The organism is Streptomyces sp. NPDC048197, assembly GCF_043202395.1.
Classification (GTDB): domain Bacteria; phylum Actinomycetota; class Actinomycetes; order Streptomycetales; family Streptomycetaceae; genus Streptomyces; species Streptomyces siderophoricus.
Genome location: NZ_JBIDAJ010000014.1, coordinates 115,344 through 173,014, shown reverse-complemented (window position 1 = coordinate 173,014; position 57,671 = coordinate 115,344). Strand labels below are relative to the sequence as shown.

37 protein-coding genes and 5 pseudogenes (1 of these 42 only partly in view) are annotated in these 57,671 nt (G+C 66.8%); 18 read left to right on the top strand and 24 right to left on the bottom strand.

Going from position 1 to position 57,671, the window contains the following annotated elements:
• Positions 1-629: the end of a CRISPR-associated helicase Cas3' gene (gene cas3, locus ACGF4C_RS20345; RefSeq protein ID WP_393567983.1), read on the top strand. The gene continues 1,750 nt to the left of window position 1, outside the view; the window shows 629 of its 2,379 coding nt (coding positions 1,751-2,379); the start codon falls outside the window, past its left edge; its stop codon occupies positions 627-629.
• 6,604 nt (positions 630-7,233) lie between these two features.
• Here cas3 and ACGF4C_RS20340 read toward each other — a convergent pair.
• Together ACGF4C_RS20340 and ACGF4C_RS20335 are read right to left on the bottom strand one after the other, a co-directional pair.
• The gene (locus tag ACGF4C_RS20340; protein WP_393567981.1) at positions 7,234-8,580 is read right to left on the bottom strand and encodes a hypothetical protein; all 1,347 of its coding nucleotides are present in this window, start codon (positions 8,578-8,580) and stop codon (positions 7,234-7,236) included.
• A gap of 508 nt (positions 8,581-9,088) precedes the next feature.
• A complete protein-coding gene (locus tag ACGF4C_RS20335) occupies positions 9,089-11,698 on the bottom strand; it encodes an NACHT domain-containing protein (RefSeq protein ID WP_393567979.1) in 2,610 nt (869 codons plus the stop codon).
• Between the two features lie 150 nt (positions 11,699-11,848).
• Between ACGF4C_RS20335 and ACGF4C_RS20330 the strand changes: the two genes are divergently transcribed.
• Positions 11,849-12,190 (top strand): hypothetical protein, encoded by a 342-nt coding sequence (locus ACGF4C_RS20330; RefSeq protein WP_393567977.1) that lies wholly within the window; start codon positions 11,849-11,851, stop codon positions 12,188-12,190.
• Between the two features lie 638 nt (positions 12,191-12,828).
• On the opposite strand, the pseudogene ACGF4C_RS20325 reads toward ACGF4C_RS20330, so the two are convergent.
• Positions 12,829-12,969, bottom strand: a pseudogene (locus ACGF4C_RS20325) (flavin reductase family protein); the annotation flags it as partial.
• A 194-nt stretch (positions 12,970-13,163) separates the two neighbouring features.
• Here ACGF4C_RS20325 and ACGF4C_RS20320 point away from each other — a divergent pair.
• Positions 13,164-13,283 (top strand): annotated as a pseudogene (locus ACGF4C_RS20320) (transcriptional regulator); the annotation flags it as partial.
• A gap of 239 nt (positions 13,284-13,522) precedes the next feature.
• On the opposite strand, the gene ACGF4C_RS20315 reads toward ACGF4C_RS20320, so the two are convergent.
• A complete protein-coding gene (locus ACGF4C_RS20315; protein ID WP_393567975.1) occupies positions 13,523-14,011 on the bottom strand; it encodes a hypothetical protein in 489 nt (162 codons plus the stop codon).
• A 156-nt stretch (positions 14,012-14,167) separates the two neighbouring features.
• The gene (locus ACGF4C_RS20310; protein ID WP_393567973.1) at positions 14,168-14,581 is read right to left on the bottom strand and encodes a winged helix-turn-helix transcriptional regulator; all 414 of its coding nucleotides are present in this window, start codon (positions 14,579-14,581) and stop codon (positions 14,168-14,170) included.
• 65 nt (positions 14,582-14,646) lie between these two features.
• Between ACGF4C_RS20310 and ACGF4C_RS20305 the strand changes: the two genes are divergently transcribed.
• Both ACGF4C_RS20305 and ACGF4C_RS20300 read left to right on the top strand, forming a co-directional pair.
• Entirely contained in the window at positions 14,647-15,342 is a 696-nt protein-coding gene (locus tag ACGF4C_RS20305; RefSeq protein WP_393567971.1) for an NADPH-dependent F420 reductase, read from the top strand.
• A gap of 533 nt (positions 15,343-15,875) precedes the next feature.
• Positions 15,876-16,265, top strand: a complete 390-nt coding sequence (locus ACGF4C_RS20300; RefSeq protein ID WP_393567970.1) for an AQJ64_40280 family protein — start codon at positions 15,876-15,878, stop codon at positions 16,263-16,265.
• A gap of 376 nt (positions 16,266-16,641) precedes the next feature.
• Here the strand turns inward: ACGF4C_RS20300 and ACGF4C_RS20295 are convergent, their stop codons facing one another.
• On the bottom strand, positions 16,642-17,607 hold the full coding sequence (locus ACGF4C_RS20295) for an alpha/beta hydrolase family protein (RefSeq protein WP_393567969.1): 966 nt from the start codon (positions 17,605-17,607) through the stop codon (positions 16,642-16,644).
• A gap of 170 nt (positions 17,608-17,777) precedes the next feature.
• On the opposite strand from ACGF4C_RS20295, the gene ACGF4C_RS20290 reads away from it, so the two are divergent.
• A complete protein-coding gene (locus ACGF4C_RS20290; RefSeq protein ID WP_393567968.1) occupies positions 17,778-18,374 on the top strand; it encodes a TetR/AcrR family transcriptional regulator in 597 nt (198 codons plus the stop codon).
• An 818-nt stretch (positions 18,375-19,192) separates the two neighbouring features.
• Here ACGF4C_RS20290 and ACGF4C_RS20285 read toward each other — a convergent pair.
• Positions 19,193-19,645, bottom strand: coding sequence for a luciferase family protein (locus ACGF4C_RS20285; RefSeq protein ID WP_393567966.1), 453 nt, complete (start codon positions 19,643-19,645; stop codon positions 19,193-19,195).
• A gap of 373 nt (positions 19,646-20,018) precedes the next feature.
• On the opposite strand from ACGF4C_RS20285, the pseudogene ACGF4C_RS20280 reads away from it, so the two are divergent.
• Positions 20,019-21,045 (top strand): annotated as a pseudogene (locus ACGF4C_RS20280) (PP2C family protein-serine/threonine phosphatase); the annotation flags it as partial.
• A 322-nt stretch (positions 21,046-21,367) separates the two neighbouring features.
• Here the strand turns inward: ACGF4C_RS20280 and ACGF4C_RS20275 are convergent.
• Entirely contained in the window at positions 21,368-22,018 is a 651-nt protein-coding gene (locus ACGF4C_RS20275) for a DUF6426 family protein (protein ID WP_393567965.1), read from the bottom strand.
• A gap of 414 nt (positions 22,019-22,432) precedes the next feature.
• On the opposite strand from ACGF4C_RS20275, the gene ACGF4C_RS20270 reads away from it, so the two are divergent.
• Both ACGF4C_RS20270 and ACGF4C_RS20265 read left to right on the top strand, forming a co-directional pair.
• Positions 22,433-23,383: an NlpC/P60 family protein gene (locus tag ACGF4C_RS20270; RefSeq protein WP_393567963.1), complete on the top strand. Its 951-nt coding sequence runs from the start codon at positions 22,433-22,435 to the stop codon at positions 23,381-23,383.
• 194 nt (positions 23,384-23,577) lie between these two features.
• Complete coding sequence (locus ACGF4C_RS20265) at positions 23,578-24,741, top strand: hypothetical protein (RefSeq protein ID WP_393567961.1); 1,164 nt, start codon at positions 23,578-23,580, stop codon at positions 24,739-24,741.
• Between the two features lie 142 nt (positions 24,742-24,883).
• Here ACGF4C_RS20265 and ACGF4C_RS20260 read toward each other — a convergent pair whose 3' ends face one another.
• On the bottom strand, positions 24,884-25,261 hold the full coding sequence (locus tag ACGF4C_RS20260; protein WP_393567959.1) for a hypothetical protein: 378 nt from the start codon (positions 25,259-25,261) through the stop codon (positions 24,884-24,886).
• Between the two features lie 182 nt (positions 25,262-25,443).
• Between ACGF4C_RS20260 and ACGF4C_RS20255 the strand changes: the two genes are divergently transcribed.
• The 3 genes from ACGF4C_RS20255 (at position 25,444) to ACGF4C_RS20245 (ending at position 30,857) form a co-directional block, all read left to right on the top strand.
• A complete protein-coding gene (locus tag ACGF4C_RS20255; RefSeq protein ID WP_393567957.1) occupies positions 25,444-26,415 on the top strand; it encodes a serine/threonine protein kinase in 972 nt (323 codons plus the stop codon).
• Between the two features lie 7 nt (positions 26,416-26,422).
• Complete coding sequence (locus tag ACGF4C_RS20250; RefSeq protein ID WP_393567955.1) at positions 26,423-28,669, top strand: PQQ-binding-like beta-propeller repeat protein; 2,247 nt, start codon at positions 26,423-26,425, stop codon at positions 28,667-28,669.
• A 61-nt stretch (positions 28,670-28,730) separates the two neighbouring features.
• A complete protein-coding gene (locus ACGF4C_RS20245) occupies positions 28,731-30,857 on the top strand; it encodes a serine/threonine-protein kinase (RefSeq protein ID WP_393567953.1) in 2,127 nt (708 codons plus the stop codon).
• 479 nt (positions 30,858-31,336) lie between these two features.
• On the opposite strand, the gene ACGF4C_RS20240 is transcribed toward ACGF4C_RS20245, so the two are convergent.
• A complete protein-coding gene (locus ACGF4C_RS20240) occupies positions 31,337-32,173 on the bottom strand; it encodes a hypothetical protein (protein WP_393568038.1) in 837 nt (278 codons plus the stop codon).
• Between ACGF4C_RS20240 and ACGF4C_RS20235 the strand changes: the two genes are divergently transcribed.
• Both ACGF4C_RS20235 and ACGF4C_RS20230 read left to right on the top strand, forming a co-directional pair.
• A complete protein-coding gene (locus tag ACGF4C_RS20235) occupies positions 32,063-32,335 on the top strand; it encodes a helix-turn-helix domain-containing protein (protein ID WP_393567951.1) in 273 nt (90 codons plus the stop codon). The two genes, ACGF4C_RS20240 and ACGF4C_RS20235, sit on opposite strands and share 111 nt — an antisense overlap.
• A 298-nt stretch (positions 32,336-32,633) precedes the next feature.
• Complete coding sequence (locus ACGF4C_RS20230; protein WP_393567949.1) at positions 32,634-33,173, top strand: hypothetical protein; 540 nt, start codon at positions 32,634-32,636, stop codon at positions 33,171-33,173.
• Positions 33,174-33,192: 19 nt separating this feature from the next.
• Here ACGF4C_RS20230 and ACGF4C_RS20225 read toward each other — a convergent pair whose 3' ends face one another.
• The 3 genes and pseudogenes from ACGF4C_RS20225 to ACGF4C_RS20215 form a co-directional block, all read right to left on the bottom strand.
• Entirely contained in the window at positions 33,193-33,585 is a 393-nt protein-coding gene (locus tag ACGF4C_RS20225) for a DUF6193 family natural product biosynthesis protein (protein ID WP_393567948.1), read from the bottom strand.
• Between the two features lie 360 nt (positions 33,586-33,945).
• Positions 33,946-34,143, bottom strand: a pseudogene (locus ACGF4C_RS20220) (hypothetical protein); the annotation flags it as partial.
• Between the two features lie 90 nt (positions 34,144-34,233).
• A pseudogene (locus ACGF4C_RS20215) lies at positions 34,234-34,665 on the bottom strand (helix-turn-helix domain-containing protein); the annotation flags it as partial.
• Positions 34,666-34,710: 45 nt separating this feature from the next.
• On the opposite strand from ACGF4C_RS20215, the gene ACGF4C_RS20210 reads away from it, so the two are divergent.
• The 3 genes from ACGF4C_RS20210 to ACGF4C_RS20200 all read left to right on the top strand — a co-directional run bounded on the left by ACGF4C_RS20210 (position 34,711) and on the right by ACGF4C_RS20200 (position 39,406).
• A complete protein-coding gene (locus ACGF4C_RS20210; protein ID WP_393567947.1) occupies positions 34,711-36,162 on the top strand; it encodes a membrane-associated oxidoreductase in 1,452 nt (483 codons plus the stop codon).
• A 663-nt stretch (positions 36,163-36,825) separates the two neighbouring features.
• Positions 36,826-38,040, top strand: coding sequence for an amidohydrolase family protein (locus ACGF4C_RS20205; RefSeq protein WP_393567945.1), 1,215 nt, complete (start codon positions 36,826-36,828; stop codon positions 38,038-38,040).
• A gap of 568 nt (positions 38,041-38,608) precedes the next feature.
• Positions 38,609-39,406 carry a lantibiotic dehydratase gene (locus tag ACGF4C_RS20200; RefSeq protein WP_393568031.1) on the top strand — a complete coding sequence of 266 codons (798 nt, stop codon included), beginning with the start codon at positions 38,609-38,611 and terminating at the stop codon, positions 39,404-39,406.
• A 310-nt stretch (positions 39,407-39,716) separates the two neighbouring features.
• Here the strand turns inward: ACGF4C_RS20200 and ACGF4C_RS20195 are convergent, their stop codons facing one another.
• From ACGF4C_RS20195 to ACGF4C_RS20145, 11 genes are all read right to left on the bottom strand, one after another.
• The gene (locus ACGF4C_RS20195) at positions 39,717-41,048 is read right to left on the bottom strand and encodes an LLM class flavin-dependent oxidoreductase (RefSeq protein ID WP_393567943.1); all 1,332 of its coding nucleotides are present in this window, start codon (positions 41,046-41,048) and stop codon (positions 39,717-39,719) included.
• A gap of 83 nt (positions 41,049-41,131) precedes the next feature.
• Complete coding sequence (locus tag ACGF4C_RS20190; RefSeq protein ID WP_393567941.1) at positions 41,132-43,114, bottom strand: GDSL-type esterase/lipase family protein; 1,983 nt, start codon at positions 43,112-43,114, stop codon at positions 41,132-41,134.
• A 66-nt stretch (positions 43,115-43,180) separates the two neighbouring features.
• Complete coding sequence (gene pcp, locus ACGF4C_RS20185; RefSeq protein WP_393568030.1) at positions 43,181-43,867, bottom strand: pyroglutamyl-peptidase I; 687 nt, start codon at positions 43,865-43,867, stop codon at positions 43,181-43,183.
• Between the two features lie 196 nt (positions 43,868-44,063).
• Positions 44,064-45,305, bottom strand: a complete 1,242-nt coding sequence (locus ACGF4C_RS20180) for an MFS transporter (protein ID WP_393567939.1) — start codon at positions 45,303-45,305, stop codon at positions 44,064-44,066.
• Positions 45,306-45,716: 411 nt separating this feature from the next.
• Entirely contained in the window at positions 45,717-46,769 is a 1,053-nt protein-coding gene (locus ACGF4C_RS20175) for a cytochrome P450 (RefSeq protein WP_393567937.1), read from the bottom strand.
• A 128-nt stretch (positions 46,770-46,897) separates the two neighbouring features.
• A complete protein-coding gene (locus ACGF4C_RS20170; protein WP_393567936.1) occupies positions 46,898-48,133 on the bottom strand; it encodes an acetyl-CoA carboxylase biotin carboxylase subunit family protein in 1,236 nt (411 codons plus the stop codon).
• A gap of 29 nt (positions 48,134-48,162) precedes the next feature.
• The gene (locus ACGF4C_RS20165; RefSeq protein WP_393567934.1) at positions 48,163-49,776 is read right to left on the bottom strand and encodes a hypothetical protein; all 1,614 of its coding nucleotides are present in this window, start codon (positions 49,774-49,776) and stop codon (positions 48,163-48,165) included.
• A 122-nt stretch (positions 49,777-49,898) separates the two neighbouring features.
• On the bottom strand, positions 49,899-51,137 hold the full coding sequence (locus ACGF4C_RS20160; RefSeq protein WP_393567933.1) for a cation:proton antiporter: 1,239 nt from the start codon (positions 51,135-51,137) through the stop codon (positions 49,899-49,901).
• Positions 51,138-51,228: 91 nt separating this feature from the next.
• Positions 51,229-52,764: an NAD(P)-binding domain-containing protein gene (locus tag ACGF4C_RS20155; protein WP_393567932.1), complete on the bottom strand. Its 1,536-nt coding sequence runs from the start codon at positions 52,762-52,764 to the stop codon at positions 51,229-51,231.
• A 260-nt stretch (positions 52,765-53,024) separates the two neighbouring features.
• Positions 53,025-54,863: a carbamoyltransferase gene (locus ACGF4C_RS20150; protein WP_393567930.1), complete on the bottom strand. Its 1,839-nt coding sequence runs from the start codon at positions 54,861-54,863 to the stop codon at positions 53,025-53,027.
• 493 nt (positions 54,864-55,356) lie between these two features.
• On the bottom strand, positions 55,357-56,277 hold the full coding sequence (locus tag ACGF4C_RS20145; protein WP_393567928.1) for a ParB N-terminal domain-containing protein: 921 nt from the start codon (positions 56,275-56,277) through the stop codon (positions 55,357-55,359).
• 801 nt (positions 56,278-57,078) lie between these two features.
• Here ACGF4C_RS20145 and ACGF4C_RS20140 point away from each other — a divergent pair.
• Positions 57,079-57,573 (top strand): Lrp/AsnC family transcriptional regulator, encoded by a 495-nt coding sequence (locus ACGF4C_RS20140; RefSeq protein ID WP_393567926.1) that lies wholly within the window; start codon positions 57,079-57,081, stop codon positions 57,571-57,573.
• The last annotated feature ends 98 nt before the right edge of the window (positions 57,574-57,671 follow it).

The window sequence follows — 57,671 nt, the reverse complement described above, 5'->3', positions numbered from 1 at the left end:
TCTCCCTGGACGTCGACTTCGACACCCTCCACACCGCCTGCGCCCCCATGGACGCTCTCTGCCAACGCTTCGGCCGCGTCAACCGCTCCGGAACCCGGCCACCAGCCGACGTCATCGTCCACGCCCCGCAATACGTCCCCCGCAAGCGCGAACACGGACTCTTTGCCGACGGCGTCTACCCCAAGGCCCCCGTATCACTGGCCTGGGACATCCTCCAACGCCACGACGGCAACGTCATCGACGAAGCAATGATCACGTCATGGCTCAACGAGATCTACAACCCCACGGGCGCATGGGGAAAGGCCTGGCGAGCCGAACTCGACCAGGCCAAGGAGAAGTTCACCGAAGCCTTCCTGACCTGGTCAGAACCCTTCAAAGACCGATCCAGGCTCCGCGAAGACTTCGATGCGATGTTCGACGGACAAGAAGTCATCCTCGCCGCCGACCGCGGCGAATACGCCGAACGGCTCGCCACCGACTACGGCCGCCGCCCAGGCCGGCTCCTCGCCGAAGACCTCCTGATCCCCGTAGCGGGAAACCTCACCGCCGAATGGGACGACCGGCTGAAAGTCGGCGTCATCACCGCCGACTACGACGAGGAAAACGGTCTCGGCGAGATCCGACACTGACATCCCGATACACTGAACGTCCCACCAGGGCCCGCCGCTTGAGAACCGAATACACCTCATCGACCCCGCACAGGGGTCACAACGTACGCGCCTTGCCTTGCACCGATCGCCCCAAGGGACAACACCTGCCTCGGCGTGCTGTCATGAACGAGCGCGCCTTCACCAGCACCCTGCGGACGACCTACGAAGTCCTCAGGTTTCGAGGATGGAGCCTTCATCAGCCCTGGAGGGATCGCAATGCCAGCACCTGGATCTCCGATCGGTCCCACCCTGAAATCTGCTCGGCGAGGACCGGCCCATGGTCGCAGAGGGTCGTCATCAGCCCTAGAGGGCTCGCAACACATACAGCGCGAGTGCGCGCAGCATCAGCAGCAGGTCATCGTGAGCCCTGAAGGGCTCGCAACTTGACCTCCGTGAGATCTACAGGCCATGAGGGCTTGTCGTGATCAGCTCTGGAGGGTTCGCAACAGGTAGAGGTCGCCCTCGAAGCGGGCCGGGCCGCCCGTCGCCATCAACCCTGGACAGTACGCAAGCCCTGACCGCCCGACGAGCCAAGCAACTCCCCCACGTCGTAATCAGCGCAGGGGGTTGCAACCACACCGGATGCGGCCGGATGGCGCGGGGTCAGGCAGTCGTCATCAGCGCTGGAGGGCTCACAACATGAGCGCCTACCCGCCCCACGCGCTGTCGTCCGTGAGTCGTCATCAGCCCGGATGGGTCGCAACTTGTATCCGCCCCAGATGATGAGCCGGTCGGGCGCGTCGACACCAGCCCTAGAGGGTTCGCAACGCGCCGGGGACGGAGATGGTCTGCTCACGCCCGAGGTCGCCATAGCCCTGGAGGGTTCGCAACTACCACTGGGAGGCCCAGTCTGTGTTGATGATCGTGGTCGGCATCAGCCCAGGAGGGATCGCGACGCGTGCGGGCTTCCCGCCCGCAACACTGGGCAGGGCGCCGTCGTCAAGCCTTCGGAGCGCCCACAACCCGTCGTCAGCCTTGGAGAGATCGCAACCGGTACTCCGGATGAACGTCGGGTGCGTCCCATCCCGTCGGGAGGTATCACAACCCGCCGCGGAACGTGCGGGCGACCAGCGAGAGGCACAGGGGCGTCATCAACCCTTGACGGCTCACAACGCGATATTGTTGGACTGCCGCTTGAGGAACTCAACTCGCCGTCAGCCCCGCAGGGGTTGCAACTCCTGTTGCGTGCTCGACAGCATTGATCGGCTGGTAGGCCGCTATCAGCCAGGAGGGTTCGCAACTGCAGACCCGTTGTCTCCGTGTCCAGGACGACCGCGTCGTCATCAGCCCAAGCGGATTCGCAACGCGTGCATACGGATCAGTCCGGACCGGTCGGCACGCGTCGTCGTCGGCGCAGGAGGGTTCACAACGTGATGGCGCTGTTCTTCAGCCCGATCCGTACGACCTGTCGTCATCAGACCTGGAGGGCTGGCAACCCGGCGAGGGCGATGACGGAGGCGATGGATGCGGGCCGATATCAGCCGTGGAGGGCTCGCAACGCACCGGTGAGCCGCAGTTCCTCACGGATGACCAGTCGTTGCCAGCCCTGGAGGGATCGCAACGTGGTGTCGAGGTCTGCGGCGGCGCAGGTGCCGGGGCGTCATCAGCCCTGGAGGGTTCGCAACACGCTCCTTCATTGCTTCATCCGTGAGGCGAAGCTGTCGACAACCTCGCTGGAAGGGTCGCAACGACCTGCCGCGCTGGAGCCGGAACGCCTCCACGGCGGGTCGTCATCAGCCCTGGAGGGCCTGAGACCTGCGCTCACCTGCGCTACAGCTCCGCGATCTGGTGGGTTCCTCGTCGGCTGCGGCTGCTCGCAACGCCCCGTTGCTGGCCGGGCGAGCAGCACATGTCCATCGCGTCATCATCAGTCCCTGGAGGCTTGCAACGTCAGGTGGAAGTGGATGGTGTCGTAGTCATTGCCAGTTCCTCATCAACCCTTGAGGCATCGCAAATGAGGGGGCGGGTACCTCCACTCCGGCAGAACACCGTCGTCATTACCCCTGGAGGGCTCGCAGTCCCTGCGTCTTTACCTTGCTCAGAGTGATCACCTTGGTCGTCATCAGCCCTGGAGGATTCACAACGTCATCGTCCTGCCGGTCTACCTGGGACCTGGAGTCCTCATCAGCCCGGGAGCGTTCGCAACATCACCTCGGTGGCGAGGCGCGTCAACTTTTCCGCGTCGTCATCAGCCCAGGCGGGATCGCAACACGGTGTCCGTGTACAACCACCGGTTGGGCGCGGAGGTTCTCATCAGCTCTGGAAGGCTCGTAACAGGTCCAGCTCGTGGGTGGACAGCCACTGGGTGCTGGTCGTCACCCGCCCTGGAGGGCTCGCAACCGCACCGCGAACGGCGCGACCATGCGCAGGACCACCGCCGTCGTCAGTCCTGGAGGGCTCGCAACACCGTCGCGCCCCACTTGGCAACTCGCTGCCGAATGTCACGTCGTCATCAGCACCGGAGGGCTCGCAACTAGACCGGCCCGTAGTCGAGGTTCAGGCCCTGGGTGGGTTGTCATCAGCCCTGTAGGGTTCGCAACCGGCCGACCTTGCCGGCTTGCGGATCGGCGTGCACCGTCGTCATCAGCCCTGGAGGGTTCGCAACTTCAACGTATCCAGCAGATCGTCGGCCTTGTTTGCGGGCGGCATCGCCCGGGAGGGCTGATAACACTGTCGTGTATTCGCTGGTGCCATCGAGGTGATGGCCGCATCGTCATCAGCCCGGGAAGGCGCGCAACATCGTCGGCATGGTGCTTTGAGAACTCTACGCCTCCGTCACCATCGCGCTGGAGGGCTCGCAACAGCATCACCTGTCCGCGCTCAAGGGCCTGGATAGCGTCGTCATCAGCACTGAGGGTTCTCAACATGACCGCGACCGTGCTGGTGCCGCCGCCCCGGGTGGCGGCACCAGCACGAGACGGTTCGCAACTTGATGAAGTGCTGGACGGACTGGCCACCCCCGGCGTCGTCAACGGCCCAGGAAGGCTCGCAACAAGGTGTCGCCGCTGTTGGGGAGGGCCTTGATCGCGGTCATCATCAGCCCGGAGGGCTCGCAACTAGTCGCGGGCGGGCCGGGTGAGACGATCTTGGGTTGTCGTCATGAGCCCTGGAGAGGTCCCAACTCGTTGGCGAAGTTGAAGGAAGTCTCTGGCGCGAACTGCCATCACGGGTGACATTGAGACGTCCAGACGGCGGTGACCATCAGCCCTGGAGGGATCGCAACAGCAGGACCACGGACTTGCCGATCGTCGGGCGGGCGTCGTCATCAGCCCTGGAGGGTTCGCAACGCGGTGTTGTAGCAGGGGAGGCCCTGGGAGTAGCCGGGCGTTATCAGCCCGGAAGGGTTCGCAACATGTGATGGAGCACGGCTTCAACCCGGCCCGCTACGTCGTCATCAGCCCTGGAGGGCTCACCCGTCCACAACCTCCCTGTACAGAACAGCGGGGCGCCCAGGACGCCGATCTGCTGCCGCCTGGAGAACCCAGGCCGGGGGGCGCCGGCCTGCGTAGAACTTGTTCGCCGCGTTGACCCGTCCCTCGAAGGAGATTTTCCGGCTTTTGCCTCAACCATCCAGGTTGTGTGCACAGGAACAAGCGGCTCCAGCTCTTCAGGGGAACCGAGGCCATAGGCGATGCCGTCCCCGACGAGGTGGTGCTGGCGGCGGGATCGAGCGATGCTTCGGACCCGCCGACCATCACCCACTCGTGGCCTGGTGTCAGCGGGCGTGCGGACTGTTCCGGCCAGGACCGGCCCGCCCACGAGCACGCTCGGAGGGAGCGGCCCGTGCCCGGCTCCCCCTGACTTCCCTCATCGCCCTGCGACGGTTCGCAACGTGCTGAGCCCGGCGTAGTGGGTGATCGCAGCGTCGAGTCTTCATCCCCCTGGATGGGTATCAACGCGCCTCCACGGGCGTGCTCTGGCCCAACGCGCTTGGCCCCAAAGCCCCTTGGAGGGGTACCAACGCGATGTGCGGCACATCCTTGCCGGACAGGCCGAACGTCTCATCGCCCCTCGGAGGGGTACCAACCCGCGGAACGGGGGAATTTGGCCGCGGGTCAAAGCGGTCCTCATCGCTTCTCGGGGGGGTACCAAGATGATGAGCCGCAGGTACTTCAGGGCGGTGACCTCGGTGTCCTCATCGCTTCTCGGAGCGGGAGCAAGGCGCAGATGCGCATCCGCACACGCGATTCGCCGGGGAGTCCTTAACGCCCCGCGAAGGGGTAACAACTACGCGGCCCGGGTAATGCCGAGCATGACCGTGGTGGCCTCATCGCCCTGGGAGGAGTACCAACTCCACATCCAGCAGATCGCACAGCGCATCATGATCGTGTCCCTATAACCCCTGTGAGGGGTACCAATGTCAGGTATCAGGTGACGTAGGACGGGTCTTCGTTTCCAGTCCTCATCGCCGCTGGGAAGGCCACCAACACGCAGCCGTTGGATTCCTGCCCGCCACTGTCTTCGTGTCCTCATCGCCCCTCAGCGGGGTACCAACCGGTCGCCGCACGTGGCCTGGCCGACGACGATGTAGTCCTCATTGCTGCCGGGAGGGGTACCAACACGCGGCAGGCCAGGCAGGTGCGGCGGCCGCGGCTCCAGGTCCTCATTTCCCCGGGGGTACCAACATGAAGACGGCGACATGCGCACCGCCTGCCGACTCCGGTCCTCATCGCCCCCGCATGGATAACAACGTCACGCCGTAGGTGCTCGTCAGGGCGGAGATGCACCTTCCTCATTACCCCTCGGCGGTACCAACGTGTCGGCGGAGTGGGCTTGGATAGGGATGGGCCAGTCCTCATCGCTCCAAGAAGGGTTAGCCACGCGATCGCGTCGCCAATCTGTGCGCCGATCTCCTGCGTCTTCATCATCCCTGGGACGGTTACCAACACATGGCCCAGGTGCGGGCGTACGGGCTGCCAGCGGCGTCCTCATCGCCCCTGGAGGGGCATCAACACCACGGCCGCGACAGCTGCGAGGTCGCAGTGACGGGTCCTAATCCCCCTGGGAGGGGTATCAACGGCATCCACTTGTCGACAGGCAGCGGGATGATGTTGGCGAGTCCTCATCGCGCCGGGAGGGGCGTCAACCGCTGGAGCGCGGCGCAATCACTGTCGTCAGCTCCAGTCCTAATCGCGTCTACGGGGGGTATCAACGGATAGTCGGTAATCCCTGAGGTCTCCGACCAGCCGGGTCTCATCGCCCCTGGCGGGGGTATCAACATGAACTCCTTGACGTTGTTGGCCCGGATCGTGCAGTCCTCATCGCCCCTAGGAGGGGTACCAACAGCATCGGGACCACCTCGGTGGAGCGCGCCTCACCGAGTCCTGATCGCCCCTGGAGGAGTGTCAACGCGACCACGATCGGCAGGCAGGCGCCGCCCTGGTCGAGTCCTCATCGCCCTGGAGAGGGAAACCAACTAGGTCGCTGATCCGGCGGCGTATGCAGCGGCCCTCATCGCTCCTGGGAGGGGCATCAACGGCCGGTTTCCTGGGGCCGGTCTCCCATAGGTGCTGGTCCTCATCGCCCTGGGAGGAGTATCAACGTGCCCATCATGGCGACGACGTCCAGGCCGGCCTGGTGCCCTAATCGCCCCTGGGAGGGGTATCAACAGCGCGCCCTCGGCCGCGACGGACGCACGACCGACCTGTTCACATCACCCCTGGATGGGACACCAACCCCAGGACCAGGAGTGGCACGGTGTAGAGCGTGCTCGTCCTAATCGCCCGTGGGGAGGCGTACCAACATGGGCGGGCAGATCCAGCACGCCATCAACGGCTGGGTCCTCATCGCCCCTGAGAGGGATACCAACGTGTAGCGGGACAGGGCCATCGCTACGGTCTCGCGTCCTCATCGCCCGAGAAGGGGTACCAACGGGGCATGAACGCGGTGGTGAGGGTGAGCATGTGTGTCCTCATCGCCCCGAGGAAGGGCATCAACGTCTCGGAGCGGCCGATCGGGATGCCGTTTGAAGCGGGTCCTTAGCGCCCCGCGGAGGGACAACAACGGAGTCCATCCCCTCTCACTCGACCTGACCCACCATGTCGTTATCGCCTCCTCAGAGGGGCAACAAGGAATCGAATGGTGGAGCTTCTGCCCGAGCAAACCGGTCCCGTATCGTCCATGGGGGGCCAACCCGATCTGGCTCGCCAGCCACATCTCCCGCCGTTCGTGTCCTCATCGCCCAAGGAGGTACCAACGCGCTGCGGGCCTCGCTCAGACGCCGCAATACAGCTGGTCCGCATCGCACATGCGAGGGGAATCAGCCGGTACAACAAGTCCCCAGTCGCGGCACGGATCGCCGATCTAGTCGCCCCGCAGGGGGATCAGCATGTTTGCATGAGACAGTGCCGATACCGATTCGGGGATGTCGGAATCCCTAAGGCGAGTGGAGGTCACCGTGTTCGCACGTGCTCGAGGGGGCCTCCTAAGGTAAAAGGGGCGGCCAGCTCTTGCCTGCACCGAAAAAACGCCCCGCCTGTTTGCGGTCAGCCAAGCTGGGCCCTGTCTCCGAACGGATCTTTGCGGCCAGCTGAAGCCATGGGGGTACATACCGTTCGCACGTTGGGCTCCCTGCCCGTCCCTGCTATCCGATGGCGTGTTCCTCGGCGCAAACCTTGTGGGACGGTTTCGCGTCGTCGTCGAGAAGGCTGGCGGGTTTCCCGCAGTGCCAGCAAGGCTGCGGTTCGGGCAGGAAGCGGGCGGGGTCACTCCAATCGGCGATCCGTGGTTGCGGCACCAGGTTCGACGGCGACTGCTGGGGGCGCGCTCGGTCCTGCGGGGTGCGCTGCGTCGCGATGGTCGGGAGGGCGTTGGTCTCGATGGTGATACCGAGCTCGACGCTGTCGATGCCGCGGCGCTGCAGGGGCGCACTGGGAGTCCAGGTCTGATCGCCGAATTGGCAGGTGCTGTTGGCGTCGTTGCCGGAGAAGTGCAGGCCGTGATCAGCAGGAGTTGGTTCGGGCTCGTCGGGTGTGACCCCGTCTTGGTAGTCGGACCACGTGGCGTGGTCGTCGACGGGGACCCACATGAAGCTTCCGGTCCGGTGGTCTTTGCGGCTGGGCAGGAAGATGGGCATGACGCTGCCGGTGGCGGCGCCGATGATGGTGCGGCCGACGGTGACACCGAGCCGATCGCCTCGGTCGCCGGTGTAGCCGCTCACGATTCCGTCGGAGGCGCGGGGGGTCTCCCAGAACAGGTGGCGTTTGCCGCACCCCGTCTTCGACTTGCCGGTCGGGCACGGTCGCACGGCTGCCGCGGTGCAGAGCCAGTCGGCAAGGACGCGGAACCCGCCGATGAGGGGGAGGTCGGCGGCGTTGTTGATCTCGCGCCAAGTAACGTCGCGGATCAGCATCCACTGGGCCCGGTCGACTAGGTGGAAGGTGTCGTCGTGGGTGATCCAGTTGGATACGAGCCCTGCCTCGGACTGGGCTTTGGCGCGACGCAGGACCGTGCTGGGGCTTGCGTTGTATAACTGGGCCTCGCAGCCGAGGTTGACTCCGCCGTGACCGTAGATGGTGACGTCGGGGCGGGCGGCCCGGCTCTTCGTGGCCTTCTCCACCGTCGTCTTCAGACCCGCGCTCTGGCAGGTGCGGTCGAGGAACTCCTTCATCGCCTTGTGCCGGTCGCTTTCCTCCTGCGTCATCTCGTGCGCGGTGGGCAGGTGCGCGGCTCGTAATCGAAGGACACCGTCGGGGCCGCGGTGCCGGCGGACGTACATGTGTGGGCTCTTGACGCCGGACATCTCGGCCTTGCATTTACGGTCGAGGGCCTTCTCCGCGCAGATGAGGAGGTCTCGTCTTCTGGTGGCGACCGGCTGGAGCAGTTCCTCGACCAGGTCGGTCACACTGATGGCACTGTTCGAAAGTCCAAGGTCCGGCTTATCGAGTTCGAGGACACACTTCAGTTCGGAGTGCCACACGCCGTTCGCCACAAATCCCCCTGCCTGGCTGTCAGTTGGGCTTTCACGGTAGAACGCACCACTGACAATTCCCCCTGACCTGCACATTCATGCCGGGCCAGACGACGTCGGCTTGGAGAACCGGAGAGGCAGGAAGGCACTGTTTCCAGGATGAGTTACAGACCGGGGTGATAGAGCCGGGGCTCAACTGGCCGACGATGTTTCGCGCCGTACGACGCGATGGCCCGCGCCAGCGGGGCCAGCCGGGAGGCGTACGGGTGCCACGGGGGAACAATCTGGGTTTGCTCGTTCATCCCGGCTTGACTCCAGTTCTGCAGAGTCTGCGACGTGCTCCGCAGGCGCGCAGGACCCCGGCATCGGCAGTCCCGCGCGTTGCTCGGTCGTGGGTGGATGGGTGACGTGCCGGTGGCGTTCACCGGTCAGGCGTGGCAGGAGTTCCAGCGCCGGGCGGCTGCGGACCCGTCCTTGTCCTCGGCAGCGACAGCTGCCGGGGCTGACACCTGAAGCGTGTGGGGAGGTCTCAGAGGCCGAAGCGCTGAAACCTGGCGACTTCTTCCATGGTTTCGCCGAGAAGAATCTGCCAGACGGTTTGCTCGACACTAGGTACAGGTTCGCTGCTGTCGGAGTCCACGTACAGTTCGGTGCTCCGTGGATCTCCGAGAGCCGCCAGGCGTTCGACGGCCCATCGGCGCTCCACAGCCGAGCCACGTGAGTCCAGAGCGATGTCGACGAGGACATCGGCCATGCCGTGGTCGCCAAAGCGGTAGAGCTCTGCCGCTGCGTTCCCGCGCGTCAGGGAGTCGGCTTCTTCATCCTCCACGACATCGACGAGAAATCCTCGGTAGTCATGGCCGGCCTCGATGAGTGCGGAGGCCGCGGTGGTTCGCTCGAACAGACTGTGGTCCGAGTCGGCAACGAACGCCATCATCATCTCGATGGCCTCCCTGTCGTCCTGGCTGCTCCGCGCCCGGATCGCATGGAGGCGATCGAAGAAGTCCGCGTCGTCCTCCTCGGCGAGCTCATCGAGGAGGACCACCCCGGCGGGATGCCCCAACGCGGCGAGCACGCGGCCGGTCAACGCGCGCACCACATAGTGGTCGTGCCGCTCCGATGCCAGCTGGACGAGGGCAAGGAGGCCGTCATCCGCGTGCCAGCGCCGCAACTCGGCGGCGGTCAGGAACCGAATGAGCGGGGCGATCTCGCGGTCGAAGGCCAGCGCCCGTAGGTGTTCGGTTCCACTTGCATGGTCGAAGTCGGTCACCAGGCCGGCAGCCACCGACCGACTGTAGTCCGTCAGCCGCCGGTTGCCGACGGCCAGCTGGAGTTGGTGCACCACGACTCGTTCCACGGGCGCCGGAAGCCGCTCGCCGTACCGCGCCACGCCAGAGAGGAAGGCGGCTCCCAACAGGCCGCCGTTCTCGGCCAGCCGGAGGAGTGTGGAGTCCAAGCCCGGCTCATGGCAAGCGGAGAGGCCGACCACGAAGCTCACGTACGAGGCTTCGGCATCCGGCGGGGACCATGTCCTGCGGCTCCAGGGCCGCACACGCCGGAAGCAGCAGAAGAGGTCTGCATACAGCGCCTCACGGCGCTCGGCATCCGCGGTGTCGTGCTCGGCGGCCAGGAATTCCAGCAATGTCCGGTGCCAGAAGTCGAAGTCCCCTCCGTGTTCCACTAGCAGGCCGCTGCGACGCAGCACGTCGGCCAGGAAGCCGGCCCACATATCGCGGGGAATGCCCTGCGGAGCGGCAGCGGCGGGATGGCCGGTCAGTACGCTCACGGCGGCGCGTGCGTCGCCGCGGAGCCGAGCGGAGGCAAGATGCCCGATGAGGTCGGACACATGAGTGACGGTGCGCTCGACGGCGGCCATCGCAGCCGGTCCGCGGTTCTCCCATGCCCTGCGGGTTTGCGCGTCGAGGGTGCCGTCGCCCCGCCCTACGTGCCGCTGGCGCAAGAGGTCGACGAAGCGCGCGAACACCATGGCGCGACCCGCCGGGAGCTCGTCGCCGGTGTCGGCCGCATAGAGCTGACAGAGCATGGTGGCCATCAGCGGGGTGCGCACGACGTCCTCAAGGCCGGCGCGCCGCACCGCTGCCATGAACGATGCGGTCTGCTCGGTTGCTTGCGGCACCCCGAGGACCCGCAGCCAGCGGTCTGCGAAGAGCGACACCTGTCCGGGGTCGAAGGGCTGCAGCTCGAAGCGGCTCACCGCGTGGCCCGGGATGTCGACCTCGGTGCCGGGCAGGGGCCGTGAGGTCGCCACGAAGCGGTACCGCGGTGTGGACGTCTGCTCGGTCAGCGCGAGCAGTTCGCGTACCAGGGTTCGGCGCGCCTCGACGTCGGCGACCTCATCGAGCCCATCGACGAGCAGTAACCATCGTGCGCCGGGTACCGGCTCGGTGCGGAAGAAATCCGCCGGCACCTCCTGGCGGAGCCCTCCACCCTTGAGCAACGCTTTGACCCGCCGGGTCAGCAGGGTGGGCAGCGGCTCGTCTCCGAGGAGGTCGACCGCCGGCACGAGCACGGGGAGTTCGACGGTGCCCTTCGCCAGTGGGACCGTCTCTGCCTCAGCCCGCGATCCGCCAGCTTCACCCTCACCATGGCTGGTGGCCACAGCTGCCACAAGAGTCCGCAGCAGACTGGACTTGCCACAGCCTGGTGCGCCGATGATCAGGCAGTTGCCGCCCTGGCCCAGCACTTCCTCGGCGGGGACCGCGGCACTTTCGATGCTCTGACGGCTGCCGACCGTGGGCAGATGCTGCGGCTTCATGCGCTGATGGACGTAGACCTCGGCCATCGCAGGCGGGGTGACGTCCGGCAACACGCCTGCATACGGGCGGTCGCGGGCTGCCCGTCGGGCCGCGGCCAGGTAGTCGGCGAGCACCGCGGCCCCGTCACCAGCCGCTGTGACAGGTACTCCGATGTTCTGCTCGACGGTCGTCCCCTGCGCACCCGCACCCCCGAAGACGTTCTGGACGTGGAGTGTGAAGCACGGCGTCTCGCGCCCCGGTTGCGTCGGGCTGGGCGGCACAGCCGCCTCGGCCCGGCAGCTCCGGGCGCGGCCTTCGGTCGTGGTGGACACCGTGGGAACGCCGCCGGTGCGCTGTTCCTCCGGCGCGGCATCCTCGGCCATGCCAGGCCCCTCTCTCCCGCGCGTCTGGCCTCCGCGGCAACCGCTTCCGGGATCCCGCACTCGCCCGCTCCGCACGCCCTCCGTCTGTCACCATCACCTTGGCACCAGCCGACCGGCCTTGTGCCTCATCCGCCGAAATGGAGATCGTCCGTGACGGAAGCACAGTCCTCAGGACCCGTTTTCCACCAGAACGTCTACGCGGGAGGCACCGGCGCCCAGGGTATGGAAGTCACCCAGAACGTGGGCATCCGGGCAGCGGACCTCCCCCTGCTCGTGGCCCGACTGCGCGAATTGGCACCGTCGGCCGGAGCAGAGGGGCGAGACGAGTACATCGCGGACGTTGAGATCCTGGAGGACGAAACGCAAGCGCCTGTCGGTCGGGTGAGTGCCTGGCAGCGCCTGCGGTCCGCGCTGACGACGGCCGGAACCAACGCCGCCGCGGCCGGAGTCGTGGCGCTGGGCGACCAGATGATCAGCGCCGTAACTGGCTGACCGGAGTTGGGTCTGCCGCCTCCTCGGTTCGGGCCGCCCTCTTCCCACGGGCGCCCCGTCATGGGCAGCGGCATCGCGCGGCATCCTTGGGACCGTGCCGTGCCCGCACCAACGCCTCCGCCCTGCTCTCGCCATCAAGTATGGCGAGCTGGTGCACAACAAGACTGCGTCGAACACCACGCAACAGACCCATCCCCGCACACAGAAACCCCCGCCGAGCCAGCCGACGGGGGTTCCTCATCTTTCACTGGCGTCTCACGAACAGCGTCGACAGACCTGAACCACAGAGACCTAACCGGTGAAAACACTCCTGATCTAGACCACCTGGACGGCACAAGACGCTTTCGACTACCTGTGCCAGGTGGGACCGAGGCTGGGAGCGGGCGCTACGGCCCATCCAGCAGAGCCGGAGTCCCATGGTCCGCATCAGCCAAGACCGGACCATTCCCGAGCCAGCGGTCCCGGCAAGGTCTCCTCGGCTGCCATATTCGCAGGTCAGCGAGTTGCCACCGCTGTACCACCAGCAAACGAAGAACCTTCTGTGGGTGGCTCGCCCTGGAGCGCGACTCCCTGACAGTTCATTGCCGGGCCGTTCTGACCTCGGCTAACGTCTCTCGGAACCGATACCACTTTCCTCAGAACTTCGCAGGGGCGAGGTTCGCGGTGCCGTCCTCGGAGACCGTGGAGACCCAGGCAATGGGCCGCGGCACGACCGTCGCGGTCAGGAGCTTGTAGAACTCTCTACGGGGCATCTCAGCAGGATCGAAGTCAATGCGCATGGTGATCAGTATCCACACCGGCGGGTGCGGATCATACAGCGGATGCCCTGCTCCACCCAGCCGCTGATTTCGGCGGAAAGTGCCCGGTGGGCCTGCGGCTCCCGCTGGCGATCGCCCCCGACGGCACAGCCCTCGTCGAACCCGAGGACCGGGAGCTCGCCACTCGGGTCGGCCTCGCGAGGGCGCCGACAGCCAAGCAGCACCTAATGTGGTTCACCGCCCCGCCCGGCACCGAGGCCGCGGCGCAGCTGGAGCTGCTCTCCGTCATCGGTACGCAGGGCATGACAGCGGCGTCCGCGGTCGTGCCGCGCTGATCGAGCCGGCGGGATTCGGGCACGGCCATGCCTCCTGCGGGCAGGCGGGGCGTCGCGTACTCCGGTGGTTCCGCGGGCGGAGGCTGGTAGGTGATCACCGTTCTGCGGTCCGGTCAGAGACAAGTCCCGCGCTCGAAAGAACGGGTCTCGGCGTAGTACTCGGGACGTCGGGACAACACCCACCGCCGCCTCTCTTCTCATGTCATGGCAGCCCGCTGCGACCGTGGGGAAGCAGGTGGTCAGCCTTCACGTCGGCGTTTGCGGTGCGGCCGGTCTGGGTGGACGAGGCTGTCGAGACCGCCCACGGCCGCCCGTATATGCGCCGGTTCACCTGGGATGTTCCGGCCCGCACACCACCAGGAGAGTTTCCCTTTCGCCGCACGCGGATGCATGCCGAGGTCGTGCTCGTCACACAGAGGCCATGCCTGCCAGAGGCACTCGGTGACGGTTTCCTGTGCGGCGTCGGCGATAGCTGCCAGGGCGAGGACAGGGTTGTCCGACGAGTCCGGATCGACGACGTTGCCGTGCCACTCGCCGTTGGCCAGGGCCAGGTAGACGTACTCGGCTACACCCTCGTCGTATGAGGGAAGTCCCAGCAATTGCAGGGGTTCTTGGCCCGGCAAGGTCACCGCAAGGTCCCGGTTGACGAGGGCAAGGGCCTCGTCCCACAGCGGGTACTCGCCAAGCGCAATCCGACGGGGCTCAGGGGGATCGAAGAGAGCACTCATGGAGACCATCCTGCACGGCGGTCGGACCGCGCTGTCCGTGCACGACGTCGCGAGAAGCATTGGTCACTTACTGGGGCTACTCGCTCTTCGAGGATCGACATGACATGGACTCAGAGACACCAACGGTGGCGGTGCTAAGGCATGTCCGACGGCTCGTCATCCGGCGGACCCTCCGAGATTCGTTGGCGCCGGTGGAAGCAGTCCTTGCGCCGCAAGCACGTCGTCTCCGTAGGCCGCTGCCCAGGCGCCCAGGGCGCGGATCGGGGTGAGCAGGGCGGTGCCGGCCTCCGTCAGCGCGTAGTCGACGCGGGGCGGGGCCTCGGCATAACGGCGACGGTGCACCAGGCCGTTGCACCCGAGCCGCCGCAGCGCCTCGTTGAGCACCTTGGGGCTGATCCCGCCGATGCGGCCCTGCAGCGCACGCGGGCGCATCGGGCCCGCCTCGCCGAGGACGTAGATGACCACGCTGTCCCAGCGGTTGGCCAGTACCTCCACGGCGATGCGCGCCCGGCAGTCCGCCGCGAACGGTTCCCCGCCCAGGTCGTCCCCGTCCCCATTCACCTGTCCCATGCGGACATCCTGCCCCGGCCGATGCCTACCAGCCGGTGTGCATCGGCTCCCCTAGCGTCCATGGCATGACATTCCACGACGCGAACGGGAGCAGGACGATGCGCATCGGCATTCTCGGCACCGGCGCCATGGCAGCAGCACTGGGCGGGGCCTGGGTTCGGGCCGGACACGAGGTCATGGTGGGGGGCCGCAACGCCGCTTCCGCCGCCGCCACGGCCGTCCGCATCGGGGCCGCCGCGCACGGCTGCCTCGCCGAGACGGCACGGTACGGCGAGGCGATACTGCTCGCCGTCCCCGCCGACTCCGCACCGCAGTTGGCCAGGGAACTGGCAGCGGACCTCGCCGGACGGACCGTCCTCGACTGCACGGTGCCGATGCAGCCCACCAGCGACGGCGGCCCGGTCCTGTCCACCGCCGGAGGTACGGACTCAGCCGCCCTGCGTATCGCCTCAGCCGCGCCCCACGCCCATGTTGCCAAGGTGTTCGGCGTCTGCCACGAGAGCATCTGGACCGTGCCACAACCGACTTTCGAGGGTGCTCCGCTGGCGGTGCCCTTCTGCACGGACGCCCCGCCCGCCGACGCTGTGACGAGGAAGTTGATCACGTCGATGGGCTGCACCCCTCTACCGTGCGGCGGTCTGGAGCGGGCGGCGCTCCTGGAGGCTGCAGCGGTCTTCGCCATCGGCGTGTGGTGGTCCGGCAGCGAAGTCCGCCACGTCTTCCCCGCCCCAGCCCTGGCCCCCGGCGCCGTCGACGACTAATGCCTGTCCGACGGGTCGCCTGACTGCGCGGTTTCGGTGTCGTTCCGGCCAGCGTGGAGCGAGGCGACCCGTCGGATCGGGAGTGGGTCCGGCTTGATCCGCATTTGCCGAAGAACAGGGGCCGGGCGGCCGGTGGACGTGCCACCGGAAGGTGATCAACGGAATCTGGATCCGGCAGCGGACCGGCATCCCGTGGCGACCTGCTGCCGCGGTTCGGCGCCCCCCTGCACGCGCGGTTCGCGCGCGACGCGCACCCTCATCCCTATGGAGCGGACACACCGGCCGACGGGATGTAGGGCCCGCCGAGCTGAAGCCCACGTGCACAGCACGCAGCCTTTGGCGTCATCGGTGAGATGCGGTAGATCGTGGCCGCAGAGGGGGGCGCTCGCCGTCCAGCGCTCGTTCCGGTTCAAGCAACCCCCGCGGGCGCGAGGCAGTCTTGCCAGGCAGGTGTCGAGGTGGGGCAGTGCCCGCGCCGGCCGCCGGAATACAGGGTGGAAGACGATGTGTTGAGTGCCTGAGTGAGGGTGGAGATGACGAATCTGAACACCGTGGTGACGTGGGTTGACGCGCGCGAGAGGCTGCCTTGGAGCGGTGCACCGGTGGCAGCGGCGATCACGGGCAGGTATCCAGCTGACAGGGCCACTGAGTCCGAGGCCGACACAGCACTGGGCGAGGAGTTCTGGCTGGTGAGGCCCATGGTCTTCATGACTCTGCACTGGAGTGAGGACGGGGCTGAGCACAGGGACTGCTTCGTCGACTCCGACGGGGTTGTCCGCTTGGCCCACGGTCTCGCCAGTGCCGAAACCGTGACGCACTGGGCCGAGCTGCCCACCCTGCCGCGCGGGACGACGCACCTCGTCCTCGGGAAAGGCGTGCAGTCAGCCCTCCAGAACGCGTGGGACGCTCCCCCCCTCACCTGAACCACACCCTGATCGGACACGTGGCGGGTACATACGTAGCCGGTCGGTCTACAGGAGCCGGTTACCAGGCACCGCGCAGGGTCTCCCTCTGAGCCCTGGGGGCCGAGGCGCTCACACCGTGGTGGCCAGCTGCCCAGGCACCGCCGTCAAGGCCATCTCGTAGGTGGACGCGGGCGGTTGAGCCAGCGTGAGTGACCAGACGCCCCCTCAGCAGCCCTGGTCCCCGAGCGGTTCTCCCCACAACCCCAACGTGCCGGGCGCAATCAGCTTCACCGTGTTCGTACCGCGCGAGGGGCTGCAGACCCGGCGAGACCCGAGGCGGCGAGCTGGGCGATGACGGTGGGGACCGCCCGTTGGCGTACGCGTCTGCGGCTGGTTACTTGACGTCGACCCGTCCTACCCGGTCGGGACCGGTCGTCAGTGCCTCGCACGTGATCTGCCACGTGGGGGCACCGGAGTGGAGCTGGGTGTGGAGGTAGGCCGCGGTGAGCCGGGCCAGGGCGGCAACTCGCTCGGGGTTCTCGTCGGTGGTCTCGGCGGCGTCGTATCCGGCGATCCCACCGAGTCCGTGTTCCGCGTCGAACAGGGTGAGCAAGGTCTTGGGTCCGGGGGCGAGGGTGTAGGGGTCGGCGTGCCAGTGCGGCCCCATGTCCGTGAAGTGCCGAGAGTCGTCCTTGTCGCCGGCGACGACCAGCGCGGGTGCGGTCATGGTGGAGAAGTCGACGGCCCCGATGATGGGCCATTGCTCGGCCATGGGCCCGTTGAGGACGTCGCCGCCCCTGCCGGGCGCGGCGAGCAGTACACCCGCCTTGATCCGGGGCTCGACGAGGTGCACCACGTTTCCACTGTCGGGGTCGGTGAGTCCGGCGCCCAGCAGGAGGGCAGCGGTGAAGCCACCGAGCGAGTGCCCGGCGAGGGCGACCTTGGTGCGGTCGATCCGTCCGGCGAGCTGCGGCACGGCGTTCTCGATCACGTCGAGCCGGTCGAGGATGTGGGTCATGTCCTCGGCGCGGGAGCGCCAGAAGTCGGGTGCGCCTGGTGCGTCGGCGACCAGGTGGCTCAGTGTCCTGGAGGTGAGGTGGGTGGGCTGGACGACGACGAATCCGTGTGCCGCCCAGAAGTTGGCGAGCGGCGCGTAGCCGTTGAGCGAGGAGAGGTTGTTCGAGGGGCCGTGGCCGTGGGAGAGGAGGATGACGGGGAGGCTGGTACCGGTCATGGGGGCGGAGACGCGCACCTGGAGGTCCACGGGACGTCCCGGCACGGAGAGGACTACGGGGCTGAAAGACAGGACCGGGACGGCTGTGTTCAAGGTGTCAGCGCTGGTGGCGGTGGATGTGCTCACGATGCGGGCTCCCTTTCGGTGGCGGCTACCGCCTGCCCGGTCTCCGGCGGCCGGCGGGCGGACAAGGCAGTCAGGAGCGCGCCGTTTCGGATAAGCTGAAACGGAACGCTGCTCCATTTACTATCTGGAGCGGTGCTCCGTTTTGTCAAGCGGCGTGGAAGGAGAACGTCATGGCCACCGAGGACCCCGCAGGGAAGTCGCCGCCCCGAGGCAAGCGGTCCGACGCCCAGCGCAACCGGCAGACGGTACTCACCGCCGCCGCCGAGGTCTTCGTCACCTCCGGTGTCGACGCCCCGATCCGCCAGATCGCGGCCCAGGCAGGCGTCGGAATGGCCACGATCTACCGCCACTTCCCGACCCGGGCGGATCTGGTCACCGCCGTCTACCACCACCAGATCGAGGCATGCGCCGAGGCCGGCCCCCGTCTGCTGACGAGTGCCGACTCCCCGCTCGACGCACTGCGCCAATGGATCGACCTTTTCGTCGACTTCCTGGTCACCAAGCACGGACTCGCCGACGCCCTGCAGTCCGACAGCGACCGCTTCGCCGCGCTGCACGCCTACTTCCTCGACCGCCTGCTTCCCGTCTGCGCCCAACTGCTCGACGCCGCGGCCGAGGCCGACGAAATCAGGCCCGGCACGCAGCCCTACGAGCTGATGCGCGGCATCGGCAACCTGTGTATCGGACGCGGCAACGACCCCCGGTACGACCCCCGGCGCCTGATCGCCCTCCTCCTCCAGGGACTCCAGCAATCTCAGGCGTGCTGATGCCGACGAGCGACATAGAGACCACCTGACCCGTCCCTGACTTCCACGCGATGCGAACGGCCGCATCCCGACAGGCCGGAGACCCGGCAAGCAACAATGCCCCTGAGCCGGTGCCGCCACTTCTCATGAGCATCAAACACGGACTCACCAGGATGCTGCTCATCGTCGTGAACATCCGCTGCCATAACTCTGGCTCTGGCTCAGCTTTTGTGTTCGGTTACTGTGAGCGACAATCAGGTGTCGACCTGTCCGAGGAAGAGAGAGCGCCTGATGATGCCGCCCTTCTGCGTCATATGCCGTGTTCCGTACCAGCATTCAGACTTTGAATACGAGGACTTCACCCTCGTGAGCTTCCGGCCCACAACGACGTATCCGGATGACTGGGCTGGTCACCCGGAGCACTGCGAGTGGTTCTGCCCCTCACATCTGCCCCTCACAGAGGGCCTGACGCATCTGCCGGCCGTGGAAGCCCTCGCACACATCCAGGCGAACCTGCGCGAGACGACAGACCAGGGAACCTAGAGGCGGCCCAGGAGCGCGACCGAACGAAGACTCAAGTCATCACTCAAAGTGGCCGCATCACAGAAGTTGAGCCAGAGCCGTAACTCGTGAGCAAAGCCAACACCCCGAGTGGCACGCCGAGTTCGGCGTGCAGCACAGAGAGACGGACGCGTGGCAACACCGGCATCGCGCTCCGTGTCGACTCAACAGACCGGTATCCGGATCGGCACAGCGCCGCGAAGCGGCAACCCACCCGAAGCCGCACCAGACAACGGCCCGGCACGCGGGAATCGCCCTCCTTCAGGTGGGCGAGGATGTCAACCCGCCATGCCATGCGGGGTCTTGCCCGTTCGACGCCACCTCATGTGCCGTCGTGACCTCCAGTCTGGACGGCGGCAGGGCGCCTGCGAGGATCCCTGGGTGCAGGGGTCCGTTCGGACCGTTTCGGCCAGCTCCGATCGGTTCCCTGTCGCGAACAGTGCGGCGCTGACGAGCGTAGCGAGCAGGTCGATGTCGGAGCCCGATTCGAGTCGGACCGTGATCCAGCCGGATGCGGTGGGCAGCTTGAGGGCGCTCGACCTTTGCAGTGCCGGGCGCAGCCGGTCGATCATGCCGTGGGTCAGGTGTACGTCGACCTCGTTGCCGCCGTGGAAGTGGACGATTTCCTGGGTGCCGGCGCTAAAGCAATGCCGTGCCCCGCAACGCGCACGACCCCGCGAGAGCGCCGGCCAACCGGCGAGACGTGCGTTTGCGTGTTCGACCAGGTTCATATCGTCAGCGTGCCCAATCCCGGCCCAAGGGCATAGGGCTGCGGCAAAGGGATCTCGAATCCGGGCGGGGCAGCTGTCCCAGCGCGCAAAGCCGTGCGCAACTCGCCGCTTCCACTTCATCGGCCGTCCACGGCCCCGGTAGACACCGGGCTGAGGCTGGGATTCCGAGGAAGCCAAGATGTCGAGATGTTCAGCGCCGCCCACCCGAATGGGTAACCGTCGAGCCGGCCTGCGGCCGATACGGGGGGCCGCAGGCCGGTCCTCCCTGCGGAGCCAGGTCCGACGGAGACGGGATGCCGCACCATGCTGCGTTACCCTCCTTGACCGCGGCAAGGCACCCCGGCCTCAAGGTCTACCAATGGACCGTAGCCCGGCGGCGTTGACCGAGGTACGGCCGGGCGGTGTGCTGGCCAAGGTGATGCGGGCCGTACGGCCATTGTTCGGAGAGGGCCAGGAGGCGCGTGCAGCGCTGCTCGAGCTGCTGGGGCCCAATGCGTGGCTGCCCGGCGGCCACCGGGTGATCCTTGCGCCGCTGCGAGGGCGTCGGCGGGTGATCGGTGCTGCGGTCTTTCTGCGTCGAATGGGCACGCCCGTGTTCCAGCAGGAGGATCTGCTGGTTGCGTCACAACTGGTGTCGCACACCGCGCTGGGTGTGGACAAGGCGGGGATTTACGGCCGGGAAGCGCATATCGCCGATGCGCTGCAGCGCACGATGCTGCCAGGTTTTCTGCCGCAGCCGGCCGGGGTCCAGTTGGCCAGCCGCTACCTGCCGGCCGCCGAGACGGCGCGGGTAGGTGGCGACTGGTACGACGCGTTCCCGCTGTCGGACGGCCGGGTGGCGCGGGCTGTTGGCGATGTTATGGGGCACTCGATGGTTTCGGCGGCGATCATGGGCCAGCTACGGATGATCACGCAGACGCTGGCGGAATTGGGTCTGCCCCCCGCAGGAGGTGCTGCGGCAACTCGGCGATCAGGCCCAGCGGGGGTGGGACTGGTTGGCGACGTGCCTGTACGCGGTCTACGACCCGGTCGGGCAGCGGATCACCATCGCCAACGCGGGCCATCCGCCGCCGTAGATGCTGCACGGCGTCGGGCGCGCGGAGGTGCTGCGGGTACCGCCGGGCGCGCCGCTCGGCGTCGGTGGGGTGAACTTCGAGGCGGTGGAATTGGACGTTCCGGCGGGTGCCACGCTCGTGCTGTACACCGACGGTCTGATCGAGTCGCGGATCCGCGACGTGTGGGCAGGCATCGAGCAGCTGCGGGCGCGGCTGGTGGAGTCGGCCTGGCTGACGCGCCCCAAACCGCCGCCGCTGGAGGCGCTGTGCGAGGAGGTGCTGGACATGCTCGGCCCCGGTGACCGTGATGATGACGTGGTGCTCGGGAGGGCAGCCTCGTCAGGAGCTGTCCGTTGTGCCACGAGCAAGGTGACGCCACCGTTCGCTACAGGCTGCTGGTGCCCGTCGCGCCGCGGCACCATCGAGATGGGTAGCAAGGGCATCGACCAGCTGGCGTAGGGCGAGGAACCCCGACCGGGTACCGGCTGTGTCGTCGGCTTCCGAGACGCGGGTGGTCGGTGCTCGCCCCGTTCGCGAGCGGATGGACGTGAGACAACGTGAGGGGTACATCGGGGCGGCTCCGGCCGCTGACCGCAAGCGCGTCGTGGCCGTAGTTCTGGTTCCTGGTAAGTGCACTTACCAGGAACCAGAAGCGGCTGTGGCGCAGCTAGTGAGTCTTGCGCTTGGGGGCCTTGGTGACCCTGTAGGTGTCCATCCAGGGGTTGAGGGCGGTACTTGTGCCCTTCTTCACCCACTCCTGGTTGGAGTTCGATGAGCAGACCAGGTAGTCGCCGTGCCAGTTCCAGAAGCCGCGCTCCTGGTAGACGTCGAACTGGTACTGCTTGTAGATCATCCCTGCCCGGACCCGGTACTGCACCTTGTCCGGCAGCTCGATTTCGGTCGTGTCGGTCACGGTCTGGGTCCTGTTGACCTCGAACCCAAGACCGGCGCTGATTTGCTCGTCGCTTGCGCCGAAGGTGGCGCTGACTTTGCTGGAGACTTCGAGTTTGAACTCAAAGATCTTCTTCCCCGGGCCGGGGATGCTGGTCTGGGCGGCGGGGGTGTCGGGCCATTCGTAGACCGTCTTGAGGTACTTCTTGTTCCTGATCTGCACCGCGCCGGTCGAGCACGACATGCCCTGAGCCTTGGACTTCTTCGCCGACCGGGCGGCTCCGGCCTGGGTGATGGTGTCGGTGGTGGGCGGGTTCTCGCCGCGGAAAAGGTCGGGGGTGCCAGCGGTGATCCCGCCGGCCAGCAGACCGGTGGCGACGGCGGCTACCGCCAGCGCGCGGGTCCTTCGGGTTCGGGTGAAGTGCATGGTGATGCTCCTTCAAGAGAGTGAGTTGGGAGGCAGCTGGGTTCCTTCTTCAAGGGCACCTCGGCTGCTGTCGCGCTGCCCGCGGTCGTCGACACCGGTGGTGGCAGGGCTGGCCCGGCAGCGGCGTGGCGACGCTTTCGACTGGGGGCGTCGCCCGGCGGTGCGGGGCGGTGCAAGAAGCGTTGCCGGGCGGTGCGGGGTGGGGCAACAGCTTGCGGCGTCTGGGACAGTCCGGGCCCGTCTACGCTGGTCAGGGGTGGTGCCGAGGATGTCTGGTCGTTAGATCCGAGGGGGTTTCCTGAGCATGGACAGGCCGGGACTGTCCCGGACGGGCGAAGATCTAGCGGGACACCTTTGAGACGAAACAACCTCCTTGCCAGGCCGCGAACTACGCGGTCTTTTCGAGGAGGTGGCATGGAACAGCAGACGCTCCGGCCCCGGCGGCAGGTGCCGAAGAAGCGGACCACGAGGAAGGGGCTCCGGTCGGCGCCGGGGTCGCACCGCAGGCCTCGCACCCTCGGCGTGGGCGCGAAGAAGGTCCGCAACGGCATGGTTGTGGTGGCGGGACTGGCTGTGGGGTTCGTGCTCTCGGTGCTGGCGGGCGTGCTGCTGGCTGTGCACGGCCCGTCGGACTCGTCCGCGGCCGGCGGACCGTCGCTCACGTTGCGGCCGGAAGCGCCGGCGGTGCCCAAGTCCGCGCAGGCGCACCCGGCCAAGCCCGCCGAGCCGGACTCGGCCAAGGCCAAACCCGCGAAGATCAAAAGGATCGTGCTGCTGCCCGGTGACACGCTGTGGGAGCTGGCGCGCACGCACGGCACGAGGGTGAAGCAGTTGCAGCGGCTCAACGGTCTGGGGTCGTCGACCCTGATCTACGCCGGGCAGCCGCTGCGCGTTCCTGCGAAGCCGGACGCTTCCACCCCCACCCGGCCGAAGGCGACCACGCCGTCGGTGACCGCACCTGCGCCGGGCCGGCAGCCGAGCACGACGCCCACCTCCAGGCCCGCCAAGCCGACCAGGTCCGCGGCGAGCGCCGTGGCCTATGCCCGAGCGCAGTTGGGCAAGCCCTATGTGTGGGGCGGTGTCGGACCTCGCGGCTTCGACTGCTCCGGCCTGGTGATGCGGGCCTGGCAGGCGGCTGGGGTGACGTTGCCCCGCACCACCTGGGGGCAGATCCACGCCGGGACCGCCACCACCCGAAGCCGCCTGGTGCCCGGTGACCTCGTCCTGTCCTACGGCGGTGGGCACGTCGGGCTGTACATCGGTGACGGACAGGTCATCCACGCCCCCCGGCCCGGCACCGTGGTCACCGTAGCGCCCCTCCCGGACACCGCCCACGTCGTCGGATACCGCCACATACGCCAGTGAACGATCCGTAATCAGTGCGGATGGCGGGTTCTGGGCAACAGATGCCCCCGATCCTCGAAGGTGACAGACAGATGCTGGAAAGAGCGCTCATGTACCGATCAACTGCCTTTAGGCTCCCTTGGTACTCACGAGACAAGGGAGCGGTGATGGGACAGGGGCCCGACCCGGCAGTGGCAGACAGCCCCGCACAGTTCGTGGAACTGATGCGGCAGTTACGCCGCTGGGCGGACCTGAGTTACCGGCAGCTGGAACGCAACGCCACCGACGCCGGCAATGTCCTGCCGCGCGCGACGATCTCCGCCGCCCTGAGCCGCAACGAGCTGCCCCGCGCCGAACTCCTGGCCGCCTACGTACGGGCGTGCGGTGGCGACGACGACACGGTGGCCGCATGGCTCGACGCACGCCGGCACCTGTCCATGTCCGGCACCGCCTCCCCAGAATCCGCCGGCGAAGACAGACCGCGGACTGATGCCCAGAAGGGCGACGACGCACCGCAGAAAACGGTGCCGACCCCCGTAGAAGCAGCCGCCAAAGAGCAGAACCCGGACACCGACCCGGCCGGCGAACCGACCTCTGGCGACCCGGCCGAGGACACCACCGATCCTGCAAGCGCTCAGTCGAATTGGCGTCGGCAGGGACCGCTGGTCGCTATCGCCGCGTGCACCGTCGCGGGAATACTGGCGCTGGCGTTGTTGCCGTCCAACGGCAATTCGGACGACAGTGCTGGCGGCGCGCCCCGGCACGGCAAGACTCCGCCCAACACGCGTTCCCAGCAGACAACTTCTTCGCCCACCGAGCACCGGACGGCCGACGCCAGGCCCTCAGGCTCCCCCACCGTCTCGCAAGCTGAACCGGAGAAGACGGCCGCTCCCCGTCCCAGCCACAGGCCCACGCGGGCCCCCGTTCGTATGCCGGCTTCCGGCTGGACCCGCATACACCCGGCATCCTCCCCCTCCCTCTGCCTCACCGAGGGACGCGAACGCAACGGTCGCACCGATCGGGAAATCGCTGTTCAGCACTCGTGCGCGGACGCCCCTCTGCCCCGCGTCTACCTCGAAAAGCTCAGCGGTGAGACCTACCGCATCCAGTGGCACAACCCCGACCCGAGCAAGGGCATCGGCTGCCTGACCGTCGACGGAGCCTCAACCACCGCCGGAGCACTGCTCGCCCCCCGGGACTGCGAGGACAGCAACAGCCAGAAGTTCCGCCTGGAAGCCTCCGGCGGCGGCATTCGACTCCGGCCCCTGCACAGCGGCCTGTGCGTGGGATTCCTGCCCCCGGTCACAGCCGGGGCCGAAGCCGTGCAGGCCAACTGCACCGGAGCCTCCAGCCAGGCATTTTCCTTCACCGCAAGCTGAGACCGCGAACCATACCCCGGCGGTGTTCCGGCGGAGCGGCACATCCCGCTCGGCGGTGGTCACAGCGTTCAGGCGGCCTGCGGGATTCTGCGCAGTGTCCGGGCGACTCGCGGGGCGAAGGCGCGAGTACTGACATCGGCTGTCACGGCGAGTGGTGCCCGGGGTCTTCCGGCCGACGGCGTACAGGCTGTCGGAGGGCTTCAAGCAGGTGCACCGGCAGGTTCGCGACGCTGACCACGCCTCTGTCCAGCATGAATCTGACGGTGGCCAGCTGCCGTTGCTCCTTGGCCTCCACCCGCAAGGTCTGGAGAAATTCGGCGGCATGCTCAGGGTTGCTGGCGAGGTAAGAGGCAAGTGCGTCCGTGGTGTCCGTCAGATCTGGCGGCACGACTTCTTCGAGCGGCGTCTCAGCCAGCGCTGCCTGTCGCCACATCTCGTCGAACCGAAGGAGCTGCTCCTCCGGTGTCGTCGTCCGGGCTCTGCTGCCGAGGATCTCGACGAGGGCGTCGATCGTGTCCAACCGCGGCAACGATGTGCCGGTCAGAGCAGTGTGCACTGTGCTGCGGGAGATGCGTTTCCTCGTCTCATCGCTGAGGGCACCAACTCGCCTCGTCCCGGGGCGGATCGGCCCCCTCGGGGCCGTGTGACACGCCCGGGTAGGCTCTTCGGGCGATGTCGTAGGACACACGGGGGATGGGGTTCATGCCTGCATCTGTTGCGGGTGCGGGGGGCCGGGCGCGCGGGAGCGCCATAGGCCCCTATACGGTGCTGCGGGGGTTGGATGACGAGGCGTCCGGCATACCCGTACCGGAGCGGCGGTTCATCGGCCGGAGCGCGGACGGCGACCGTACGGTCCTGATCGGCGTGCCGCTGCCGGGCGCCGACCGGGACCGCTTCCTGGCCGAGGCAGCGACCTCGCGCTATCTGCTCGGCCCCTGGTCCTCACCGGCCACCGAGGTCGCCGCCCCCGGTGACGCCCCCTGGCACGCCCGCCCGTATGTGCCCGTGCTCCCGCTGCCCGCTGCGCTCACCGTGTACGGCGGCCCGCTGCCCGAGGGCACCGTACGGGCCATCGGCGTGGCCCTCGTCGAAACCCTGGTCATCGGGCACGGGCAGGGCCTGGCTCATGCCGGTGTGTCGCCCGCGGCCGTGCTGCTGGCGGCCGACGGGCCCCGGCTGACGTGCTTCGGGGCGGTACGGGCCGCCGCCGGGGACGGTACGGCGCGCTCCGGGCTGCCGGGCCTGGAGTCGGGCAGCCTGCCGCCGGAACAGGCGACGGGCGGGCAGCCGCATCCGGCGGGCGACGTCTACGCACTCGGCGCGACGCTCGCCTATGCCGCGACCGGCTACACCGTGCCCGAGTGGGAAGAACTGCCGGCCGGCCTGCGGACCGGCATCACGGCCTGTCTGTCCCGGGACCCGGCGGCGCGCCCGCGGCCCGCCGAACTGCTCGATCTCCTTGAAGCGGGCGGCCCGGCCCCCGCGTCGCCCGTCCCGGCTTCCGGACCGATGTCCCCCGACACCGTGCTCCTGAGGTCCACAGACCCGGCCGGCCGCGCCGCCGCCCTGCTCGGTCCCGGCTGGCTGCCCGGCCGGATCATCGCGGCCCTCGCCCGCCAGTCGGCCGAGCTGCTCGCCGCAATCCCCCCGGTTCCGCCCGCCCCACAGGACTGACGCCTCCATGCCGTTTCCCCTCGCCCACGACGATCCGCCCGGCCTGGGCAGCTACCGCCTCCTCGCCCGGCTGGGCAGCGGCGGTATGGGCACCGTCTATCTGGCCCGTTCCCCGGGCGGCCGCACCCTGGCGCTCAAGACGATGCACGCCCGGATCGCCACCACCACCGAATTCCGTACCCGCTTCCGGCTGGAGGCGGATGCCGCCCGGGTCCTCGGCGGCCGATACGGCGCCCAGGTCGTCGAGGCTGATCCGCTCGCCGAGACCCCCTGGATGGCCACCGAGTACGTGCTCGGCCCGCCGCTCGAGGAGGCGGTGGCGCTGGCCGGCCCGCTGCCCGAGGTGACGGCCCGCGCCCTCGGGGCGGCGCTGTGCGGGGCGCTCGGCCAGCTGCACCGCTCGGACGTCGTCCACCGCGACCTCAAACCGTCGAACATCATGGTCACCGCGGACGGCCCGAAGGTCATCGACTTCGGCATCGCCCGGGCCCTCGGCGACGACCGGCTGACCCGCACGGGCGCCGCGGTGGGCACCCCGGCATTCATGTCGCCGGAGCAGGCCACCGGGCAGGAGCACACCCCGGCCGGAGACGTCTTCGCGCTCGCCGGGGTCCTGGTCTTCGCCGCCACCGGCCGCGGCCCGTTCGGTGACGGACAGCCCGCGGACCTCCTCTACCGCGTGCGCTACCGCGAGCCCGACCTCACCGGCGTCCCGGCCGCCCTCGTCCCGGTCCTGGCCCGCGCCCTGGCCAAGGATCCCGCCGAGCGCCCGTCCACCGCTGAGCTGGCGGCTCAACTCCACAACGGTGACGGGGAGTTCGCAGACCATCTGCCGGATGCGGTGCTGGCGGAGATCGGTCGGCGGGCGAGCGAGGTCTGGCAGCTCGTGCCGCAGCGGCTGCCCGCACCGCCCAACCAGCCGGCGACCGTGCCGTCCGCCGATGTCCCCGCCGCCCGCGGCCTGTCCCGCCGGGGACTGCTGCTGGCGGGCGCGGGCTCGGTACTCGGCGTGGCGGGCGCCGGGGCGGGGGTGTGGGCCTGGCTGGGGCGGGGCGAGGCGGCGCCGGGGCCCGCCACCGGGCCCGGGTACACCAAGCCGAAGCCGGGGCCGAGCGTCAGCGCACTGAAGAAGAAAAAGCTGGACTCGGTGTGGCAGAAGCAGATCAGCGGTCCCGATGACGACCAGAATCCTGAAGTGCCCCTGGTGGCCGGGGACCAGGTCGTCATGGTGTCCGATGCCGAGGCGCGCGGGGTGGACCCGAAATCCGGTGAGACGCGATGGACGTTCTCGCTGTCCTTCGACGAGAGCTGGGAGGTCGCCTCGGACGGCACCCATGTCTACCGGATCGCGCGGGCCGAGGAACGGGTGGCGGGCAGCGCGTTTCCGAAGTCCGTCTCGTGGTTCCTCACCCGCGTCGACCTCGCCACCGGCAAGGAAGGCAGACACCTCGCCCCGGTGTCGGACGACCAGGACAACGGCCTCATCAGCCGGCTGCTGGCCGTCGCCGACGACACGGCCTATCTGGCGGTCTCCCGCGGCAAGGTCAAGAAGTACGAACGCGAGCTCCCCTGGTTCGTGACGGCACTCGACCTCACCAAGGGGAGCCGGAAGTGGATGGATCCACTGCCGTTCCGTTCCGCCAAGAGCGACGAGCACCACGTCCTGTCCGCCAAGGTCGTCGGCAACCTCCTGGTGACCCTCCAGCAGATGAACGATGCCAAGGTCCGGATCGTCGCCCGCGACCTCCGCACCGGGAAGGTCGCCTGGGACAAGCCGTGGAAGGGCGCCGACCGGCGGCTCGTACGGGATCCGCTGACGGCCGATGGCAAGCATCTCTACCTGGGCTACGGCCCGTTGCGGGCGCTGCGGCTGAGCGACGGCGGCCAGGTGTGGGACACCTCCGGCAGCCGCCCCGGGAAGACGTACGGACCGCCGGCCCTCAAGGACGGTGTGCTGTACGCGGTGGAGGAGGACCTCGGCCTGGTCGCGTTCGACGCCGGCAGCGGGAAGCCGCGGTGGACGGAGAAGAGCTGGGAGGGCAAGTCGGCGGACCACCTCGTCCGTCCCGTGATCGGCTCCGAGTACGCCTACTCGTACAGCTTCACCGGCAAGTTCCTGCGGGCCGTCGGCCTCACCTCGCACACCACCGAGCAGCTGTACAAGACCAGCGGGACGAAGTTCACCGCCCATGAGAAGAGCCGGATGGTCATCGCCTCCGGGCCCGACTTCCTCGCGGGCTATCCGCTCCGCTGAACCCCCGCCCCTGCTCCGAGGCCCGCAAACCGGCCGCAAACTCGTGCGAAGGACACCACCCATGAAACCGCTCGGCACCGGCGACCCGCTCCGCCTCGGCCCGTACCGCCTGCTCGGCGTGCTCGGCGAGGGCGGCATGGGCAAGGTCTACGTCGGCCAGGACACCGAAGGCACCGTCGCCGCGGTCAAGGTCCTGCGGCCCGAGCTCACCGGTGAGGAGAACCTCGCCCGCCGCTTCGTCCGCGAGGCGCAGGCGGCGACCGCCGTGACCGGCAAGGGCGTGGCCCGGGTGCTGGGCACGGAGACCAAGGGCGGACGCCCGTGGATCGCCACCGAGTTCCTGGCCGGTCCGACCCTCGACGAGGCCGTCGAGGCGTACGGTCCCTTCGACGAGCCCGCGGTCCGCGCCCTGGCCGCGTCAATCGCGCACACCCTCGCGGACATCCACGCCACCGGCCTGATCCACCGCGACCTCAAACCGCCGAACATCGTGCTGACCTCGGACGGTCCGCGCGTCATCGACTTCGGCATCGCCCGCCCCGAGCACGGCCTGACCCTGACCACCGCCGGACAGGTCCCGGTCACCCCCGGCTACGGCGCCCCCGAACAGGTCCTGGGCCGCCGGGTCGCGGCCCCCGCCGATGTCTTCTCACTGGGCGCCGTCCTCGTCCACGCGGCCAGTGGACGGCGGGCCTTCGACGGCGGTCATATCGCCGCCCTCCAGTACAAGGTCGTGCACGACGAGCCCGATCTGACCGACGTCCCGGAAGCGCTGCGCCCGCTCATCCTCCCCCTCCTGGCCAAGGACCCGGCCGACCGCCCCACGCCCGCGCAGATCGCCAGGGGCTTCGCACCACCGCGCGGCGCCGAACGGGCCTGGCGGCGCGGCCCGGTGAGCCAGGCGATCAAGGAACGGGAGAGCGGCATCCATGAGCTGACCACCGCCCTCGACGGCGGCGCGGCCCCCGGGCAGGTCTCCCGCCGCCGGCTGCTCACCGGCCTGGCGGCGGGCGGGGTGGTGCTCACCGCGGGCGGCGGGGCGGCCGCCGCCTGGTGGCCGCGGCCACCGAAGCCACCGAAGAAGAAGGTGGACCTCTTCGCCTTCCCGCCGGCGGCCAAGACGCCCAAGGCACACCTGCTGAACGCGGATGACGGCGACTTCATCGTCGGCGAACCGCTGAAGGAGCTGTGGGCCGTGCACCTCCTCGCCGAGGACACCCCCGCACCCCTGCCCGTCCGGGACGTCATCGTCTTCGGCACCCGCGGCGGCGGGATCGCCGCCCACAACGTCGTGGACGGAAAACGGCGTTGGGCCGCCCCCGACATCAAGGGGACCGGCCGCTATCTCTCCCTTTCGGACCGCCTGCTCGCCGCCGTCGACAGCAAGGGGACGCTGCGCACCTTCGTCCCCACCACGGGGGAGCGCCGGTGGACTGCCGACGTCAGCGCGGAGAAGTTGTTGGCCGCGGACGACGAAGCCGTCTACCTGGTGACCAAGGACAAGCGTCTGCGCGCCGTCGGCCGCTCCGATGCCAAGATCCGCTGGACCGCGCCGATCGACAAGCCGTTCCGTGCCAAGGTCAGCCCGCCAGGCGTCGCCGCCCACGGCCGTCTGGTCGTGGGCACCCTCGACGGCAACGTCCTCGCCGTCGACACCGCCACCGGCCGTCGCGTATGGGACCTGCGCGACCGCTCCGACACCTTCGTCCGCCCCACCCTCTACGGCGACACCGTCTACCTCAACGGCATGTCGATGACGGCTCGCAGGATCACCGACGGCAAGGAGCGGTGGACGGTCAGAAAGCGTGCGATCGCGAGCCTGCATTCGCCGCCGCCGATCGTCGAGTGGGGCCCGGTGACCGCCACCGCGGACGCCCTGTACGTCACGAACCAGGGCTACAGCGACGACGCATCCTCCCTCCCCCACAAATACAAGCGCAGCGACGGCAGCCAGGGCTTTCAGCTCCGCGCGACCTCCAACATCCACACGCCCGTCGTCGCCCAGGGGAACGCTCTCTGGTCGATCGTCGCCGACACGTTCAACGAAGTCAGTGCAGTGAGCGTGGAGGACGGACACCAGATGGCGACGTACGAGGTGGGCGAGGCCGACCGCCAGTGGCTGGTGGCCGACGGCAACCGCGTCTTCGCCATGAACGACGACTCGCTCTACGCCCTGCCGGTGTTCTGACCCCCCGTCCAAGCGCCGCCCTCCCCGCCCGCTACTTCACCGGCGCATCCACCCGCAGAAGCGAAGGGCCCCGGCTTCATTGCGATGCGCGAACAGGGAGGGAGCAGGCCAGCGTTCGGTGACCGTGGGCATGTTCACCCCCAGGAAGCCGCCGCTTACTTAACCGCCGTACTCGCCGCGCACAACCGCCAGGAGCCAACTGACCAGGTCAACAGCCTCGCTGTCGACCTGGGATACCTGCCCCTCGCTTTGGCTCAGGCCGCCGCCTACATCATCGACACGGATCTGGCCTGTTCCTCCTACCGGGAGATGCTGGCCGACCGGATCAGGGCCCGCCAGACCGCCGACCCGTCCACCTCATGCACGTCTTCGGTATCGCCGCCGAGACCGCAATGAAGTACATCGACACCGCCCACCCCGAACGCCGGTCCACCCTCTGGCGATGACAAGCTGTGCCACAACCCCAAGGGCGCAGCTTCTCAGCGCAGCCGTTGTATCTGCGCAAGCAGCCGGGCCTGTTCGAGCTTCAGCGACTCGAAAGAGTTCCGTAGGTAGTCGTCCAACTCCCTACGCGGGAAATTGCCAGCGATCGACACATGATCGTCGACCTGGACGGAGTCGAACCCGTCTTCCTGCCAGCGGGCGACGATGGGTTCATAGCAGGCCACATGCGCGCACAGCTCCTTCAGGGGCTCTGGGATCGTGTCCTCGCGCAGCAGGTCGGCATGGGAGACCACCGTCTCGACCATGCGCCGGTTGAGTGGCATGAAGACCGTCGACATCCACAAGCGCCAGGTGGCGGCCTGCTCCGTGGTGACTGGGGCCAACGCAGTCCACACGTTCCCGCCCCCGGCGACGAAGAACTTGCGCCAGGCCCGGTCCACGGCCTCCGACTGCGCATAGAGCGGACCGTAGAGCTCGCTGAGCTGGCGGTTGACCCGATCCAGATGATCCTTGCGGCGCGCCAGACGCAGATTCGTCAGGTATGTGGCCGCGTAGCCGGTAGCCGCCACGAACACCGTAACCACCAGAGGGACTACAACACTCAGCTGCACGAGCAACAACGCTACCCAGGGGCGGACACAGGTGTATGCGAATGCGGGCAACCGGATCATCCGGCTCTGTGGATCACCGAGTGCGGGGGCCGCCTGCAAACCACCCCGGGCGGTCGTCTGGTCTTCCATGTCTTCGCCGCGCTCGCGGAGTTGGGCCGCGAACTGATCGTGCAAGGCACGCACGAGGGCATTGCGGCCGCACGCGCCCGCGGAGAGCGCATCGGGCGCCCGCCAGCAATGACGCCCGAGCAGATCCGGCACGCCCGAGACCTGCTGAACCGTCCGGAGAACACGGTCACCTCGATCGCAAAGCTGCTCGGGCTCTCCCGGACGACGCTGTACAAGTACGTCCCCGAGCTCGCCGCGGGGCGGGATTCCCTCATCGCGGGGGACGGGCCAGCACTGCCCACTCCGCGACCCTGAACCGCACCGGCCGCTGAGGCCCTGCAACCGGCAGGAGGTTCGGAGCGATCTCGGTGGGTGTGAATCTTCCTCTGCCCCGGTCCGGCACCGGCCAGCGCGGCCTGCGTCTGTGGCACGTCTGGATCGTCCTGCCCGTGGCCTTCGCCACCGCGACCGCCGTGGCCGCCGGTGCATTCTTCGTCGGCTGGGAGCTCCTCGGCGCCCAGGGCCTGAAGCCCGAGCGCCAGCTCAGCGCCACCACGCTGTTCGATCTGGTGAAACTGTCCTTCGGGGGGGGGGGGCCGGAGCGGGTGCCCTGGTGGCCCTGGTCGTGGCCTACCGGCGCCAGCGGGTCGATGAGGACGGCGCCTTGCGGGAGGCCACCCGGCTGCATACCGAGCGGTTCACCACCGCCGTCTCCCAACTCGGCCAGGAGTCCGCCGCGGTCCGCCTCGGCGGCGTGCACGCCTTGGCCGGCCTTGCCGACGACGCCCCCACACCAGCCCTGCGCCAGACCTGCATCGACGTCCTGTGCGCCTACCTCCGCCAGCCCTACACCGCCAAGGCCGATCTCCCGGCAGACGACGCGGACGCACTCCACGGCTACCTGGCCTTGCGAGAGGTCCGACACACGGTCATCCGCCTCATCCGTGACCACCTCCGCATCCGCCGCAACCACTCTCACTCCTGGCAGGGGCATCACCTGGGCTTCACCTTCAACGGCGCGGAGTTCTCCGGCGGCACCGTAAGTTTCTCCGCGGCGCGGGGTAACGCGCCTGTTGGCCTGTTGCCACCACCCGGTCAAGCCGTGCCAACGGGGCTGAGCCTTCCTGCGGTGTGGTACCCGAACAGGCCCTGACCTTGTCTTTTAACCTTCGTCAGTCTGGGTGCCTCTTCGTTGCGGCTTCGTGAGCCGCGAGTTCTTCCGGTGTGCCCAGGAAGGCAGGACCGCAGCCCGCGGGAAGACGCTGGACCACCATGGCGATGGCCTCCTGTGCTGTAGCTGCCGGGCCAACAGTCTGGCTTCGGAGGGGACCAGAGACCCAGTAGGTGCCCCCAGCGGCGGGCTGAATGTACGGGATGTCCCAGGTCCACCGTCGTTCGGTGCAACGGCTGAAGTGAAGTTCTCCCATCCCGGTCCAGGGGAACAGTTGCCGCAGGCAGGGCTCGGCGTAGGCCGCTTCCCACAACTCCACCCGTACCCGCCCGTCGTCTCGTACTGCCTGCCAGCCTGCGCCAACGACGGCTTCGTGCGCTGCATCCCTGTTCACGTCACCATCGTGCACGAGGGGCGCGGCCGACCGTGACCGCCTGATTGATCGAATGGTCCCTCGAACTTGATCAATCGGGATGGGAAAGGCCGGACGCGAGAGCGGCCTTCTCCTGATCCTTTGCTCCGTCACAGAGTCAGAGGAAAGCGCGAAGGCCGTGGTCGTGAATTTGAGGCATCAGGGCGTCCTGCGGGATGCGTTCGCGGAAGTGTCACGCTTCCGGACGGAGTTGTACGCGTGTCTGACCACGCGGGGCGACGCGCTGTTCGAGTTATGTGACGCGCTGCTGTGCACGGACGGGCCGGTGCGGACCTGGCTTCGGTTCCGTTGCCGAGAGCGGTGGACGGCCGGATCGTCCTGGCCGCGGACGTGCGTCCACCCCGGCAGAGCAGGACCGGAAGACATCACGGCGTGCCCTGCGGCGGACAGCACGACGCAGACCGCGGCGAACACCGCGGCCCGGACATATCGCAAGGCAGCGGTGACAGGCATGGCGCCGACATCATGCCAAGGCACCCTGCCGGTTCCGGACAGGGGGTGGCCGAATACCGACTCCATGGCCGGCAGCAGAAGCTACGGCCCCTCCCGCTGCCGGACCGCACCGCCACCGGCCGCCGGACGCTGTTCCGTCCGCGCAGGCACGCCGGCGTCCTCGCGGAGCAGGACCCGAAGGCCCTCATGGCCGATGTCGTCGACCACCCCCTCGGCGACCAGGAAGTCGGCCAGCTTGGCCCGGATCCAGGTCGAAAACGGCAGGCCGTGCTCGGCCGGCCTGGACTTGGCGATCTTCTTGATCTCCCGGCGTTCCGGGAATGTGAAGGTCTTGGGCCGGCCGCCCTTGTACTTCGGGTAGAGCGCCTCGAAGCCGTCGGCATTGAAGTGGTGAAGCACGTCCCGGACCCGGTCCGTGCTGGTGAAGGTGACATCGGCGATCTTCGCCACGGACATGCTCTGTGCAGATAACAGCACCATCTGGGCCCGCCGCCAGGTCACCACCGACCCGCTGCCCCTGCGGATGATCCGCAGCAACCGCCTGCCCTCGTCGTCGTCAATGTCCCCGACCTGCACGAGTTCAGCCACCTGATCATTCTTGCCGTCCTTCTCCGGACGGATAAGGTCCTGCGGATGGACATCACAGACCTGACGCCTCTGGAACGTCGCATCTGGCAGGCGTTCCCCCGTGGTGTAGCGATCGACGTCCGCCAAGACGAGAGTGAGGACCCCTCAACGATTCAGGGCGCGGCACGAACTGTTCGGGCGGAGGTCATCCGGGCCCTCCTCCTGGGAAGTTCATCCGAACCCGGCGAAGCGCCCGCTCTGCGCGTCGCCGGAGCGAAGATCACCGGCGTCCTCGACCTCCGGCACGCAGAAATACACCACCCGATCCGTCTGACCTCCTGCCACTTCCAGCATTCCTTGGAACTCGACGGAACGCAGACTCGCCAACTCGACTTCAGCGGGTCCTGCCTTCCCGCTCTGGCGGCCACGTCCCTTCGCGTCGAAGGTGCACTCCGCTTCACCAACTGCCGAATAGCGGGAAGCGTCCAGCTGAGTAACGCGGAGATATCCAGCGGAATCTTCCTGGACCACGCGCGCCTCGGTACTGGTGGCGGATGGGCACTCCGACTCGATCACGCCTCTGTCGGTGCCGATCTATGGGCACCGGGCCTCGTGGCACTGGGCGGGATCCGCCTCAGCACGGCGCATGTCGAAGGGGCTGTCGATCTAGAAGATGCCCAGGTCAAGAACGCGAATGGCGATGCCCTCGACGCCGCACGGCTCACCGCCGGAACCGTCCTCAACGCTGGTGGCCTCACTGCCGAGGGCCGGATCAGGCTTACTGGCGCCAAGGTCGCAGGCTGGATCTCCTTCATCGAAGCCAAGCTCAGCAACCCAGGCAGCGTCGCACTGGGCATCAGCAGCTGCGAAGCCACTCAGCTGACGCTGCGAGATGCACAACCAGTCTCCGGCGACGTCAAAATGCACTACGCCTGCTTCAAGGTCATTGAGGCTGCGCCACAGGTCTGGCCGGCCACGGTACGCCTGGAGGGACTGACGTACGAGGCGCTCACCCCGCGCCTTCCCGCCGCAGACCGACTCGCCTTGCTACAGCGCGACACTGACGGCTTCGTCCCTCACAGCTACGAGCAGCTCGCGGCCTCCTACCGCCGCGTCGGCGATGACGCCGACGCCCGCACAGTCCAACTCGCCAAGCAGCGTCGACGCAGGGTCACTCTGCCCTGGTACGCCAAGACATGGGGCTATATCCAGGACGCGACCGTGGGGTACGGCTTCCGCCCCACTCGTGCCGGTGGCTGGCTCCTGGCTCTGCTCCTTCTGGGCTCAGTCGTGTACGGAATGCACCACCCACCACCCGTCGAGCACGGCAAAGGCCCAGGGCTCAATGCCCCCATCTACACCCTGGACCTTCTTCTGCCGGTCATCGACTTCGGTCAGCAGAATGCCTTCGCGCCCACCGGCGTTTACCAGTGGTTGTCCTACCTACTGATTGCCGTCGGTTGGGTTCTCGCCACGACCATCGCTGCCGGGATCACCCGCACCCTCAACCGCCAATAGCACCGCTTGCACCCCCATTCAACAACTCGGTGCCGTCTGGCGCAGCAACCGAGCGACACGTCACAACGGGGCGAACCTTGTCTGATGCGGCACTGGTGGAGAACCAAAGGCCTCCTGTCCCAAGTTCAGGGCCCGTGGTTCGATTCCGGCAACTCCGGTCGAGGTAAGGCCGTTGAGCAAACGTGCCACTGCAACACGGCAAGCGTTCCCTTCTCGCCTCGCGCGGCTCACCGCGAGTCCCGGGCTCCGCAATCTCAGCCCACGGAACACCCTGAATCCGACTCTGGCCGACCGCAACAGATCGCAAAGGTCGCCATCACGTTATCCCTCAGGGTTCACCAAGGCGCCAGCGCATGGAAGGCCTTGGTCCCGACTACCGGATGGGATCAGCGCGCTTCCACGGTCAGCGACCTGCTGCCTTGGAAGACCCACGGATCGGGCTCAACCCGCGCCAACCGACGCGCAATCCGCCCCATCAAGGGCTCAGACGCCTCCTGCCAGCGGGCAGGGTCTACGCTGTGACCCACGGCCGCCGCATGATCGTCAGTCTTCACAACACCGACGTTCAACGGTGGCCGTACGCGTTCCCAGTCGGCCCCATCAGCAAGATCGCGACCTATGGCTGGGCTATTAGCAGTTACTGAGTGGTGAGGAGACACCCGGGTGGTTTCCAGCGGCGGACGACGACACATAGAGGACCAGCGGGTCTGGGCGGTCCGCGCGGCGCGGCTGTTCGACGGGTACGCAGTACGAGCGGGGCGGCCGCTGGTACTCATCGAGGGTTCGCGCATTGCCGGCGTCGATATGACAGGAGCGGCTCCCTCCGCGGACCTGCGCGTTCTCGATCTCGGTGACGCCACGCTGTTACCCGGGCTCATCGACTCCCACGTGCACCTCGCCTTCGACCCCGACGACAGGTCGAAGCAGGCGATGGCGGACGAAGATACCGAAACGACCCTCACCCGCATGGTCTTCCACGCCGGGCAGCAACTGCGGGCGGGCGTCACAACCGTGCGGGACCTCGGCGATCGTCACTTTCTCGCCCTCTCGCTCCGTGACCGCTACATGGCGGGCTTGGAGATGGGCCCGGAGGTTGTTGCCGCCGGGCCTCCCATCACGCGAACTCGCGGACATTGCTGGTTTTTGGGAGGTGAGGCCGACGGCATCGCGGCTGTGGAGGCCACGGTCAGGAAACACATCGCTCACGGCGTCGACGTAGTCAAGATCATGGCGACCGGTGGTGTGACCACTCCTGGATGGGGGCCGCATCAGTCGCAGTACACACGCGACGAACTGGCCGCGGTGACCCGGGTCGCCCATGCTCACGGCAGGCCGGTCACCGCGCATGCGCACGGACGACAGGGGATGGCTGATGCCGTCGCAGCGGGCGTCAACGGCCTCGAGCATGCCTCTTTCTTCACCGAGGATGGCGTCGAGCCCGACTGGAAGACCGTTGAGGCCGTGGTGCAGGCAGGCATCTTCATCGGTGCCACCGAAGCATGGCTGCCGACAGGCTCGATGATCGCACCGCACATGGCCGAGCGTGTGGAGCAGCGCAGCGCGAATTTCGCACGGATGCACCGCGAAGGAGCACGGCTGGTCTGCTGCTCCGATGCCGGTGCCGGCCCCCGCAAACCCCACGGCGTGCTCCCGTACGGAATCATCCACTTCGGCTCTCTCGGCCTCACCAACACCGAAGCCTTGGCTTCGGCCACCTCCCTTGCCGCACAGGCATGCGGGCTGGCCGATCGCAAGGGCAGCATCGCCACCGGCTACGACGCCGACCTCATCGCGGTAGCCGGCAATCCGCTCCAGCATCTGGAGACTCTGCTCGACATCCGGGCCGTGATCCGAGCTGGAAGGCTATTCCAGAGCTGATCCCGCTCACCTGCAACGACATCCAGCGTCTGTTCACGATGCGAATCGCCCAGCCCGTGCATGACGTGCCCACCGGCTCGGTGGGTCCACATGACGACGCCCCCACCAGGCCCGTGCCCAGGCCAGTCATGACCGTTGACAACTCCGAACGCAGAAACCCCCGCCGGAGCCAGCCAATGGGGGTTCCTAATCTCTCACCTGTTATCACACGCGTCTCACCAACAGGGTCGATGCACCTGGACGGCACAAGACGCTTCCGACAACCTGTGCCAGGTGGGACCGTCAGCTCGGAGCGGCCGACTATGGCCAATCCAGCAGAGCCGCAGTCCCACGGTCCGCCTCAGTCAAGCGACCATTCCCGGGCCAGCGGGCCCTGCAAGGTCTCCTCGGCTGACATACTCGCAGGTCGGCGAGTTGCCGGCGCTGCACCATCAGCAGACCAAGAACCTGATCGCGTGCACTTCAACCACGATCACGGGCGAGCTCTCAGCCATTGCTGGAACTCATGAGCCTGGGCTAACGTCTCAACTCCCGATAGCACTGTCTTCCCAACTTCGCAGGGGCAAACCTGCCGGCGCGCTCGGCGAGCATGCAACGGTGGGAGGACGCCTTCGCGGCGTGGCGGGCCCGGCTGCACGTTCCGCAGCGGATAGCCGTCGTCGAGCACGAACAGCGCCTGCCACTCGACCTCACCGTCCCGGCCCACCGGCTCCTTCTACGGCAACGGATCAACTCTGCTGAACGACTCGAACTGCGCGAGGCCCCAGACCCCGCCGATCTGGGCTGGATCGGCCGCCCCCACGAAGTCCTCCTTGCCATGTCGAACGGGGCCGCCGCCCCTTCGACCGCCCTCCCCGCTTCCCTCCCCGACAGCCCGGCCCACCTCCCGGGGCGTTCAACAGTCCTGCACGCCCAGCTCTTCGGCCACCCGGATCGGTACGACGAGCTGCTGACCGAACACCTACCTGAGCTACTGGCGACCTTCGACACCCCGCCGGCATGGTGGTTCCACCGCCATCGAGTCCTCTCCCGCCCCGACGAGGACCAGCACTTGTCCCTGCATCTGCATCTTCCCGGCCCGCTGGCCTACGGACCAGCCGCTGAGCGCCTGCACGACACTCCGAGCGGGAGGCGGTCGCCGAGGCGCTGGGCGAAGCGGTCGGCGGGTGGTCCGGAGTGGTCGCCGATGAGTGACCGGACCGTTGGGGGCTGCCGGCCGAGGTGTCGTGCCGCGCTGGTCCCGCCGCCTCCGGCTCTCCTTACGGCAGTTGGCGCTGGTCTCCGGGGAAGCCGTGCGGGGAACCGCGCATTGCCCAGGTGTCCCGATTCTCACCGGTGCGCATCGCCGTGCTCGCTGTTGCCGTGACTGTCCTGGCCGACGGTGCCATATCCGTCGGCACCCTGCTTAAAGACAATCGCGGCCAGGCACTCAGGATCTCGGGCCCGCCGGCGGCCGCACTCGCCATGTCAGCACAACGGCCCACAGCCCACAGCCCACAAGCCCACAGCCCCAACGGAAACGACGTCTTGACGCCGTCATCAGGCCACCAAAACCCTCGCCAGCCATTCCGGTGACGAGCCAAGAAGAGGACGAGAAGCTCACGCTTCGCGGCTGGAGCACCAACGACGAGTCCTTTTGAGGAGGCGAAAGGAGGTGCAGAGGGTGCGGGTAAGCGTCATCCACGCCCCTGGTCCGAGTATGGGTGGGCCGGTCGCGTCACACCGTAGTGATCGCGAAGTGTGAGCCCGGTGTACTCGGTGCGGAAGAGACCGCGCTCCTGCAGGATCGGTACCACGTGGTCGACGAAATCTTCCAGACCGGAGGGAAGTACCGGCGGCATGATGTTGAAGCCGTCCGCAGCGCCGCTCTCGAACCAGTGCTGGATCGCATCGGCCACCGTGCCCGGAGTGCCGGTAATGCTGCGGTGCCCGCGGCCGGCGCCCATTCGGCCGATGAGTTGACGCACCGTCATTTTCTCCCTACGGGCCATGCCGACGATGAGTGCGTAGCGGCCCTGTCCCCCCTCGATGTGTCGCTCGGTGGTGAGGTGCGCGGGCAGCTCCTCATCGAGCGGCAATTCCTCTGGCGAAACCTGGAGGATATTGGCCAGCTGCCGGATCGCATGCTCCGGCTTGATCAACTGTGCCAGCCGGGCGTCGAGCTCTTCCGCCTCGGCCCGCGTCGAGCCGATCGTAGGGACGATGCCGGGCAGGATCTTGACGGTCTCCGGATCCCGGCCGAACCGGGCAGCGCGCTTCTTCAGGTCGGCGTAGAACGCCTGGGCCTCCTCCAGAGTTTGTTGCACCGTGAATACGGCGTCTGCGTGCCGTGCCGCGAAGTCTCTCCCGTCCTCGGAAGATCCTGCCTGGACAAGAAGCGGGTGGCCCTGCGGACTGCGCGGAACGTTCAGCGCACCTGCGACCTTGTAGTACGTGCCCTGGTGCGCCGGCGGATACAGTCGGTCATTGTCCCCCCAGACACCGGCTTGCTTGTCCCCCCGGATGGCGTCGTCCTGCCAGCTGTCCCACAGCTTGCGGGAGACCTCTACGAACTCGTCGGCGCGGGCGTACCGATCCCGGTGCAGGGGCAGGTCGTCCAGGCCGAAGTTCCGTGCCGCCTGCAAGGTGGCCGTCGTCACGATGTTCCAGCCGGCCCGGCCACCGCTGATGTGGTCCAGTGAGGCGAAGCGACGGGCCAGATTGAAGGGCTCGTTGTAGGTGGTGGAGGCAGTGGCGATCAGGCCGACGCGCTTGGTCACACCGGCCATGACAGTCAGCAGCAGGGTCGGCTCCAAGGCGGCTGAAGGCCGACGGCTGATGTCCCCCCACAGCCCCGGGTGATCAGCGAGGAACAAGGAATCGAGCTTGCCCCGCTCGGCCACCCGGGCCAGGTGCTGGTAATACTCGATGTCGGTGTCCGCCAGCGGGTCACTCTCCGGCAACCGCCAGGCCGCCTCGTGATGGCCGACGCTGCTCAAAAAGGCATTGAGATGCAGTTTGCGGGTCACCGTGTTCCCCCTTCGGGAAATTCTCAACGAGTATGACGGCACCGGCCGGACCCGAGCCAGGAGGGGTGGGCGCGGGTACCGCCCTACGGAACTTGAGTCCCAGATGAAACGTCGAACCGAATCCTCAGCTGGGCGAGTTCTGCTCGGTATTCCTCACGGCCGGCCAACTCTCCGGCCTGCACATGCTGGATGGCATACTTCTCGTGCACGTCGCGTAGCTGCACCAGCTTGTCCAGCAGTGATGCCGCGCAATCCGCTGACTCGTCATCGTGCCGATGGCGGAATATGGTGAGGGAGACGCAGACACCTTCGATCAGCCTCTCCAGATCCCATGCCGGGTAGAACATGCCGTAACGGGAATGAGCACCGAACCGGAATGCTTCACGCAGGTACCAGTTCCGGACCGTGACGATACGGAGCGCGCGGGAATCGTCAAAGAGGGCATCGCTGCTCAGGAGCTTTCGCTGGGTCTTCTCGAGGACGCGCCAGCCGTACGCGACATCGATCCGGAGTCTGCTCGCCGCCTTCGGCGGAAAGCGCGGCAGCACCCGCTGCCGTTGCACGGCGGAGCTGAGGTGTCGGGTGACGGCATCCATGGCCGCCCCGCCGTCGACGCCCGACGTTTCCGCGGCGATGGCATAGTCGTGCAGAATGCGGCACACGTAGTACTCCGGGAACCTTCCGATCTCCCAGCCGTACTCGGGCAGCCATTCCTTGAGGTCGTCCAGCGAGGTGATCAAGGGGTGCTCTGCGGCATATCGGAAGGTGTTGATGATGTTGGCTTGCAGATCCGATGCGGGTTCGGGCCAGTCAGGCTCCCCGGTGAGAAAATCTGCGGTCCCTAGCTCACGAGCGCTCTGCAGCACCTTCTGGGCCTCGTCCCGCACGTCTGCCGGCAGCACGTCGAAGTCGAGGGAGAAGTGGTCCGCCAGTGTCGGTCCCACGTCGAAGAAGGCGTCCGGGCTGGGATAGACGCATAGGTATCCCGCGTCGCGCTCCGTCGTACTGCCGCCGCTGCCGCGGGCCAGCCGTTCTGCCAGGGCCGCTGCGATTCTTTCGTGCGCCTGGGCCGTCGGGTGGCAGTAGTCGAAGAAATCAGCCGGGGTCAGAAGCGACGCCAGGTCGAGCACCTCGACGTCCATCTGTGCCGACAGCGCGGTAATGGTTCGACGGTACTCAGACTTAATGCGGTACAGGTTGCTGTCGCTCTCGACTGCGCGGCGTGCATAGCTTTGTGCCTGTTTCTCTTGGTTCTTACGGGTCAGCAAACGGCTCAGGTTGTAGGCAGCGACCGCACCAGCTGCGCCTACGTTGTCGGCCAACTTCTCCAGTACGGCGACCGGTTCGTCCTCGGCGCCCTGCTGATCGAGCAACACGGCCAGGTTGTTGCGGGCAATGGGCGAGACACGGCTCTCTTCCTGGGCCAGCTTCCGGTACTTCTCTGTGGCTGACGTCAAGTTCCCGTTCTCGTGGTCACGGATTGCGTCGATCAGCAGGCACGACTCCTCGCTTCGGCCAGCGAGATCGTCAGCCAAACGCGCGTCGAGGCCCACCACTTTGTAGAACGAGGCATTGCTCGCCATCATGGCGGCTGGAAACCGGGTGTTGGCGATGGGATTGACGAGAATGACTCGGATTCCGCGACGGCGGGCCGGCCGTACGATCGACTCAAGGTTCTTCCGGAAGTCTTGTGGTGTGGTGGCGACGGAGAGCCTTTCGTCCCGTTCGTCGAACTGACCTTTGTTCTTCTGCTGGATGCGGACGATCGGTCTCTTCGGTTGCCGACGGGGCAGCCACCGCGCCCTGTCTCGCCAGGGTTTGTAGGAGCCCTTGTAACGCGACTGGGCACCGTCGGTGTTCCCTAGATACACGATCACTACATCCCAGCGCCCATGTGCAAGAGATCGCCGGAAGTACCGCGCTGCGTCAGCACTCGTGAAGCCCGGGACTGCGTGGTTCTCGATCCGATGTGCTTCGCCCAGGATCTTGTGCAGCACGGACGGGTAAACAGTCTGTGGGGCCCCGATCCCCGCACTGCATGAATCGCCGAGAACGAGAATGCGCATGGCCTGTCTCCCTCCTGCTCGCGATGGATCGGTGCACGGAACCACCCTCGGGACGTGCCGACCGGACTACTTCCGCGATCGCCGTGAGAACCAGGACGCGGGGCCCCTCCGTGACGCCCCCACGGCTTCGCTGTCACTCTCCGTCACACTGGCGGTGGCCAGTACGACTCTCAGCGCATCGGCTGCGGTGGCGCTCGACATCGACGGCCGCCTCTCCCGGTCCGCGGCCTGCGTGGGAGTGAAGGGCACGTGGACGAAACCGCCGCGGATGGTCGGGAATTCGGTGGCGATGAGGTGGGCGAGGCCGTACGCGATGTGGTTGCACAAGAAGGTGCCGGCCGTGTGTGAGATCGAGGCGGGTATGCCGGCCTCCAGGACGGCCGCGGTGCAGGTCTTCACCGGAAGGGTGGAGAAGTAGGCCGCCGGCCCGTCGGGGACGATGGGTGCGTCGATGGGCTGGTTCCCCTTGTTGTCCGGCCCCTGGGCATCGTCGAGATTGATCGCGACGCGCTCGATGGTGATGTCCGGTCGGCTGCCTCCCTGACCGGTGGCAACGACCAGTTCCGGTTCGGTACGCAGGATTTCCTTGCGTAGGGCCGCTATGGAATCACCAAACGCACAGGGGAGTTGGACGACTTCCAGTTGCAAGCCCGCCGGGGGGTCGTCTGCCACCAGTCGGCAGGCCTCCCATGCAGAATTCAGGGAATTTCGCCCGAAGGGTTCTACTCCGGTCAAGAGAATGCGAGAAACGATGACCTCCGGTGGCTGGAGCGGAAGGTGTTTCAGATTTTATCGACCGGACGAAGGACGAGACAAGGCGTCGCATCGCGAAACTCAGCAACAGTCGTTCCCCGCCTACCCATCGATGGGCAGGCGGGGAACGGATTCACCAGTTCTTAGAATTCAGCGCAGCACGAGGAGCCGAACACGGGCGCAGGCCGGGGCCCCGTCAGACGGCGTGCCGCATTCCCCGTACCGACGGCACCGCCAGGGGGCAGAGCGTGAGAATGATCCACAGGAATCCGCCGACCAGCGCCACCCGGGAAGCGCCGAAGACGCTCGCGAGTGGCGCCGCGGAGAGTTGCCCCGCCGGAATGGCGATGAAGGAACCGAGATTGTCGTAGGAGGAGATCCGGGAAATCATGTTCTTCGGGATCTGCTCCTGGAGCGTGGTTTCCCAGGCAACGCTGTAGAAGCCGAGGCTCAGACCCGCGATGAATGCGGAGGCGGCCAGCCAGTACACGTTCGCCACGAGCCCCAGGGCAATGAGAGGAAGACCCACCAGCGCCGCGCAGGTCTGCGCCACGGGCAGCAGACGCTTCAGGACGATCCGGTACATCAGCACGGCCATGAGCAGCACGCCGGCCGCCTTGACGCTGAGCACGACTCCCCAGGAGGTCTCGCCGATGCGCTCCTTGGCGATCAGGGGGCCCAGTACGGTCCAGATGCCAACCTGCACATAATTCGCCACGCCGAACGTGGCGACGATCGTCCATACCCAGGTCCTCGACCTGAATTCGGTCCACCCCTCGCGAAGGGACACAAGGACACTGGCCTTCCGCGGCGGCGTGTTACCGGCCACCTTCAGCCGAGCCATGCACACAGCCGCGACGAAGTACGTGGCCGCGTCGAAGGAGATGGCCCAACCACCGCCTGCAGTGGCGACGATCGTGGCCGCGGCTGTCGGGCCCAGTACTTTCGCCGCATTCTTCGCCGAACCCAGAACAGAATTCGCCCGCTGGATCTGAAGCTTGGGCACAATGTCCGGAACGATACCGCGCAGGGCCGGATTGGTGAAAGCGGCCATCGTTCCGTTGAGCGCTTCGAGCGCGATCAGTGAGCCGAGGTGATAATTCCCGGAGATCAGCAAGAAGGCGACGATCGCCTGGGTCAGGGCGGCACCCAGGTTGGAGAGCAGCAGTACCAGGCGTCGCGAGAAGCGGTCCCCGACGACACCGCCGGCCAAGGTGAAGAGGATGAGCGGGATCGTGTTGGCAGTGAGCACCGCGCCCATGTCGCCGGCGCTGTTCGACGCATTGAGCACCGCGAGGGACAAGGCGACGGGGGTCATCGCACTGCCCAGCAGCGAGACAAGCCGCCCCGTGAAGAACCATCGGAACGCCGGCAGACCGAATGGACTTCCGACTGCCTCGGCCGGTTCTTCAGCTGTCGTTTCGGTTTTCAGGCTCATTCTCTCATCCTGCTCGATACGGACGGGAAGCGGTGAAGAGACGCACGAGCCTACAACGCCAAGTCACCCGTGCCACAACAGTATTGACCGTTACATGGTTTGTATTTGACGAGATGATGCGGTGCCTTCCGCCGGAATCTGTGCCCGAATCTCCGCGGCGCCACGGCCAGGGATGCGAGAAAAACCGACCAGCGGTTCCGAAAATGGAGCGGGCCCGGCAGGCGCCGGGCCCGTCCATGCATTCTTCCTTAGTGGTCGTAGCTCATGGGGCACCTCCTTCTTCGTCGATCGGCTGTTGATCACGGGACGGGACTTCGCCCGGGACTCCACAGAGGCCTGGGCGAAGCGGCAACTCACCCGCCGTCACCGGCTGTGGATCCGCGCCCGTGAAGTCTGGATGGTGATGTGCGGCTACTGACGGAACGTGACGGGGAGGACGTCCAGGCTCCGCACCGTCGCCGTACGGCGGCGTACGGGTGTTCCGGCCAGCCTGAGCGGCACCGGCGCGTTGCGCAGGCCGATCACCAGCTGTTTCACCGCGAGCTGGCCGAACATGGTGCCGAGACAGGCGTGGGGACCCCAGCCGAATCCCAAGTGCTGGTTGGGAGACCGGTCCAGGACGAGTTCGTCCGGCCGCGGAAACTGTTCCGGGTCCCGGTTGGCGGCGGCCATGAGCGTGAGCACGGTCTGCCCCGGTTCGATCACCGTGGTGCCGATCGTCGTGCGCTTGGTCGCCACCCGGCTCGTGCCCTGGGCGGGACCGTCGAAGCGGATCAACTCGTCCACGCCGGTGTCCAACAGGCCGTCGTCGCGCAGCTGCTCCAGAGCCTCGGGATGCTGCAGGAGCGTGAAAGCCACGTTCCCGGCGGTCGCGTACACGGTGCCGAAGCTCGCGTTGAACGTCACGCTGGTCGTGTTGCGGATGTAGTGCTCCGGAACCTTCGCCTTGGCCGCGTGCGCCCTGACGTGGTGCAACGTGCCCGGGCGGTCATTGGTCTCGAACCAGGAGTCGACCAGAGCGTTGAACTCCTTCCGGGCCTGGTCCCCGACCTGGACCGTACTGGGCAGCAGACCGGAGTCCATCCGTCGGGCGAGCGCGTCCGATATCTGTACGTACGGACCCAGTTCCGGCTCTTCGACGCCCAAGAGATCGGCCGTGATGGACAGCGAGACCGGGGCGGCGACTTCGGTCATCCAGTTGAACTCGGCCCGGTCCGACAGGCGGTGGAAGATGTCCGCGATCTGGCGTTGCGCACGCCGCCCGATCTCGTCGAAATCCTGCGCCCGCAGCGCGTTGATGAACAGTCCGCGCAACGAGGTCTGGGCCGGCGGATCCAGTGACTGGATGCTCTGACGGAACTCCTCGACGTCCTCGCCGACCCGGCGCCGGTCCCGGGCGAAGAGGCGGTAGTCCCTCAGCACGTCCCGGCAATCGCGGTAGCGGGTGAGGACCCACGACTCCATTTGTTCATGCCAGAAGACGGGGGCGGTCTCTCGGAGATGGGCGTAGAGAGCGTAGGGGGACGTCAGCGTCTCGGGATCGAGCGGGTCGTAGCGAACCTCAGGAGTAACTGGGACATGTAGAGGGGAATTCATGACTCCACCGCCTCGAAGGGGGCACTCTCATGGATCTTTTCCACGGCGGACACCACCTCGTCGATGTAGCCCTGACATTCGAGGGGCGACATACCTTTCACCGCCGCACAGCCGACGCCCGTTGTCGAGGCATCCGCCATATCGCGCATGGGGCTACCCGTTTCCAGACGCATGATCACGCTGTCCACACCCGGGAGCTTCATGATTTCTTCAGGCTCTACAGTATTCAATTTGCCGGGCGCGGTGGGAAGTATGGTCCATGCGTGGGTGAACTCGGTCTCCTCGCCCCAGCGGGGTATGGGATCGCCGGTGATGACGCGCGCACTGGCCTCGTAAATATCCACGCCTATGACGCGTTCGGTCATCACGCCAACGATTCCACCACCGGGGCGACAGGCGAGCTCGCTCGCCACGAACTCTCCTGGCTCACCGAATGCTTCCAGGTGGAAGACGGCCGTCTTCATCCCGAGTGCATGCAGTGCCCGTAAGGCCAGTTCGGCCGCTGAATCGTATATCTCTCGATTGAGTGCCGGCGTCAGCGCGATCGAACGAATGGGCTTGCCGTATTTCGTGCACAGCAGGGGCTCACTGTAACGCGAGACCATGAAGGCGGACAGCTCTCCGTCTTCGACGATCCCGTCGAAATGCCATTCACGGCCTTCGACGAACTGCTCGACCATGGCCCGGCCGCCGTCGATGGAGCCGGCTGCGGCCACGAACTCATCGACGTCACGGGCCACCTTCACCGACTTGCTTGCTCCTTCGGCCAGTGGTTTCACCACCAGCGGGAACTGTAAGCCGGTGTGCGCCAGGCAGGCTTCTGCTTCTGCCGTGGAGGCGAGACCGTTGCACAACACGTGCCATGCGGCTGTCGGCACTCCGGCCTCGTTCCACTTCTTCTTCTGGACTCCCTTGTCCCGGCAGGCAAGTGCCTGTGCGGGGGTGAGGGAGCGAGCACCGATCAGCTGCCCCAGGACCGCCGTGGCCACGACCGCCCACTCCGTCGTCGTGACCACCGCGCCCACGGGGTTCATCGGTTCGAGATGGTGCAGGGCCGACCACAGCGACTCCACTTTGCGGTAGGAATCCACCGCACACATACGCTGCACCTGGTCCGCCAGGCCGACCGCCCGGTCGCGATGCCCCGGCTCGTAGAGCAACGTTATCTCGTGCCCGTCGGCACGCAGTCCGCGTACGATCTCTTCCCGCGGTCCCACGAGTACAACATGCATGAATCTCCTCCGATGCGCATGCACTTGGCTCAGTTCCGACCGGCGACGGGAATGTCCTCCGAAAAGAGCAACTGATTCCGTAGACGAATCCATGCTTGCTCTTCGCTCGAATATATTTCTTCTCGGTACCAGGCCGCGACCTTCGAGACCCTGCCTTTTGATCTCCGGTACCTGGGGAGGTCACCCCAGTAATAGAGATGCCCTCCGGGTGCCTTGAGCCAGCACAGCGCCCTGGGCAAGGGACTTTTAGGTGTACCGGAGTTCACGGCAGTCATCAAGTGCCTCATGTACGTCACATGCCTGGCCGCACGCTCCTCGTTCAATTGCATGGCGCCGAACAAACTCTTCGTCCGTTCGATGTCGTCGTCGCGCGGACTGGCCCGTACGAGGTGATCACGTATCGCGACGTCCTCCACACCACCGAGCGGAAAGGTGACGAGGGGCTCCGGAATCAAGGCATTTCCTGCGGCACGAGCGTACTCACGGTCGTGCGGGCTCATGAAGTCGTTGTACAACCCGTAGGTCTCACCGTCGCTGGTTTCGACCGTCCAGAAGACTTTCGCCGAGAAGGGCGTGTCCCACCACCCCAGAATGTTGGGCCGCCAGGCCCATCCTGCCAGTACCAGAACCATGAGGGCCACACTCAAGGCCCATGGCCAAGCACCAAAATGGATCGGGTCAGTCGATCCGGAGACGGAACAGACCGCGGCTGCCAGTACCACTCCGGTCACGATGTTCTCCCAGAACAGCAGGCCCGAGGTGAGTGCGACCACGCAGTTGAACGTGAGGGCGCCGGCCACGGCGAAGACGAAGAACCAGAGGTTCACGAAGGCCAGCAGACCGGCGAGCTCGACCAGCATGGTCGCGACGTTCAGCAGGACGGTGACACGGCGTAGAGCGCTGACGATCCTCGCGGCTCTCCGAGCCGGGATGAATCTCGCCCACCCCCACGCATAGGAGGTGGCCACCAGGAGGTCGGTGCGGTTTTCGAGCATCCAGGACCAAGGGAAGCGTCCCAGCCTCGCTTTGCTCCAGGCAGCCGTGACGTAGTGGCTGAGGTACACGCTGCCCAGGAGCACCGCCAGCGTCGTATTCGACGCCGCAGGAGGTGTGGCGCCGAGCCAGGGCAACACCCCCACAGCGAGCGAGTAGCAGAAGGTGGCCTTCACCATCCGGAGGCAGACGTTCGAGTGGTGCGTCCACCCGCCCAGTCGCCCACACACCAGCACCACGGCGAGGACGGCCAGGCTCGGCCAGCGCAGCGCCGCCACACCGGCGAGGAGCACCGCCAGCCTGTCCGCACGTTGCCAACCGAGACTCCGGGCCGCGTCATAGTCCAGGGTGAGGTACTTCCACAGGACGAGGGCCAACGCCACGGCCGGCACCAGCGCCAGGTCTCCCGTCGGCTCGGAACCGACGGTGGTTCCGATCGCGCTGAGAAGAGCGACCACCGCGCCCGCCTGAAGCGACTCCGCAGCCCGTGGAGGTGCCTCCGGATACGTACCGTTGAGAGCTACCGCGGGATAGCGCCCAGCGCCCAGCCGCACGGCACACCAGCCGATCAGCGGGGAAACGAGCCAGCGGTACAGGGCGAGGGTCAGGGCGAGTTCAACCGCGGTCCACCCCGGGTCAGACAGCGGCATCGCGATCCATACGCCCGGGTCGGCCGGCGTCGTCGTCCGGTCGTCTCACATGAGGCATGGCGCATCTGGCCTTCCTGGTAGGTGCTGCGGGCGTGTGCGGTGCGCTCCCACGCCCGCGGGTTTCAGCTGCGGACCGCCTGGTCCACGGCCAGGTCCATATCGGCGAACTCCCCGGCTTGCCGTCGGCTGTCCCTGCGGTCCATCCAGGCGAGCAGCGGTGCCGTCATCGTCGTGGTGACCAGCGCAACGATGATCAGCACCGTGAACAGGGCGGGCGAGACGATGCCCGCCTGCAACCCGACGTTCAGGGCGATGAGTTGCATCAGTCCGCGCGCGTTGATCAACACACCGATCCGTACGGCGATCGGCTGTTTCTCACCCATCAGCCGTGCCGTGCCCCAACACGCCCCCCATTTGCCGACCACCGACGCGACTACGCACACCAAGGTGAAGGCGGCCAGTCGCCAGTCTGCGAGCAACGCGAAGCGGGTGTTCAGGCCGGAGTAGACGAAGAACAGCGGCAGGAAGACGATGCGTCCGAGCGGCATGATCTTCGCGAGCACCGCGTCGGCTGCCTCATTCCGCGGATAGACCATCCCGAGGCAGAAGGCACCGAACACCGCGTAGATCCCGATGCGGTCGGTGAACCACGCCGCGGCGAACAACGCCATCCCCGTGATCAGCACCCGCTGGTCCTCGTTGACCCGCGGGTCGCCGAGCGCCTTCGCCAAGAGGCGCCGCCCGACCAGCCACAGCAACAGGGCGAACAGCACACCGCCGACGACCGCGATGGTCACAGGAGTGGCCGAACCAGCATGCATGCCCACGACGATCGCCAGGAGGATCCATGCCAGAACGTCGTCCAGTGCGCCACAAGCGAGCGCAAGTGACCCGAACCTCGTGCCGGCCAGCCGCCGTTCCGTGATGATCCTGGCCATCATGGGAAAGGCAGTGATCGCCAGCGCGACGCCGATGAACGCGGTCGAAACCCAGGGGGAGACTCCCGGCTTGAGGATGCCGGCCCAGCTGTTGCCGAGCAGGCTCACTCCCACTCCGAGGCCGAGGGGCACCAGGTTCCCGGCCAGCGAGATCGCACCGACCGCTTTGGGCGATCCGCGCACATTGCGCAGGCTGAACTCGTGCCCCGCGCCGAACATGTAGATCACGAGGCCGATCTGGCCACCGACGTAGAGCAACGGTCTGATGGCGTCGGGAAAGAGTGCGCTCTGCAGCCCCGGCCAGAGCAGCCCCAGCAGCGAGGGCCCGAGCAGCACACCGGCGATCATCTCTCCGACGACCGGTGGCTGGCCGATCTTCACCGCCGCCCAGCAGACGAGTCGGCAGGCCGCCAGGATCACCACTACGGCCAGGAAGAACGCCGGTCCGGCTTCGGACGCACTCATGACCTACCTCCCTCCGTGTCGATGGACACGGTCGTCGTCGGGCAGGCCCTCACCGCGTGGCATGCTCGGCCACCGAGCTCTTGAGAAAGTCTTCGAGCGGAACGACATGGGCGTCCGGCCGGCGCCAGTCGTTCTCGAGATCGCTCGCGAGGTGGCAGGTGGCGACGAGATCGCCCGCGCGGTAATGGCGGATCACCGGGTGGAAGTCCGCCCCCTCGCTCGCGTGGAGAATGGTGCCGTCGAACGGCACCTTGTTCTCCGGCGTCGGGCCGTACTCCAGCGTCACCGCGAACACGTCATCCGTGTCGGTGAATCCACGGGCGGCCAGTTGGCGGACAGGTACCTCCTCGTAGTAGCGGGCCGGGCCCGAGGCCGGAACGACCAGGACGTCGGCGAGGATTCCGAACTGCTGCCACAAACCCGAGGATCGGTTGATCCTGTCGAGGACCGCTGCAGCCAGGTCCTCCGTGCGCGGCACGACTTCTTGATGGGGCCACGGCACGCCGTGATGACGCTCCTGGAGGATCCGGTGCAAGGCCCGCACGCCGTACCGGAATCCGTGGATGAAACCGTTGGTGGAATTGCGGTAGTCGAGCTGCTGCGTCAGCGTTCCGGCGAAATGCAGTCCCTCCACGTTGGCCGATTCATAGGCTCCGGTCAGTTCCGGGAAGCGGTCATTGATCGCCAGAGCCGGGCGGCAGCTCTCGTCGAAGGGTCCTGCGTCGAAGCGGAATCCGGTGCAGGCGATCACGCGGTCGTACGGGATGGGACGAACACCGCGAGTGAACCGGAAGTCCACCTCATAGCCCGCGTCCGCTTTCGCGATCCGTTCGATACCTACGTTGAGCACCGCGTTCTGGGCCTTGAGCAGGTAGGTGTCCAGGAAGTTGTTGTTGACCGCACGGAGGTGCCCGACGAAATGGCTGTGCCAGGCCAGCCTGAGGGGATTCGGTCCCGCGACGTGGATGACCGCTGCGGACGCGATCAGGTTGTCGGCCGTCTCCAGAGCCGCATTTCCCTTGCCGATGATCAGGACGCGCTGGTCGGTGAAGTCGTCGGGATCGACCGACACCGTCGCGTACTGGTCGGCGAGTTCGATGCCGGGGATGTCGGGAACGTTCGGGAGGCTCACGCCGGTCGCCACAATCACCCGTTGCGCCAAGTAGGTGTCACCGTGGTCGTCGGTTACGGAGAACCCGTCCTGGTCGCGGGAGACGTGCGTGACCCGGCAGCCGGACTTCAGCCGGAGTCGGAGCTTGGTCGCGAAGTCGGACAGGTAGCGCACGAAGTCGTCCGCCTGCGGGAAGTAGCTCTCGCTGTATCGCGTGAACAGCAGGTCGGGGTCATCGCTGAGCAAGGAGTTCCAGTCCACCCGGAGGTTGTACTCCGGGTCGGAACTTCCGGTGTAGCGCTTGTTGTTGGAGATCATCTGTCGGTGCCTGGGGTACCTGCTGAAGAACCCGCCGGGTGCCGATCCCTCATCGAGTACTACATACTCCTGCCCGCCACGCTCCAGGTGATGAGCCATCTGGAGCCCGGCGGGGCCGGCCCCTATCACCAGGTATTCGGTCACGAGATGTCCCATGATCTCTTCTCCGAACTGTCAGGGCATTCACCGGGGAATGCGGTAGTGAATGGCTTCGTGCTCTTCTTGCCCGCGCTAACGGGTCAGTCGTGCCGCACGCGAATCAGATAACTTTGCGCATCGGACCGGAATTCACGACGCAGTGGATCGTGCACCATTCGGTACAGGAGTCCGATCGGCGTCAGCACGAGGAAGTAGAAAAGGAATAGGACGCCTCTGCGCATATGCGCACCCCCAGGCCTCAGTGATGTCCGCTGTCGTCAGTCGAGAGGGATCTCGGTACGCCAGTCGCCGTTCTCGTGCCAGGCCGGCTGTACCTCCTTGCGCAGGAGGAACCCACCGATCGCGAGCATGTCGATGTCGGTGCGCATGAAGCATGTGACGGCGTCGGCCGGCGTGTTCACGATCGGTTCACCCCGGACGTTGAAGGACGTGTTGACCAGCACCGGGCATCCGGTGCGTTCTTTGAAGGCGGACAGCAGGCGGTGGTAGGCGGGGTTGTCCTCCTCTGCCACCGTCTGGACTCGGGCCGACATGTCGACGTGCGTGACGGCCGGAAGGACCGACCGCGGGATGCGGAGCAGGTCGAGACCGGTGGCTTGCGCGGCCGACGGACTGCTGTCCACCCGCTTGCTGTGCTCGATGTCCGCCACCAACAGCATGTAGGGGCTGTCCTGTGTGAGCCGGAAGTATTCCCTGGCATCCGACGCCAGGACCGAGGGAGCGAACGGACGGAACGATTCACGAAACTTGATCTTGAGGTTCATCTTGGTCTGCATGTCCGGGTCCCGCGGATCGCCCAGGATCGACCGGTTGCCCAGGGCCCGCGGCCCGAACTCCATGCGCCCCTGGAACCACCCGACGACCCTTCCGGCATCGAGCGCGGTGACGACTTCCCGGATCAGCGCGTCGGGCTCCGGCCGGGAGTACCGAAGGCCCTTGGCGTCGAGGTAGCCGCGGATCTCCTCGTCGTCGTATTCGGGCCCGAGCAGGGCACCCGCCATCCCGTCGCGTCCCGAACCGACGTGGGCCCGGGAAGCGCCGCGTTTCATCGCGGCCGCCATGGCCGCGCCGAGCGCACCGCCCGCGTCGCCCGCGGCCGGCTGCACCCAGACCTCGTCGAACACCTTCTCCTCGGCGAGCTTCCCGTTGGCGACGCAGTTCAGGGCAACACCCCCCGCGAGGCACAGCCGACGCTCCCCGGTCAGCCTGCGCACCGTCCGAGCCAGCCGGCCGGCGACCTCTTCCGTGACCTGCTGGATCGAAGCCGCGAGGTCGAACTCCCGCTCTGTGAGCGGCCCTTCGGGGCTACGCCGGGGGCCGCCAAAGAGCTCTGCGAAGCGGCGGCCGGTCATCACCTGGCCGTGCAGGTACGCGAAGTACCGCATGTTCAGCCGGAAGGATCCGTCCGGCTTGATGTCGATGAGTTCCTTCCGGATCACGTCGGCATAGCGAGGCTTGCCGTACGGCGCCAGGCCCATCAGCTTGTACTCGCCCGAGTCCACCTTGAACCCACAGAAGTAGGTGAAGGCGGAGTACAGCAGCCCCAGCGAGTGCGGGAAGCGTATTTCGGCGAGCTGTCGTAGTTGGCGGTCCCTCCCCTGCCACAGCGTCGTGGTCGCCCACTCCCCTACGCCGTCGACACACAGGACCGCAGCGGACTCGTAGGGACTGGGGAAGAACGCCGACGCGGCATGCGACTCGTGATGCCGGTGGCAGGAGAGGGCGGGAACCGGGCCGATGCCTAGCCCGGCAAGCTCTTGCCGCACGGTGTCATCCGCCCGCCGTTTCCAGGAGAGCCAGTCCGGCAGCGCCTCTGAGAAGGCAGCGAAGCCATACGGAACGGCCGTGGCGAACGTCGCCAGAACCCTGCGGAACTTCAGTCGCGGGTCCTCGTAATAGGCGACCGTCGACACATCGTCGAGCTTCGCCCCACTCTTCAGGAGGCAGTACTTCACGGCCTGAGCGGGAAACGACGCGTCGTGCCGACGCCGGCTGAATCGCTCCTCCTGAGCAGCCGCGATGACTTTCCCGTCCTCGACCAGAGCCGCTGCACTGTCGTGGTAGTAGGAGGAAATACCGAGTGCCAAGTGGGGCATCTGACCGATTCCTTTACATGCGGCGAGATGATGGCCGAGGTACTTCAGTACAGCGGATACATCGTGGCGTCGCCGCCATCCTTCTTCTTCTTGCGCATCGACAGCCTCTTCAGAAGGCCGCCGAGGATCGGAATCTTATGGAGAACCTTTGACATGACCAGCCTTCCCATGCATTTGCCGAGGAGCCCGCTCCGGTGGTCGAGTCACCAAGCTGGGAATATTCGAGGGGTGCGGTCACATACCGCACGGCGCGTATCTCGAAGGCGTCAGAATCAGATCAACGGGATCCGCGGCGCCTGATCACTTGCTGCACATGGACGCTACTCAGAGCGGTTTTGGCTCGTCAAGCGTCGTCCCGTCGAAGGCATTTGTCGGTCGCATGACGATGTCATGCGTCAGGGAATTTACTCGCTCCGCAGCGATGCGTCATTTTTCGGAGGCGACCGGTTACCGGCATGTAGCTGCCGCCGTTCTCCCGGCCGCCTTCAAGGATTCATACCGCGCGATGGACCATCGCAGAGCCTTGTTGCTCGGCTCTGTCGGCGAAGTGAAGCCACGCCTTGGCGCACTCCCTCGCCAAGTCGGCAACCGAGTCGGCCTGGTGCGGCGGCACGTTGGCGATCAAGCGATCCCACTCTCGCTCGCGGACGAAGTGGAGCTCAAGCAGCCTGAGCAGGAACCGGCCCGTCTCGGTCAACCGGAAGGAGGGGTCTTGGCGCAAGGTCTGATACCTCGCCAGGTAGTCCCCGACGGTGACGCCACGCTGGCGGGCGGGAGGCGAGGACGACGCGGGCCTACGGGGAAGCACGGCCGAACTACTGTTGGCCGCCCCGCAATCATCGGCAGCGACCGTCGTACTGGTCCTGCGCTTCCGCTCCGGCAGCCGCCTGACCCGGCCATCGCGACCGACCCTGGCCATGGTCTGAGGAATTTCCTCACTTGACCTCGCTCGCACCGCACCAACCGTCTTGGGCGACAGGCCGACGACGGCGGCAATCCTGCGGTCCGACCACTCCGCGTGGGTCCGCACGACCCGTGCGGCCGCGGCCGTGCGCTCAGCGAGAGTCAGCGGCAGACCGTGCGCGACGTTCGCCTGAACCGCCTCCACGAACGCCTCATCCTCATCACCGTCAAAGAACCGGACGTCGATCTGCTGGCGCCCAAGGAATTCGGTCGCCATGAGCCGGTGGAGTCCGTCGATCACCCGCATGGTGCCGCGGTGCACCAGAATCGGCGGGAGACTGTCCACAGATTCGGCCAACGCCCGTGCATGGTCGGTGTTTATCCCGCCCTGCCTCAGTGAGTTGCCGATATTTAACGAGCTCACCGGCACGGACTGCACATTCTCCTGTACGCCGTCCTGTGCCGATGAAGCTGAATCCCTGTCGCATGCGTCGTGATTCCAGCGGTCCAAGAGTCCCCCTTCATCAACGATCCGTGCCGGCCGCTCACGCTCCGCGCTGCCGGACGGAGCACATCGGATGCTTCCTGACCTGCAAAGCCGTGCGTGTCAGGTCCCACTGACAGGCACGGTCATGTTTCGAAACTAACCAATCACCCGACGGTCGCGAGTCATTCGCCGACCATCAGTTGATCTACGACAAGTAAAGAACCGACCTTCGCGTAGGTAAATGCGCACTCTCACGTACCGGTCGACGACACGTGAGGCTGAAGTATTGCGCGCTATGTCGGACGCATGGGTCGAAAGCGCGTGATGGGAGAAGGGGTTGTTACCGGCTCGGTGATCACGATGTAGGTGGGGACGACAATCGGATTCGGCAAACGCACGAGAGCAGCCGTCGGCATTCCTCCACGTGCCGGTCCCGTCTTGGCCTCGGTTGCGGATGGCGCGCGAGGGGACAACCGGGTACGAGCCCCTGCAACATACGGGCCGCCCAGCACCTCGGCCACCGCCGTGGCATGGCGTTTCGCGACGGTGGATATGCGCCGTCACTGGTTCGGTGCGCGACCCCGTACGGCGGGTTCCGCCGAACATCTGAATGCAGGCGCCGTCTGCTCGCTGCGACGGCTCTCGCTCCTCCTTCCGCAGGCCCGCCGCGGACCACCTGTTTTGAGGCGTCGAACCACTGGCATGGCGCCCGGGCGGGAACGCAGTTGCCCGAAGAGCAGCGTGTGACTCAGGATCAAGGTCACGGCGCCGGCGTACGACCCGAGCACGAGGCCGGCCCATCGGGCGACTGCGATGGAGAGTGCCTTGGAACTGGACAATCTCGATCACGCACTTCTTCGGGCCCTGCAGTTGGACGCCCGCCGCACCAACCGGGACCTCGCCGCAGCCGTCGGGGTGGCCCCCTCGACATCACTTCAACGGCTCCGGGCGCTGCGGCGCAGAGGCGTGATCCGCAGGTTCACCGCCGAACTCGATCTGACCGCGCTGGGCAGGCCCGTCCAGGCACTTGTGGCGGTCCACGTGTACCCGCCCTCCCGCGCCGTCCTGCAACCGTTCCGGGACTGGGTGCACACCGTCCCCGAAGTCATGGGGATCTTCATCACCACCGGCAGCGACGACTTCCTGCTCCATGTGGCGGTGGCGAGCACCGACGAGCTCTACTCGTTCGTCGCCGACCGTCTGACCCGGCACAAAGAGGTGATGGAGGTGCGGACCCACATCATTTACGAGCACCTCACCAGGAGAGCCATCGACGCCGCACCGCCGGTCTCCCCTACCCGCAACAGCGGACCGGCGTAAGGCACGGAATACCCGCCATGCGCCGGTACCTACACGCTCCGGTCAGCGCCGAAGGCGCTTGACGGAAAGCCGGAGCCACTGTTCCATTGAGATCGTTT

Coding starts and splice junctions, on each gene's coding strand:
- ACGF4C_RS20335 (WP_393567979.1), bottom strand. CDS start 11,698: ATGGCCGAGGATGCCGCGCCGGAGGAACAGCGCACCGGCGGCGTTCCC.
- ACGF4C_RS20315 (WP_393567975.1), bottom strand. CDS start 14,011: ATGAGTGCTCTCTTCGATCCCCCTGAGCCCCGTCGGATTGCGCTTGGC.
- ACGF4C_RS20310 (WP_393567973.1), bottom strand. CDS start 14,581: ATGGGACAGGTGAATGGGGACGGGGACGACCTGGGCGGGGAACCGTTC.
- ACGF4C_RS20305 (WP_393567971.1), top strand. CDS start 14,647: ATGACATTCCACGACGCGAACGGGAGCAGGACGATGCGCATCGGCATT.
- ACGF4C_RS20300 (WP_393567970.1), top strand. CDS start 15,876: ATGACGAATCTGAACACCGTGGTGACGTGGGTTGACGCGCGCGAGAGG.
- ACGF4C_RS20290 (WP_393567968.1), top strand. CDS start 17,778: ATGGCCACCGAGGACCCCGCAGGGAAGTCGCCGCCCCGAGGCAAGCGG.
- ACGF4C_RS20285 (WP_393567966.1), bottom strand. CDS start 19,645: ATGAACCTGGTCGAACACGCAAACGCACGTCTCGCCGGTTGGCCGGCG.
- ACGF4C_RS20275 (WP_393567965.1), bottom strand. CDS start 22,018: ATGCACTTCACCCGAACCCGAAGGACCCGCGCGCTGGCGGTAGCCGCC.
- ACGF4C_RS20270 (WP_393567963.1), top strand. CDS start 22,433: ATGGAACAGCAGACGCTCCGGCCCCGGCGGCAGGTGCCGAAGAAGCGG.
- ACGF4C_RS20255 (WP_393567957.1), top strand. CDS start 25,444: ATGCCTGCATCTGTTGCGGGTGCGGGGGGCCGGGCGCGCGGGAGCGCC.
- ACGF4C_RS20250 (WP_393567955.1), top strand. CDS start 26,423: ATGCCGTTTCCCCTCGCCCACGACGATCCGCCCGGCCTGGGCAGCTAC.
- ACGF4C_RS20245 (WP_393567953.1), top strand. CDS start 28,731: ATGAAACCGCTCGGCACCGGCGACCCGCTCCGCCTCGGCCCGTACCGC.
- ACGF4C_RS20210 (WP_393567947.1), top strand. CDS start 34,711: ATGGACATCACAGACCTGACGCCTCTGGAACGTCGCATCTGGCAGGCG.
- ACGF4C_RS20190 (WP_393567941.1), bottom strand. CDS start 43,114: ATGCGCATTCTCGTTCTCGGCGATTCATGCAGTGCGGGGATCGGGGCC.
- ACGF4C_RS20180 (WP_393567939.1), bottom strand. CDS start 45,305: ATGAGCCTGAAAACCGAAACGACAGCTGAAGAACCGGCCGAGGCAGTC.
- ACGF4C_RS20175 (WP_393567937.1), bottom strand. CDS start 46,769: ATGGAGTCGTGGGTCCTCACCCGCTACCGCGATTGCCGGGACGTGCTG.
- ACGF4C_RS20170 (WP_393567936.1), bottom strand. CDS start 48,133: ATGCATGTTGTACTCGTGGGACCGCGGGAAGAGATCGTACGCGGACTG.
- ACGF4C_RS20165 (WP_393567934.1), bottom strand. CDS start 49,776: ATGCCGCTGTCTGACCCGGGGTGGACCGCGGTTGAACTCGCCCTGACC.
- ACGF4C_RS20155 (WP_393567932.1), bottom strand. CDS start 52,764: ATGGGACATCTCGTGACCGAATACCTGGTGATAGGGGCCGGCCCCGCC.
- ACGF4C_RS20150 (WP_393567930.1), bottom strand. CDS start 54,863: ATGCCCCACTTGGCACTCGGTATTTCCTCCTACTACCACGACAGTGCA.